47 protein-coding genes (2 of these 47 cut by a window edge) are annotated in these 57,671 nt (G+C 40.5%); 25 read left to right on the top strand and 22 right to left on the bottom strand.

The features are described from left to right. Nucleotides 1–377 carry the 5' portion of a class I SAM-dependent methyltransferase gene (locus ACINWC141_RS16580; RefSeq protein ID WP_081400198.1) on the bottom strand. It extends 262 nt beyond the left edge of the window, so 377 of the gene's 639 nt are visible here — the first part of the coding sequence; it begins with the start codon at nucleotides 375–377; its stop codon lies off the left edge, out of view. 87 nt (nucleotides 378–464) lie between these two features. Here ACINWC141_RS16580 and ACINWC141_RS16575 point away from each other — a divergent pair, with 87 nt between their 5' ends. Next, complete coding sequence (locus ACINWC141_RS16575) at nucleotides 465–659, top strand: DNA gyrase inhibitor YacG (protein WP_009393012.1); 195 nt, start codon at nucleotides 465–467, stop codon at nucleotides 657–659. On the opposite strand, the gene ACINWC141_RS16570 is transcribed toward ACINWC141_RS16575, so the two are convergent. The 5 genes from ACINWC141_RS16570 to ACINWC141_RS16550 all read right to left on the bottom strand — a co-directional run bounded on the left by ACINWC141_RS16570 (nucleotide 656) and on the right by ACINWC141_RS16550 (nucleotide 5,060). Next, entirely contained in the window at nucleotides 656–1,300 is a 645-nt protein-coding gene (locus ACINWC141_RS16570; protein ID WP_009393218.1) for an MBL fold metallo-hydrolase, read from the bottom strand. The genes ACINWC141_RS16575 and ACINWC141_RS16570 overlap by 4 nt on opposite strands. A gap of 23 nt (nucleotides 1,301–1,323) precedes the next feature. Beyond that, complete coding sequence (hemH, locus tag ACINWC141_RS16565) at nucleotides 1,324–2,340, bottom strand: ferrochelatase (RefSeq protein WP_009393231.1); 1,017 nt, start codon at nucleotides 2,338–2,340, stop codon at nucleotides 1,324–1,326. Between the two features lie 73 nt (nucleotides 2,341–2,413). Next, nucleotides 2,414–3,418 (bottom strand): DUF4062 domain-containing protein, encoded by a 1,005-nt coding sequence (locus ACINWC141_RS16560; protein ID WP_009393066.1) that lies wholly within the window; start codon nucleotides 3,416–3,418, stop codon nucleotides 2,414–2,416. A gap of 117 nt (nucleotides 3,419–3,535) precedes the next feature. Then, nucleotides 3,536–4,402 carry a glutamate racemase gene (gene murI / locus ACINWC141_RS16555; protein WP_009392955.1) on the bottom strand — a complete coding sequence of 289 codons (867 nt, stop codon included), beginning with the start codon at nucleotides 4,400–4,402 and terminating at the stop codon, nucleotides 3,536–3,538. 46 nt (nucleotides 4,403–4,448) lie between these two features. Further along, on the bottom strand, nucleotides 4,449–5,060 hold the full coding sequence (locus ACINWC141_RS16550) for a DUF1285 domain-containing protein (RefSeq protein ID WP_009393114.1): 612 nt from the start codon (nucleotides 5,058–5,060) through the stop codon (nucleotides 4,449–4,451). Nucleotides 5,061–5,246: 186 nt separating this feature from the next. Here ACINWC141_RS16550 and ACINWC141_RS16545 point away from each other — a divergent pair, with 186 nt between their 5' ends. Further along, on the top strand, nucleotides 5,247–6,959 hold the full coding sequence (locus ACINWC141_RS16545) for an electron transfer flavoprotein-ubiquinone oxidoreductase (protein ID WP_009392990.1): 1,713 nt from the start codon (nucleotides 5,247–5,249) through the stop codon (nucleotides 6,957–6,959). Nucleotides 6,960–7,054: 95 nt separating this feature from the next. Here ACINWC141_RS16545 and ACINWC141_RS20410 read toward each other — a convergent pair whose 3' ends face one another. Together ACINWC141_RS20410 and tusA are read right to left on the bottom strand one after the other, a co-directional pair. Then, complete coding sequence (locus ACINWC141_RS20410; RefSeq protein ID WP_009393042.1) at nucleotides 7,055–7,435, bottom strand: hypothetical protein; 381 nt, start codon at nucleotides 7,433–7,435, stop codon at nucleotides 7,055–7,057. A gap of 133 nt (nucleotides 7,436–7,568) precedes the next feature. After that, nucleotides 7,569–7,826 carry a sulfurtransferase TusA gene (gene tusA / locus ACINWC141_RS16535; RefSeq protein WP_004640919.1) on the bottom strand — a complete coding sequence of 86 codons (258 nt, stop codon included), beginning with the start codon at nucleotides 7,824–7,826 and terminating at the stop codon, nucleotides 7,569–7,571. 185 nt (nucleotides 7,827–8,011) lie between these two features. On the opposite strand from tusA, the gene ACINWC141_RS16530 reads away from it, so the two are divergent. Next, nucleotides 8,012–8,851 (top strand): CorC family transporter, encoded by an 840-nt coding sequence (locus ACINWC141_RS16530; RefSeq protein WP_009393056.1) that lies wholly within the window; start codon nucleotides 8,012–8,014, stop codon nucleotides 8,849–8,851. Next, a complete protein-coding gene (lnt, locus tag ACINWC141_RS16525) occupies nucleotides 8,848–10,407 on the top strand; it encodes an apolipoprotein N-acyltransferase (RefSeq protein WP_009393011.1) in 1,560 nt (519 codons plus the stop codon). Before ACINWC141_RS16530 ends, lnt begins: the two co-directional genes overlap by 4 nt. A 1-nt stretch (nucleotide 10,408) precedes the next feature. On the opposite strand, the gene ACINWC141_RS16520 is transcribed toward lnt, so the two are convergent. The 4 genes from ACINWC141_RS16520 to gspF all read right to left on the bottom strand — a co-directional run bounded on the left by ACINWC141_RS16520 (nucleotide 10,409) and on the right by gspF (nucleotide 13,319). Further along, the gene (locus tag ACINWC141_RS16520) at nucleotides 10,409–10,747 is read right to left on the bottom strand and encodes a tRNA-binding protein (RefSeq protein WP_009393272.1); all 339 of its coding nucleotides are present in this window, start codon (nucleotides 10,745–10,747) and stop codon (nucleotides 10,409–10,411) included. Nucleotides 10,748–10,892: 145 nt separating this feature from the next. Then, on the bottom strand, nucleotides 10,893–11,237 hold the full coding sequence (locus tag ACINWC141_RS16515; RefSeq protein ID WP_009393060.1) for a hypothetical protein: 345 nt from the start codon (nucleotides 11,235–11,237) through the stop codon (nucleotides 10,893–10,895). 268 nt (nucleotides 11,238–11,505) lie between these two features. Then, nucleotides 11,506–12,090, bottom strand: coding sequence for a type II secretion system major pseudopilin GspG (gene gspG, locus ACINWC141_RS16510; protein WP_009393239.1), 585 nt, complete (start codon nucleotides 12,088–12,090; stop codon nucleotides 11,506–11,508). A gap of 23 nt (nucleotides 12,091–12,113) precedes the next feature. After that, on the bottom strand, nucleotides 12,114–13,319 hold the full coding sequence (gene gspF, locus ACINWC141_RS16505) for a type II secretion system inner membrane protein GspF (RefSeq protein ID WP_005301929.1): 1,206 nt from the start codon (nucleotides 13,317–13,319) through the stop codon (nucleotides 12,114–12,116). A 148-nt stretch (nucleotides 13,320–13,467) separates the two neighbouring features. Here gspF and ACINWC141_RS16500 point away from each other — a divergent pair, with 148 nt between their 5' ends. From ACINWC141_RS16500 to ACINWC141_RS16475, 6 genes are all read left to right on the top strand, one after another. After that, nucleotides 13,468–15,696, top strand: a complete 2,229-nt coding sequence (locus ACINWC141_RS16500) for a primosomal protein N' (protein WP_009393081.1) — start codon at nucleotides 13,468–13,470, stop codon at nucleotides 15,694–15,696. Nucleotides 15,697–15,772: 76 nt separating this feature from the next. Then, nucleotides 15,773–17,617, top strand: a complete 1,845-nt coding sequence (locus ACINWC141_RS16495; protein ID WP_009393274.1) for a monovalent cation:proton antiporter-2 (CPA2) family protein — start codon at nucleotides 15,773–15,775, stop codon at nucleotides 17,615–17,617. 166 nt (nucleotides 17,618–17,783) lie between these two features. Continuing rightward, a complete protein-coding gene (gene hslO / locus ACINWC141_RS16490) occupies nucleotides 17,784–18,659 on the top strand; it encodes an Hsp33 family molecular chaperone HslO (RefSeq protein WP_009393077.1) in 876 nt (291 codons plus the stop codon). Nucleotides 18,660–18,796: 137 nt separating this feature from the next. After that, nucleotides 18,797–19,408 carry a LysE family translocator gene (locus tag ACINWC141_RS16485; protein ID WP_009392984.1) on the top strand — a complete coding sequence of 204 codons (612 nt, stop codon included), beginning with the start codon at nucleotides 18,797–18,799 and terminating at the stop codon, nucleotides 19,406–19,408. A 146-nt stretch (nucleotides 19,409–19,554) separates the two neighbouring features. Further along, nucleotides 19,555–20,511 carry a DnaJ C-terminal domain-containing protein gene (locus ACINWC141_RS16480; protein WP_009393078.1) on the top strand — a complete coding sequence of 319 codons (957 nt, stop codon included), beginning with the start codon at nucleotides 19,555–19,557 and terminating at the stop codon, nucleotides 20,509–20,511. 11 nt (nucleotides 20,512–20,522) lie between these two features. Beyond that, nucleotides 20,523–20,852: a chaperone modulator CbpM gene (locus ACINWC141_RS16475; RefSeq protein ID WP_009393261.1), complete on the top strand. Its 330-nt coding sequence runs from the start codon at nucleotides 20,523–20,525 to the stop codon at nucleotides 20,850–20,852. A 230-nt stretch (nucleotides 20,853–21,082) separates the two neighbouring features. Here ACINWC141_RS16475 and ACINWC141_RS16470 read toward each other — a convergent pair whose 3' ends face one another. The 3 genes from ACINWC141_RS16470 to rpsO form a co-directional block, all read right to left on the bottom strand. After that, complete coding sequence (locus tag ACINWC141_RS16470) at nucleotides 21,083–22,294, bottom strand: magnesium transporter CorA family protein (protein ID WP_009392974.1); 1,212 nt, start codon at nucleotides 22,292–22,294, stop codon at nucleotides 21,083–21,085. A gap of 85 nt (nucleotides 22,295–22,379) precedes the next feature. Continuing rightward, nucleotides 22,380–24,467: a polyribonucleotide nucleotidyltransferase gene (gene pnp / locus ACINWC141_RS16465; protein ID WP_171061986.1), complete on the bottom strand. Its 2,088-nt coding sequence runs from the start codon at nucleotides 24,465–24,467 to the stop codon at nucleotides 22,380–22,382. A 258-nt stretch (nucleotides 24,468–24,725) separates the two neighbouring features. Further along, the gene (gene rpsO / locus ACINWC141_RS16460; protein WP_002114951.1) at nucleotides 24,726–24,995 is read right to left on the bottom strand and encodes a 30S ribosomal protein S15; all 270 of its coding nucleotides are present in this window, start codon (nucleotides 24,993–24,995) and stop codon (nucleotides 24,726–24,728) included. Nucleotides 24,996–25,205: 210 nt separating this feature from the next. Between rpsO and ACINWC141_RS16455 the strand changes: the two genes are divergently transcribed. Beyond that, nucleotides 25,206–26,504 carry an EstA family serine hydrolase gene (locus ACINWC141_RS16455; RefSeq protein WP_009393137.1) on the top strand — a complete coding sequence of 433 codons (1,299 nt, stop codon included), beginning with the start codon at nucleotides 25,206–25,208 and terminating at the stop codon, nucleotides 26,502–26,504. 699 nt (nucleotides 26,505–27,203) lie between these two features. Here the strand turns inward: ACINWC141_RS16455 and recD are convergent. The 3 genes from recD to ACINWC141_RS16440 form a co-directional block, all read right to left on the bottom strand. After that, nucleotides 27,204–28,955: an exodeoxyribonuclease V subunit alpha gene (recD, locus tag ACINWC141_RS16450; RefSeq protein WP_009393062.1), complete on the bottom strand. Its 1,752-nt coding sequence runs from the start codon at nucleotides 28,953–28,955 to the stop codon at nucleotides 27,204–27,206. Nucleotides 28,956–29,063: 108 nt separating this feature from the next. After that, entirely contained in the window at nucleotides 29,064–32,765 is a 3,702-nt protein-coding gene (locus ACINWC141_RS16445) for a UvrD-helicase domain-containing protein (RefSeq protein WP_009393097.1), read from the bottom strand. A gap of 3 nt (nucleotides 32,766–32,768) precedes the next feature. Further along, nucleotides 32,769–36,404 carry an exodeoxyribonuclease V subunit gamma gene (locus ACINWC141_RS16440; RefSeq protein WP_009392976.1) on the bottom strand — a complete coding sequence of 1,212 codons (3,636 nt, stop codon included), beginning with the start codon at nucleotides 36,402–36,404 and terminating at the stop codon, nucleotides 32,769–32,771. Nucleotides 36,405–36,573: 169 nt separating this feature from the next. Here ACINWC141_RS16440 and ACINWC141_RS16435 point away from each other — a divergent pair, with 169 nt between their 5' ends. Beyond that, the gene (locus ACINWC141_RS16435; RefSeq protein WP_009393267.1) at nucleotides 36,574–37,080 is read left to right on the top strand and encodes a hypothetical protein; all 507 of its coding nucleotides are present in this window, start codon (nucleotides 36,574–36,576) and stop codon (nucleotides 37,078–37,080) included. Nucleotides 37,081–37,102: 22 nt separating this feature from the next. On the opposite strand, the gene pap is transcribed toward ACINWC141_RS16435, so the two are convergent. After that, nucleotides 37,103–38,521 (bottom strand): polyphosphate:AMP phosphotransferase, encoded by a 1,419-nt coding sequence (pap, locus tag ACINWC141_RS16430; RefSeq protein ID WP_009393220.1) that lies wholly within the window; start codon nucleotides 38,519–38,521, stop codon nucleotides 37,103–37,105. A 209-nt stretch (nucleotides 38,522–38,730) separates the two neighbouring features. Between pap and ACINWC141_RS16425 the strand changes: the two genes are divergently transcribed. The 13 genes from ACINWC141_RS16425 to ACINWC141_RS16365 all read left to right on the top strand — a co-directional run bounded on the left by ACINWC141_RS16425 (nucleotide 38,731) and on the right by ACINWC141_RS16365 (nucleotide 53,390). Next, a complete protein-coding gene (locus tag ACINWC141_RS16425; protein WP_009392972.1) occupies nucleotides 38,731–39,438 on the top strand; it encodes a DUF8198 family protein in 708 nt (235 codons plus the stop codon). A gap of 147 nt (nucleotides 39,439–39,585) precedes the next feature. Then, the gene (ubiE, locus tag ACINWC141_RS16420; protein ID WP_004640878.1) at nucleotides 39,586–40,533 is read left to right on the top strand and encodes a bifunctional demethylmenaquinone methyltransferase/2-methoxy-6-polyprenyl-1,4-benzoquinol methylase UbiE; all 948 of its coding nucleotides are present in this window, start codon (nucleotides 39,586–39,588) and stop codon (nucleotides 40,531–40,533) included. An 11-nt stretch (nucleotides 40,534–40,544) separates the two neighbouring features. Continuing rightward, entirely contained in the window at nucleotides 40,545–41,213 is a 669-nt protein-coding gene (locus ACINWC141_RS16415) for a ubiquinone biosynthesis accessory factor UbiJ (RefSeq protein ID WP_009393018.1), read from the top strand. 12 nt (nucleotides 41,214–41,225) lie between these two features. Then, nucleotides 41,226–42,845 carry an ABC1 kinase family protein gene (locus tag ACINWC141_RS16410; protein WP_009393215.1) on the top strand — a complete coding sequence of 540 codons (1,620 nt, stop codon included), beginning with the start codon at nucleotides 41,226–41,228 and terminating at the stop codon, nucleotides 42,843–42,845. 282 nt (nucleotides 42,846–43,127) lie between these two features. Continuing rightward, nucleotides 43,128–43,901 (top strand): bifunctional phosphoribosyl-AMP cyclohydrolase/phosphoribosyl-ATP diphosphatase HisIE, encoded by a 774-nt coding sequence (hisIE, locus tag ACINWC141_RS16405; RefSeq protein WP_009393005.1) that lies wholly within the window; start codon nucleotides 43,128–43,130, stop codon nucleotides 43,899–43,901. Between the two features lie 9 nt (nucleotides 43,902–43,910). Beyond that, nucleotides 43,911–45,413: a UvrD-helicase domain-containing protein gene (locus tag ACINWC141_RS16400; protein WP_009393198.1), complete on the top strand. Its 1,503-nt coding sequence runs from the start codon at nucleotides 43,911–43,913 to the stop codon at nucleotides 45,411–45,413. A gap of 23 nt (nucleotides 45,414–45,436) precedes the next feature. Further along, nucleotides 45,437–46,828, top strand: a complete 1,392-nt coding sequence (locus ACINWC141_RS16395; protein ID WP_009393079.1) for an AAA family ATPase — start codon at nucleotides 45,437–45,439, stop codon at nucleotides 46,826–46,828. 314 nt (nucleotides 46,829–47,142) lie between these two features. Continuing rightward, complete coding sequence (locus ACINWC141_RS16390; RefSeq protein WP_034678975.1) at nucleotides 47,143–49,995, top strand: monovalent cation/H+ antiporter subunit A; 2,853 nt, start codon at nucleotides 47,143–47,145, stop codon at nucleotides 49,993–49,995. Then, nucleotides 49,992–50,360: a Na+/H+ antiporter subunit C gene (locus ACINWC141_RS16385; protein ID WP_003654595.1), complete on the top strand. Its 369-nt coding sequence runs from the start codon at nucleotides 49,992–49,994 to the stop codon at nucleotides 50,358–50,360. Before ACINWC141_RS16390 ends, ACINWC141_RS16385 begins: the two co-directional genes overlap by 4 nt. Beyond that, nucleotides 50,360–52,171 carry a monovalent cation/H+ antiporter subunit D gene (locus ACINWC141_RS16380; RefSeq protein WP_009393227.1) on the top strand — a complete coding sequence of 604 codons (1,812 nt, stop codon included), beginning with the start codon at nucleotides 50,360–50,362 and terminating at the stop codon, nucleotides 52,169–52,171. Before ACINWC141_RS16385 ends, ACINWC141_RS16380 begins: the two co-directional genes overlap by 1 nt. A 2-nt stretch (nucleotides 52,172–52,173) precedes the next feature. After that, on the top strand, nucleotides 52,174–52,701 hold the full coding sequence (locus tag ACINWC141_RS16375; RefSeq protein ID WP_009393118.1) for a Na+/H+ antiporter subunit E: 528 nt from the start codon (nucleotides 52,174–52,176) through the stop codon (nucleotides 52,699–52,701). Beyond that, nucleotides 52,698–52,973, top strand: coding sequence for a monovalent cation/H+ antiporter subunit F (locus ACINWC141_RS16370; RefSeq protein WP_004795001.1), 276 nt, complete (start codon nucleotides 52,698–52,700; stop codon nucleotides 52,971–52,973). The genes ACINWC141_RS16375 and ACINWC141_RS16370 overlap by 4 nt, the downstream gene beginning before the upstream one ends. A 12-nt stretch (nucleotides 52,974–52,985) precedes the next feature. Beyond that, nucleotides 52,986–53,390 carry a Na+/H+ antiporter subunit G gene (locus tag ACINWC141_RS16365; protein WP_009393074.1) on the top strand — a complete coding sequence of 135 codons (405 nt, stop codon included), beginning with the start codon at nucleotides 52,986–52,988 and terminating at the stop codon, nucleotides 53,388–53,390. A gap of 58 nt (nucleotides 53,391–53,448) precedes the next feature. Here the strand turns inward: ACINWC141_RS16365 and ACINWC141_RS16360 are convergent, their stop codons facing one another. The 3 genes in view from ACINWC141_RS16360 to nusA are tightly spaced (at most 10 nt apart) and all read right to left on the bottom strand, a layout consistent with a single transcriptional unit that may run on beyond the window. Next, nucleotides 53,449–53,850, bottom strand: a complete 402-nt coding sequence (locus ACINWC141_RS16360; RefSeq protein WP_009393224.1) for a ribosome-binding factor A — start codon at nucleotides 53,848–53,850, stop codon at nucleotides 53,449–53,451. Beyond that, the gene (gene infB, locus ACINWC141_RS16355) at nucleotides 53,850–56,549 is read right to left on the bottom strand and encodes a translation initiation factor IF-2 (protein WP_009392995.1); all 2,700 of its coding nucleotides are present in this window, start codon (nucleotides 56,547–56,549) and stop codon (nucleotides 53,850–53,852) included. The genes ACINWC141_RS16360 and infB overlap by 1 nt, the downstream gene beginning before the upstream one ends. 10 nt (nucleotides 56,550–56,559) lie before the next feature. Then, nucleotides 56,560–57,671: the 3' portion of a transcription termination factor NusA gene (gene nusA, locus ACINWC141_RS16350; protein WP_009393117.1), read on the bottom strand. It continues 373 nt past the right edge of the window; 1,112 of the gene's 1,485 nt are visible here — the last part of the coding sequence; the start codon falls outside the window, past its right edge; the stop codon is at nucleotides 56,560–56,562.

Raw genomic sequence — 57,671 nt, 5'->3', positions numbered from 1 at the left:
GAGATTAAGAACTCAAAAAATGGCATATTCAACCAGCGCTGTGCTGGATTATGTGGTTCTGGATTTGGGTAGAGAATAAAGAAATGTTCAATTTGAGCGGGGTGCAAAGCATGCACTACCCAAGGTAAAGCATCCGCATGTACAGGGACCAAGTTCTCTCTTGGTTCCAGACCATGCTGTTTTTGCATTGCCAAGAATTTTTCTCGGGTTCGTTCAATTGCATACAACGTGTGCTGTGGCTGTTGCCCACTAAAAAGCAAAGCATGTTTGCCCTTGCCTGCTCCAATTTCTACACAAATCGGGGTATTTTCAATTGGAATAAAATCACGAGGCGCTTGCATACGTTGTGCTTGAAATTGACGAATCGGCATAATCACATCAAACTAAATAAAAATCGGCATAAGTCTAACAAGTCACCTGACTTTTGCCTAATCTATTTCTCTTCACTTTGAGGATATCGCTTTATGCCACGTACATTTCCCTGCCCACGTTGTGGTGAACCAAGTGTTTGGGAAGGTAACGAATTTCGTCCGTTTTGTTCAGAGCGCTGTAAATTAATTGATTTAGGCGCTTGGGCAAACGATGAATATAGATTGCCTACCCAAGATGCTCCTCAGCAAGACAAGGGTAGTCAAAATGAAGATGATTATGAGGATTAACCTGCTTTACCCGCGACAAACGGGTTAAATTGTTTTTCATAGCCAATGGTACTCATCGGGCCATGTCCAGAAATAAACTGAGTATCATCTGGCAAACTAAAACACTCACGTTTAATCGATTCAATCAACTGATCATGATTACCACGCGGGAAGTCTGTTCGCCCAATCGAACCTTTAAACAGAACATCGCCTGTCCAAAGTAAGCCATGGTTTTTATTATAGAAAATAACATGACCTGGTGTATGCCCCGGTGCAAAGCGCACCTCAAACTCATCTTCACCCAGTTTGAGTACTTCCCCACCTTCAAGCCATTGATCGACTTTAACAGGCTGAGGAATTGGAAAGCCATAACGTGCTGATACTTCCTGAATCATGTCTAGCCAGAACTGATCTTCTTTATGTGGACCAATAACTGGGACGCTCCATTCTTTGGCAAGCTCACCTACCGCTCCAGCATGGTCTAAATGCCCATGAGTCAGCCAAAGGGCCTTCACTTCTAAACCCAAGGCTTCTACTTCTTTTTTCAACACAGCAGCGTCGCCACCCGCATCAATCAAAACTGCTTCTTTTGTTTCACTGTCCCAAACTAAAGAACAATTTTGAGCAAAAGCAGTAACTGGAACAATTTTGACTTGCAGCATAAAAACCTCTGGCTAAAACACAATTAACGGTGGGCTAAGGTATAAGTAAGGGCATCAAGATTAGCCTGAACTAAACCTGCAAGCAAATCAATATGAGCCTGATCGCTATTTAAAGCAGGAATATAAGCATAGCTACCACCACCAGCTTGTTGAAACAACTCAGCATTTTGAATCGCGAGTTCTTCAAGGGTTTCTAAACAATCGGCAGAAAAAGCTGGGCTTAATACCTGAACAGACTTAATCCCTTGCTTCGCCCAATCTTGTAAAAGCTGGTCTGTATATGGTTTAACCCATTCTTGTTTACCAAAACGTGACTGGAAGCTAATTGCCCATTCATCATCTTTTAAATGTAAAGCATCTGCCACCAGCTTTGCTGTAATACGACAACGGTCTGCATAAGGATCGCCTTTGTCTGCATATGGCTGTGGAATCCCGTGAAATGACATCAGTAGTTTTTCAGGTTTACCATGCTGCTCTTGGTAGGCTAAAACGCTTTCTGCCAACGCTTGAATAAACATTGGATGTTGATAATAGTCTTTAATAATGGTCAGTCCCGGCAAGTTACGTTGGGCTGGAATCCATTTTGCAAATGCATCGTATAACGGCGCTGTAGATGTTGCAGAATATTGAGGAAATAAAGGCAATAAAATGACATGCTCTTGCGGGTTAGTCGCCAATTTTTTTAAAACCGCATCAATCCCCGGATTACCATAAGTCATTGCAGGTAAAACAGTTAAATCAAACTGTTTATTTTCTTGCTCTAAATAAGCCTGCACATGTTTAGTTTGTTCAAACACAATTTCACGCATTGGTGAGTCTGCTGACCATACTGAAGCATAGGCATGCGCTACTCTTTTCGGGCGAAAAGGTAAAACAAACAGATTTAAAATAACCCACCAGATCAGTTTCGGTATTTCAATCACGCGTGAATCAGATAAAAACTGTTTTAAAAAACGGCGCACCGCAGGCACAGTCGCCTCATCTGGTGTGCCTAAATTCGCTAAAATGACAGTAACTTTCGGTTTTTGTTCAAACGACATGTGTAAATGCCTTTCAGTTCATCTTATGACACTAATGTAACAGTTTTCAGTGTCATATATAAATTGAATCGCCCTAAGCTTTTAATCGAATACCCCGATGGTTCCATTTATAGCTCAGCAATATCTTTTGAGCTTTGGTCGTTAGTTTCCATAACCCATATGATTGTTCAGTTTGAGTTGGAACAATCCAGCCTTGTGATTGCATTTGATTTTTAATTCGAAACAGCGCTTTATGATTAATCTGTGCGCAGGCCACCGCATGTGCACGAGGTAATTCCTGACGAGCATCTTCCAAGCCTGCCTGATTTAAATATTCATTTAGACAAGTTCCAAAATTCTCTTCTGGCACCGCTGTTTCAAAGCGCTTTGCCAGCACGCTTAACAACTGAGTCCACGTCATTTGTCGTTGACGTTTAAGCTCTTTAAAGTTGCCATCCTGAAATGCTTGAATCTGATATTCAAATACAAAAATATCTTGCGGTGCGACTTCGTTTAACTGTGTTGACGGCTCGGTTACTTGCTGCTCTAACTGCGAAATTTTACTTTTTAATAGCTTAATTTCATCTTCTAACTGCTGAGCTTGATGAGCAGGAACCCAGCCTTGTCCCCTATATTGCTCAATCATTACAGGTATATTTAAACGAACTGCTAACTCTAGTTCACGTAGGGTTTTGAAGTAAAAAATATGATCTGCTTCGAGTAATAACTTTTTTCTAAAAGCGAGAAATTTATCTTTAAGTTGTGGATGTGTTTCTTGTAAATGTATTTCACGGTTTTCAGGCTGTTCATGCATGAACACAATAGTAGGTTTAGCCAGACTTAACGCATATTCATATTCTAAAGACAAATAGCTTACCCCAGAAATCGATTGCTCTCCATACTGACTTCCTAAAAGTAAGATTACATAATCACATTCATCAATCTGTCGACGTGCAAGTGTAGTTGTTAAAGGTGTACGATGTTCTAATCCCCAAGCAAAGAAACCCATCCCCACCAAGGTTTGAGACAAAACCATTCGCTCTGGCTGCATATCGCGGCCGGACGTTGAAATAAAAATCTGATAGCGTGTATCGAGCATAACAATACCCTTTCGCCTCATGATCTGTATGTGACTTAAAATCAGCCAAGATCATGAACCGCCCCAAATAAAATAATAAATCTAAAAAAACACTATGTTCTAAATGATGCTAAAAGATCAGTTCAGATTATGAAGTGTCCAAGTTAACTCTTGTGGAATCATATGTTGTAAAACAGGTTGCAGTGCGTCGGCATTATTTCCGCTGACGTAACATTCAATACGTGCAACATTCTGACCTATTTGGTCACATAATAACGCATTTTTTATTAAAATACGGGCTGTTTGTCGGGCAACTGCGAATCCCGAATCAACCAGTGTGAATTGGTTATCAAAAAGATGATGAATTGCTTCATTTAGGAAAGGATAATGCGTACAACCGAGCACTAAATAGTCAGCCCCTTGATCGGCTGCAGGCTGTAAAACCTCTTTTAATGCATTCAAACATACAGGGCTCATTTGCTGCCCTGCTTCGACACAAGGAACAAGTTCAAGGCTGGTTAAGGTCATTACTTTAACACCCGCCGGAACAGCAAACTTCTCAACAACATCTTTAATAAGTTGCCCACGAAAAGTAGCAGGTGTGGCCAACACAGCAACCACTTTAGAACGTGTCTGTAATACGGCAGGTTTTAATGCTGGAACTAACCCTACGATTGGAAAGTGTTCACCATAATGTTCACGTAAATGGTCAAGACTAAATGCTGAAGCTGTATTACAGGCAACCACCGCAATTTTACAACCTTGGCGATATAACCAATCAACGGCTCGAGCCGTAAGTTCTCTGATTTCGTCATCAGAACGTGGGCCATAAGGAACATAGGCTGTATCGGCATAATACACAATACGTTCATTTGGCAAATATCTAGCTATTTCTGCTGCAACTGACATTCCCCCAATTCCCGAATCAAAAATACCAATTGGAGCATCAGCAGATGCGTTAGGCATAGGTTCTAGATCGGTAAATAAAGGTTGTATGGCTGTCATGGCTGTACTGAAGTGTCAGAAAATTTCACTTCCTAAAGCTTAAACCTCAAGTGCCTAATTGCAAGAGCAAATTACCACTTTTTAGCTCTAAAATGGTTTCACCATTATCATTTTCGATGAGTGTTCCATAGTTCACCAAGTGATAGAAAGCCTGACGTTGAATCAGTGCATTAATTCCAAAACGTACATGTACATAAGGACGTAACTCCCCTGCATATTCACGCATAAAAATTGGATGTTCAGCATCAACCAAAATCACATCTTGATTAGTCGTTGTGAGTTGTAAAAATTGATCACCTGAAATTTCAACTTGATCTACTTGATTGACTAATAAAGGTTCATCTTCAACCTCAATTTCAATTTGTTCTACAGGGGTTTTCAGGTAGAATTTCCCTTCTTCTTTCCATAGGACTCTGGTAAATAGATCTAATAGAGCTTGGCGCTTAATTAATTGACCTTCGTGCCACCATTCTCCATTGGCTTTAACCGTCAAATCCATTTTGCCGCAATGCTTTGGATGCCACTGCTCTAAAGGTGGAATTGACCTTTTGTGACTTTGCTGTACACCTTTTAAGTATTGTGCAATGTTCATTAAGTTTTTATCATCAGATAACGGTATTTTTCCCATATCCGATGGGGAATTATTTTGATTTACCATAGTTTATGCCTTGCTGACGAGAAAATATGACGACTCAGCCAATTGGCTAGATCATGGTTTAAAACTATACTAGCCAAAACGATAAAAGGCACAATAGCATATTTGCGCCTATGGATTAAAACACTCACGGCAGCACCGAATTTCTGAATATGACGGTTGCCACCTTTAAGTATTGAGGAGTCCTACATGGAACACATCGAACGTGAATCGATGGAGTTTGACGTTGTCATCGTAGGTGCAGGACCTGCCGGTCTGTCTGCTGCGATCAAGATCCGTCAATTAGCGATTGAAAATAACTTACCCGATCTTTCTGTTTGTGTAGTTGAAAAAGGCTCTGAAGTAGGTGCGCATATCTTGTCTGGTGCTGTGCTTGAGCCACGTGCCATCAATGAACTTTTCCCGAACTGGAAAGAAGAAGGCGCGCCTCTTAATGTACCAGTCACTGAAGACAAGACATTCTTCTTACTTTCAGACACCACATCAAAAGAAGTGCCTCACTGGATGGTTCCTAAAACCATGCATAATGATGGTAACTATGTGATCTCTTTAGGTAACGTGGTTCGCTGGTTAGGACAAAAAGCTGAAGAACTAGAAGTTTCTATCTTCCCTGGCTTTGCTGCGTCTGAAGTGCTTTACCATGAAGACGGTACTGTAAAAGGTATTCAAACAGGTGACATGGGTATTGGTAAAGATGGCGAGCCAACGCACAACTTTACTCCGGGCTATGAACTTCACGCTAAATACACTCTCTTTGCTGAAGGTTGCCGTGGTCACTTAGGTAAACGCCTAATTGCAAAATATAATCTTGATAAAAATGTTGATCCACAGCACTACGGGATCGGGATTAAAGAGCTTTGGGAAATCGACCCAGCAAAACATAAGCCAGGCTTAGTCATGCATGGCGCAGGTTGGCCTTTAGCCGAAACAGCTTCTTCTGGTGGCTGGTGGTTATATCACGCTGAAAACAACCAAGTGACTTTGGGTATGATTGTGGACTTGTCTTATGAAAATCCACACATGTATCCATTTATGGAAATGCAGCGCTGGAAAACTCATCCACTGATTAAACAGTATTTAGAAGGTGGTAAGCGTATTTCTTACGGCGCACGTGCTGTAGTGAAAGGTGGTTTCAACTCATTGCCTAAATTAACTTTCCCAGGCGGTTGCTTAATTGGTGATGATGCAGGTTTCTTAAACTTTGCAAAAATCAAAGGTTCACACACTGCCATGAAATCAGGCATGTTATGTGGTGAAGCTGTATTTGAAGCCATTGCTGCTGGTGTGGAAAAAGGCGGTGACCTTGCGATTGCACGTGTTACTGAAGGCGAAGATTTATTCACTAAAGAATTGACTTCATACACTGACAAATTTAACAACAGCTGGTTAAAAGAAGAGCTTTACAACTCTCGTAACTTTGGCCCAGCAATGCATAAATTTGGTCAGTGGATTGGTGGTGCATTTAACTTTATCGACCAAAATGTCTTTAAAGTGCCATTTACCTTGCATGACTTGAAGCAAGACTTCGCTGCATTGAAAACGGTTGATGCCACTAGCTTTAAGCCAAACTATCCAAAACCAGATGGCAAATTGACTTTTGACCGCTTGTCTTCTGTATTTATTTCAAACACTGTTCATGAAGAAAACCAGCCAGCTCACTTGAAGCTTACGGATCCTTCAATTCCAGTGAATGTGAACTTACCAAAATGGGATGAGCCTGCACAGCGCTACTGCCCTGCTGGTGTTTACGAAATTATGGAAGATAATGATGGCTCTAAACGCTTCCAGATCAACGCAGCAAACTGTGTTCACTGTAAGACCTGTGACATCAAAGACCCATCTCAAAACATCACATGGGTAACGCCAGAAGGCGGCGGTGGTCCTAACTATCCAAATATGTAATTTGGATAGTCCTTGCGCCGCTTTAGTCGCGGCTCATATCCAAACATGTAATATAAAAAAGCCTCGATTATTCGGGGCTTTTTATTGGAATTCACTTATTGAAAAGGCGGTATTTTTGCTACGTTTAAATTGAGGTTCTTTTTATAGAAAATAAAGGTACCTAATAAAAACAGGCCAAGAAAACCAAAGTTTCGCGCTAAATCGAAATACCAAAATGATTTTCCAAATAATAAATCAAGAATTAACATAAATCCCATCAATCTTGTATGTAAGATCAAACTCATCCTTATCTTTGGTTCGGGAGCAAAAGATGTATTTCTATAACCCAACAGAATTGAGCCAAAAATAATAAGAGTAACTAAAATAATGGTGGCAAGAGTTTCAGATAACCACGGGATTTCTAGATTTAATAAACCAGCAATAGAGAAAAACCAAAGACAAATAAATAAGCTTCGTTTCACAAAATAATCATTCATTTTTATACGTCATTTATATACTTAATTTTATAAATTATATAATGATTCTTATTTGTAAAAAATTATCATTTCAAATTAAAGTTTAATTATAAAATGGCTTCTAATATTCTAGATTAGAAGCCTTATCCTGCTATTACCCTTTCTGTACTAGATAACGGTATTCTTTATGGTTCTGGTCATCCAGAACTTCTTCTTTGAGCAATAATTCATGCCCTAAATGCATACAAAACTTGGGAATATCCCATGAAGTCGAAGGGTCAGTTGCCAACACTTCAACAACATCTCCTGATTTTGCCTTACGAATCGCTTGATGCAACATCATGACAGGTTCAGGACAACGTAAACCACGTGTATTAATTTGGACAGTAGGAGAAATTGATTGTTCCGACATGACAAACTCGAACAAATAGAATTTTCATATTTTAGCATAAACACATTACTGACCTGTTAACTGTAACTAGCTTTTACATAACAATATGCGTTTTGTCTTTTAGCTTGTTTTATAGATGCATAAGCATGTTTTCTTCGGTATGATTCAAAGTATTCATTTGATAGATTGAGTCTTTAGGAAAGATCATGCAAGAGGAACCAGGTCCGTCGTGGGGAATGCGCGGCTTACGAAAATGGTTAGGTACAGCACCAGAAACCCGTGATGAATTATTAAAATTAGTCCAAAATTCACGCCGCTTTTTAGAACCAGATACTGTTGCCATGCTTGAAGGTGTTCTTGACCTTCCCGCTACAAAAATTCGTGAAGTCATGACACCACGAACAGCAATGATCAGTTTGCAAGAAGATGATCAGTTACTTGATATTCTTGATGTACTGGTCGAGTCTGCTCACTCGCGCTTTCCAGTCTTCTCTTCTGATCAGCCTGATAATGTTGTCGGGATTTTGCTCGCAAAAGATTTGTTGCCGTTTCTCACCGAACCGAATACCAAAGTTGATATTCGAGTTCTTATGCGTCAACCCTTATTTGTTCCAGAAAGTGCGCGTTCCGATCAGGTACTACGCATGTTGAAACACACTCAGACTCACATTGCCATTGTGATTGATGAATATGGTTCAACAGCAGGTCTTGTAACGCTCGAAGATATTCTTGAAGAAATCGTTGGCGAAATCGAAGATGAACATGACACTGCTGATGAAGATGCTCAGTATATTGTCCCTGACAATGACCATACGGTAGCAAATGCATGGATGGTGCAAGCACTTACACCAATCGAACATTTCAATACTGTTTTAGATGCTGATTTTTCTGACGATGAAGTAGAAACTGTCGGCGGTTTATTACTTCAAGAGATTGGTCTGGTAAGTGATTTACAAGGTCAAACTGTTGAGCTTGGAAATTGGTTATTTACAATTGTTGAAGCAGATGCCCGCACTATTCATCTGATTCGAGCTGTACGTCAATGAGAGCATACTTTGAAAAGCTGTTAGATTCTTCGCAACAACAAAAACAGCTTCCTTTAATTTTTCCTTTACTCATTGCTTTATTTTCAGGTGCCGTGTTCAGTTTTTCACTGGCACCTTATTATTGGTGGTGGTTGGCAATTTTGTCTCCAGCCCTACTCTATGCATCATTACATAAACGCTCTGCCAAACAAGCATTTGCTATTGGCTTAAGCTATGGCTTCGGTTTATGGTTTGTAGGCGCTTTCTGGCTCTACACTTCAATCCATGTCTATGGTGATACTAATGCGTTTCTAAGCGTTTGTATGATTGCAGTTATGGCCCTTGTGATGGGCTTATTTACCGCGTTTCAGACTTGGGTTTACCGACGTTTCTTCCCTGAAACACCACTGACTTTTGCACCACTCTGGATTGTTTTTGAGTGGGCAAAAACTTGGGTATTTACAGGTTTCCCATGGCTGTTTGTAGGTTACGCTTTTACTGAACGTTTAATCGATGGTTATGCGCCGTTATTTGGTATTTATGCAATTTCCTTCGTTGTCATTGTATTAGCCTGTGCTTTAGTTGAAGTTCTACGTAAGCGTATTTTCTGGGTTATCCCATCTGCCCTATTGGTTTTAGGCGCATGGGGAGCATCATATATACAGTTTGTAAAACCTAAAGCTGCTAAACCACTTAGCGTTTCGCTCATTCAAGGCAACATTCCACAAGATTTAAAATGGCTGACTGAATATCAAGTTAGAACATTAGAAATTTATGCTGGTCTGACTCAATCTGAATGGGGGCGTGACTTAATTGTATGGCCTGAATCATCAATTCCACTCTTCCAAACTGACATTGAACCGTTTTTGGATGCAATGGATGCACAAGCTAAAAAGAACCACACTGCATGGGTAACTGGAATTCCTTACTGGGATGTTACCAAATCTCATGAAGTAGGTAGTCCTTTATATTACAACAGTATTATGGCTTCTGGCAGTGATGCAAGTGGTTTATATAAAAAGCAGCGTCTTGTACCTTTTGGTGAATATATTCCACTGTCAGGTTTACTCTCATGGGTATTACCGGCCATGCAAAATGATATTAGCATGAGCGGTTTTTCACGTGGCGAGAGTAACCAGAAACCACTCATGATTAAAGGGCATGCACTTGCTGCTGCAATTTGTTATGAAGTGGCTTATCCGAACCTTACCCGTCGTAATGCAGAAGACAGCGACTTTTTAGTGACTGTATCTAATGACGCTTGGTTTACAGGTACTGCTGGGCCATGGCAACACTTACAAATGGTGCAGATGCGTGCTAAAGAAAATGGTCGCTGGTTTATTCGTGCAACCAACACAGGCGTAACAGCGTTTATTGATCAAAATGGTCATATCACTGAACAAGCACCGCTCGATAAAGAGTTTGTCTTGAGAGGTGATTTACCTGCCATGCAAGGTCAAACCCTTTACAACCGTTTAGGTGATTATCCAGTATTAGGATTTGCAGTATTACTGCTGATTTTAGGTTGGGTGTATCGTCCACGTAAAGTTGACGTTTCTTTTAAATCCCGCCGCTAATTTACAATAACTTTGTACCCAGAGGAACTTCAAACTCTGGGATACAAAGTGCGACATCCCCATCTGCGTTATGAAACCCTGTCACCAAACATTCTGACTGAATAGGCCCTATTTGTTTTTTAGGGAAATTCACCACAGCAACAACTAACTTACCAATCAAATCTTGTGGTTGATAGAGTTTGGTAATCTGTGCACTTGATTTACGTACACCCAATTCTTCACCAAAATCTACATGTAAAATATAGGCAGGTTTACGCGCCTTTTCGAAAACTTCAGCTTCAATAATTTTACCAACACGAAGTTCTACCTTTAAAAAATCATTCCACTCGATTTGTTCCATTTACTTTTTCTCATGTTCTTAATTATCTGATTTGAAGCATATAATATGTACAAATAAAGAAACACCCTGTTTTTAAGTCCAGTTAAAAAATAAAACGTAGATGTTTAGTCTACGTTTTATCTAAAAATTTGGTTTTAAAATATCATTAAAAAGCGATAGATAGTTCCAAAGATAAATAAGCAACTAGGCTTGATAAAAAGACCATAGGTACATAACGATAAGCTTTAAAAAGCCATTGCTCATATTGAGTAGAGATTTGTTTAGCTTGCCAGACACTCGCTTTCAATGCTGTAAAGAAGCTTACCATCAACCATGCACTCACAATACTTAGTGCAAAGAAGCCAATCATAATCTGGCTACTTCCCTCTGTACTCAGCCATAGCTTTAAAAAAACTTCAGCAATCGGCAATAAACCCAAAATCAATAGGACAGACTTGAGCATTACCCAATGAAACTGAGTCAGTTCATCTAATATGAGAAATGCTTTCATTTAATCTCTCCTTTTAATTGAATAAAGTGCTTTTTATTTATTATGCAAAGCTTTTATTTAAATATATAGCTTATTTTTCTCTACATTTTAACTTTCTTGTAACTATTAAATATGGGAATAATTCTTATTATAACTCTCAAATATCATTATTAATTTTAATTTATATTTTTCATATATTTATTATATTTCTATGATTAAGAGAGATTATCAATTCGAATTTATCGGTTTATCTTTTTAACTGAATTGATAATCTCTATTATATTTTTAATTAAGGCTGATAATAAATATCCGCATCATTACCCTCACCACCATCTTTGCCATCTGCTCCAAATGAATACAAATCAAAAGCGCGACCATCTGCCCCAGGAATGACATATTGAATATCATTTTTCCAACTGTCTTTAGGATAACCACCTTTAACATATCCACCCGGCATCCAGTTTTTTGCTGTTGCTGGTTGATTAACTAAAGCATCTAGCCCACCTTCTTGCATGGTTGGGAAATGTCCGTTATCAAGCTTGTACTGATCTAAAGCACCTGCCACACCTTTTAATGTAATTTGGGTGGTATCAATTTTAGCTTTTTCACTACGCCCCATGACATTTGGTACGATTAACGCTGCTAACACGCCTAAAATTACAATCACAACCATGACTTCAATGAGGGTAAAGCCTGAGGCCCGTTTCATTCGAGCACCGCTCGAACGTGCCGCAAGTCCGAAAGCTACGCTTGAGGAGCAAACATCTGATTGAGAGCTATGCTCGGTATGACACGTTGGCTCAAACTGATTTGAAACCGCAGATTCACTTTGTTGTTCCATCGCTGTTTCGCTTTGAATATTTTTTACTTTCATCATTATCTCTAATATCAAAGTTATTAAATCATATTGTTCATATTTACGATTGGCAGCATAACCGCGATTACAATAACCAGTACAATGCTTGCCATTAGAACCAGCATAAGGGGTTCAAGTAATGCCAGTAAGGTTGAAATAAATGTTGTAACCTCACGGTCTTGCATGGTCGATGCACGTTCTAACATGCGGTCCAGTTCGCCTGATGCCTCTCCACTTCGAATCATTTGTACCATCATTGGTGGGAAATAACCACTGCGCTCAAGCTGTGTACCCAAGTTACCACCTTCGGTAACACGCTCAGCTGCATGGGCAATTGAATCGCGGATGACCCAATTACTGGTCACTGCTGCACCAATCTTTAAGGCATCGACCAAAGGAACACCGGAACGGGTCAAAATAGATAAGGTACTGGCAAATCGTGCAGAATTAATACCACGTGACAGTTTACCGAATAATGGCAATTTGAGTGTTAATCGATCAAAAGCATAGTGCCCAGCAGTCGTTTTTAAAAATCGTACGAATGCGACAATTCCTACAACTGCAAAAATAATAATAAACACCCAAGCATGACGGATAAAATCACTGGCTTTCATTAAAGCAACTGTAATCCACGGCAAGGCATCTTTGCTTTGGTCAAACGTTTTTACAATCTCTGGTACAACATAAGTCATTAAGCCCATCACAATACCAAATGACATCAGCATTAAAATGATGGGGTAAATCATGGCGCCCTGAACTTTCTTTTGCATGGCAAAACGGTTTTCGGTGTAATCTGAGAGCTGATCTAAAATAAGATCTAAATGCCCCGAACGCTCACCAGCTGCGACTGTTGCAATATAGAGGTCAGGAAAACGACCAGATTGCTGCATACCTTGTGCGAGTGAATGCCCTTCTAAAACGCGAGAACGGACAGATAATAAAAGGTTTTGCACATGCGGTTTTTCACTTTGCCTGCTTACCGCACGTAAAGCTTCTTCTAGAGGGATTGCGGCTGCAACCAAAACAGAAAGTTGTCTGGTCATGAGTGCCAAATCATAAGCACTGAACTTTTTTTGAAATAATCCCTGACTCTGATGTTTATCTTTTTGTTCAACCGGGTCAACGCTAATTGGTGTCCATGCTTTATCACGTAATTGTTGGCGAATCTGGCGTGCTGAATCTCCTTCAAGCACTCCTTTTTGCTGCTTCCCTGAAGCATCAATGGCAGTAAATTGATATGCAGGCATGGTAATGTTCTAATTTTCCAAAAATAATAGTCGCTGCTGTTGCATCTATGCTACGCAATCATTCATATTCGTTCTATAGCCTGTGTAGAATACCCAAGTCCTCTTCACGACGCTATGCCGTTTTTTAAAATTGACGAAATGAGCCTCTATGACCATAACGCCAAAGCCTGATTCAGTTGTTTATCGAGTGCGTGTAGCCGTACCTGTGCATCTGTACGACACTTTTGACTATACACTCACCGAAGCACAATATGAACGGGCTCACGTCGGCTCACGCGTCGCCATTTCATTTGGACGGCAAAACCTGATTGGTATCATTACTGAAAAAGTAAATCCACATGAGCCATTTACAGGAAAATTTCAGCTTAAAGCCATTTCTGAACTTTTAGATGAACAGCCTATTTTAGATGAACAAGTTTTAAGTTTGTTGACATGGTCCGCCCAATATTACCAATTTCCAATTGGCGAGGTCATGCAAACCGCTCTTCCAGCCATATTGCGTCAGGGCAAACCGATGGATGTTTTGTTCCATCTCTGGAAAATTATTCCTTGTGACAATATTGAAGCCCTGCTAAAGCGCTCTGTTAAGCAACAAGATGCGTATCAAATTTTAAAGTTACACCCTTCCGGAACGACAGAGAATATTCTCAATTTAAGTGGTGTAGAAACAGCTACCCTTAAAGCGCTTCAAAAGAAAGGGCTGGTAGACTGTACGCTTGAACCACACGACTTTAGTCCAGCGCCTGTTCAATTGGCACAAATGCCACTCACGCTCAATGAAGACCAAAAGCAAGCAACTCAACATGTCATAAATGCGCAGCATCAATACCAAGCTTTTTTGTTAGATGGTTTAACAGGAAGTGGTAAAACCGAAGTTTATCTACACATCATGCACGAAGTGCTAAAGCAGGGTAAACAAGTACTGGTGCTAGTCCCTGAAATTGGTTTAACCCCTCAAACCATTTCTCGTTTTAAGTCTCGTTTTAATTGTGACATTGCTTTATTACATTCAGGCTTAAATGACTCTAAACGCTTACAAGCATGGCAACAGGCACAAACTGGCAAAGCATCTATTATTTTAGGTACACGCTCAGCCATCTATACGCCACTGCCGCGTTTGGGCCTCATCATTTTAGATGAAGAGCATGATCTATCTTATAAGCAACAAGAAGGCTTCCGTTACCATGCGCGTGATGTCGCACTGTACCGCGGTCACTTACAAAGCTGCCCTGTTATTTTAGGCTCGGCAACACCCAGTATTGATAGTTATTATTTGGTTGAAACTGGCAAATTAACTGCACTGCAACTCAACAAACGTGCTGGACATGCACTTTTGCCTAAAATGCATTTGATTGATCTTAAAATTGTCAAAAAGCAACATGGAATTAGCCAGCCCCTTATTGAACAAATCAAACATACATTAGCTAGAAAAGAACAGGTTTTAATCTTTTTAAACCGTCGTGGCTATGCACCCGTACTGGTCTGTGAAAGCTGTGGATGGCAAGCCAATTGTCCACATTGTGATGCACACTTTACTTTGCACACTCAGCCTTATTCTTATTTACATTGCCATCACTGCGGAACTATTCATCGCTTACCTGATCATTGCCCTGAATGTCAGCAAAAAAGCTTAAAAACTTTGGGTGCAGGAACAGCTAAGGTCGAAGAACATTTACAAGAACTATTTCCAGAACATGATGTCATTCGGGTCGATCGTGACAGTACCAGTCGTGTCGGGAGCTGGCAAAAAATCTATGACCGTATTCATCAAAACAAACCAACAATTTTGCTCGGCACTCAAATGTTGGCAAAAGGCCATCATTTTCCACATGTCACCTTAGTTGCCATTTTAGATATTGATGCAGGCTTACTCAGTGTAGACATCCGTGCGCCAGAGCGAACCGCACAGCTGATTGTGCAAGTGGCTGGCCGTGCAGGTCGTGGGGAACATAAAGGCCATGTTTATTTACAAACCTTAAGACCCGACCACCCTTTACTAACCACGCTCATTGAAAAAGATTATCGCGCGGTTGCCAAACAAACGCTGGCTGAACGTAAAGTTGCTTTGCTGCCACCTTATCGCTATGCAGTACTAATACGTGCAGAATCCAAAGATCGTGACTATACCTTACATTTTTTAAATGAAGCTGCCGAACAACTTCGTCAAGTCGCTGGTGAAATTGTTGATATTTGGGGACCTATTCCAGCACCGATGGAACGTAAAGCGGGACGCTATCGTGCCCATATGGTGATTTTATCTGCTGACCGTGCTCGCCTACATTTTTACTTAAGACAATGGTGGTCTCAATTGGTTCAGGCACCAAGACTGCATCAACTCAGGCTATCAATTGATGTCGATCCGCAAGAATTTAATTAGATGATTTGAATATGATGGTGTGAAGAAGCCTTTTTGGCTTTACACTTAAAAGAGACTAATACATTCGAGGCAATGGATGTCATTCCTACTGCAAGCAACTATCTTTCTTGGAGCTTCTCTGATTTTAGTCCCTCTTGGCAAACGCCTAGGGATAGCAACAGTTTTAGGCTATTTATTTACAGGGATGCTTCTTGGTCCTAGTGTTTTAAATATTGCTCATGACCCTGAAGCCATTATGGAACTTGCCGAATTCGGTGTCATTTTATTGATGTTCCTCATAGGTTTAGAGTTAAGACCACAACGTTTATGGGAAATGCGCGATTCCATTTTTGTGATGGGAAGTCTGCAAGTCCTCATTAGCGGTGGCGTTCTTATGCTGATCGTACTCTTATTATTTCAACAGCAGCTTTCTGTCAGCTTTGTTATTGGTTTTGCGCTCGCACTGTCTTCTACCGCTTTTGTATTACAGCTTTTGACTGAGAAACAACAACTCAGCACGACCTACGGTCAGCAGTCTTTTTCAATTTTGCTCTTTCAAGATATAGCGGCTATTCCATTACTTGCGATTATTCCACTACTAGCAGGCACAGAGTCAACCCATCATGGGGTCGCTTATTTTGCGGCTATTATTGCAACATTCACGGGTCTATTTCTGTTTAGTCGTTATGTAATGCGTCCGTTTTTCCGTTTTGTTGCCAAAAGTGGAGCGACTGAGCTTATTACAGCAGTAGGATTATTTATTATTCTTGCTGTTGTCTTGCTCATGGATACTTTAGGAATTAGCACAACATTAGGTGCGTTCCTCACAGGTGTATTATTAGCAGATTCAGAATTTCGTCACGAGGTTGAAGCGAGTATTGCACCGTTTAAAGGTCTACTGCTTGGCTTATTCTTTATGACCGTGGGCATGACCACCCAGTTGTCACTACTCATTGAAATGCCGATGCTTATTATTGGGGGAGCAGTCGGCTTATTGCTTATCAAAACACTGATATTGACTGCCATTGCCCGCTATAAAAAATACAGTTGGAACAATAGTTTACTTTTGGGAACTTGCTTGGCACAAGGTGGAGAATTTGCTTTTGTCATTTTAAGTCTTGCAAAAAGTGAGAAGATTTTAACTCAAGCTCTATTAGAGCCAGTGACTCTTATTGTGACGTTGTCGATGGTACTTACCCCAGTGATTTACTGGCTTATGGCAACGAAGGTTATTCCTCTGTTTAATAAAGAACGTCCACCTGAGTACGATGAAATTCCTCAGCAGGATAACCCGATTATCATTGCTGGTTTTGGGCGTTTTGGACAAATTATCGCGCGTATTGCCCGCTTACAACACTTAGGCTTTACCGCAATCGATAACAATCTTCATCAAGTCGACTTTGTCCGACGCTACGGCGGTAAACTTTATTATGGTGATGTGACCCAACCCGATTTACTGCGTTCTGCCGGTATTGAAAAAGCCAAAGTATTTATTTTAGCGATTGATGATGTTGAAGATTCAATGAATGTCGCTCGCCATCTTAGATTAAATTATCCACACTTAAAGCTGTTGGCTCGTGCTCGTGACCGCCATCACGTACATCTTTTAAGAGATTTAGGCGTTGAATATATTTGGCGTGAGACGTATTTATCTTCATTAGGTATGGCCTATCGTGCTTTGAGAGAACTGGGTATTTCTGATGAACAAGCCTATAACAATATCGAAATCTTTCGGGATTATGATGAGAAATTGCTCATACAGCAGCAAAGTATTTATACTGATGAACAGAAGATCTTTGAAACACATCGTAATGCCTTAGCCGAACTTGAACATTTGTTTGAAAGTGATGCGCAGCAACAGGCCACTTCAAAGCATGATGTGAATTTAAAGCGTCATTTACAGCCAAATCGTATCGACATTACACGAGATCATCTGGAATAACTTGAGATTTCAAAAAATGGCTATATTAAGGACTTATTCACATTGCCTAAATAATTGGACAATGGGCATCAATAAGCTGCCCCTGTCCGGCTTGCGGCCTCGCTGCATTCCCTAAGCTTGATTAAAACGAAATAGTTATACTCTGCTTAGGGCCCTGGAGAATATTATGTCTGATTTACGCCAACGCTTTTATATTGAGAACTTTCCAGTTCGTGGGGAAGTAGTTCATCTAGAAGAAGCACTACAAACTATCTTAGCTCAACGTGACTACATGCCTGCGGTTAAAATTCTGCTAGGGGAAATGTTGAGTGCGACTGCATTACTTGCAAGTACACTAAAAATCAAAGGCCGTATCAGCTTGCAAATCCAGGCTAGCGGCACCTTTAAGTGGGCAATGGCTGAATGTAATCATTTAGGTGAAGTTCGTGCTCTAGCTGATTACGAAACAGACCCACGCTTCATTGAAGCAACAGACAGTAGTACGGTTCTTGGCGCTTTAGTTAATCCAGTTTTATTTATTAATATTGAACCGGAATTTGGCGAGCGTTATCAAGGGATCGTGCCGCTTGATCAAGTGACTTTAGCAGGTTGCTTGATGCAGTATTACGATTTGTCTGCACAAATTCCAACTCGCATTGTGTTGGCAAGTACAGATAAGCGTTCTGGTGGTTTACTCATTCAGCTTTTACCACGTCATGATGAAGAAGAGCAAAACTTGGTTGATGAAGATTTATGGCCACGTTTGACGATGTTAACCGAAACATTAAAAGCTGAAGAGCTTACCAACTTAGATGCAAACGAAATCTTATATCGTTTATATAACGAAGAAGAAGTTCGTTTACCAGAAATTGAAGCATTAAAATTTGGCTGTACATGTTCAAAAGAACGTTGTGCAAATGCGTTGATTCAAATCGGTGTAGATGCTGTTCATGAAACACTAGAAGAACAGAACCCGATTCGTATGGATTGCCAGTTCTGTAATACACAATACACTTTTACCGCTGAAGAAGCTTTAGCGTTATTTGGTGAACATTTAAGTTAATTTTTTAACTTTATAAAAAGGCGGATCTACCGCCTTTTTATTTACCTATATTTTTTGATGATAATTTTCAACATGTTATTTTAATTAGGATAATATAAGGCTACTTTATAGCCTAATAAATAAGATACCTAAATACCATGAATTATTTTGATTATTTTCTCTTTATTTTTAGCGTAGTTATTATGATTGCGACCCCAGGACCTGTCATGATTTTAGTTGCAAGCGCTGGGCTTAAAGGGGGCTATAAAAAAGCACTTGAAACCATTTTTGGTACAAATCTAGCATCTCTTGTCTTAATTTTTATTTCAGTACTTGTTTTAAAGGGAGTACTGAGTGTTAACGATAGTTACCTCAATATCATTCGGATTTTAGGCTGTCTATATATTGGTTATTTGGGTTTCAGTATTCTCAAAGAAGTCCTTCAAGCACCTCATCCAGAAGCCATACAAACAGTTTCAGCTCAAAATGGGGGCTTTAAAAAAGGCTTTCTCGTCGGTATTTCAAACCCTAAAGATATTATTTTTTTCTCGGCTTTCTTTCCGCAATTTGTCTCTATTACCCCCCAATTAAATTTAAGTCTAACTATCCTTACCCTGACATGGATTATTTTAGATTTTCTGACTTTATCTCTGGTTTATATATTCTTCCGTCGCCTTTCTAACAGTCATTTATATCCAAAAATATTAGGCCTATGTGGTTTATTACTTTTACTTATTGCCCTTTACGGCTTATATCAGAGTTTTATCTAAATCATGGGAGGCATAGCCTTAATTTATCTATGCCTCTTCCTCTCGATTTTATTTCGGAATAGAACAACTCTTATACAATCTAGCTTATTGAAAACTCTAAAAATCGTTTCATAATGAAATAAACCACACCATCGTGATAAAACATTATGGCAAAAAATTATTATGAAGAATTAGGGGTTACACGCAAAGCCTCTGCTGATGAAATTAAAAAAGCTTATCGAAAATTAGCCCGTAAATATCATCCAGACATCAGCAAAGAAAAAGATGCAGAAGAAAAGATGCAGGCGATTAATGTTGCCTACGACACATTAAGTAATGCAGATAAAAAAGCCGAATATGACCAGATGTTAGATCATCCACAAGGTTTTAATAATTTTGGTCAGGGTGCTGCGCAAGGTGGTTTTGATGGTGCACAGTTTTATCGTCAAGGCTTTACAGGTGGTGAGCAAGCAGACTTTAGCGGTTTTGAAGATTTATTTGGTCGCTTTGGTGCAGGATTTGGTGGTGGTCAACAGCAATATCAAAGACAACAGCGTAGTTATCGTGGTGAAGACCAACATGCCAGCATAGAGGTCGATCTTGATATTGCCTATCATGGTTCAACACAACAAATTACCTTGCAAATTCCAACCATGAACGCTTATGGTGAGCCTGAAGTTCAACGTAAAACCTTACAGGTAAAAATACCAAAAGGTATGAAAGAAGGTCAGCAAATCCGCTTAAGTGGACAGGGCCAAAGTGGTATCAATGGCGGTGCCAACGGCGATCTTTATATTGAAATTCAGTATAAAGATACAGACCGAGTTCATGTCGAAGGCAGTGATGTATATTTGACTGTAGATGTAGCTCCATGGGAAGCTGCACTAGGTCAAGGCATTGAAGTAAAAACACCAGCTGGACCTCTAAACGTCAATTTGCCTCACAATGCAAAACAAGGCCAACAGCTACGTTTAAAAGACAAAGGGATACCAAATAAAACGCCAGGCCATCTCTATTTAATTTTAAATATTGTATTCCCACCTGCACATTCTGAAAAAGAAAAACAAGCCTATCAACAACTGGCTGAAGCTTTTGCTTCATTCGAACCTCGTTCATCTCATTAGGGAGCAAGATCATGACAACCATTCATTATCGAGAAATTGTATATGACGGCCATACCTTTAGCGCGGAGGTCGTTGATGAACAATCTACATTTGACTTACAACAATTCGCTCAAGCTTGTGGTCAAAGCCCTGACTGGATTATTCAGCTCATTGAATATGACATTTTATCAGTCGACAATACACCTGAAGCGCACCAGTTTATGGGTGAAGACGTTGTTCGCGCTCGTAAAGCTTATCGTTTGCAACGTGACTTTGACGCAAGTTTAGCAGCAGTTGCTGTGATGTTAGATTTGATTGATGAAGTACAGCAATTAAGAAAACAGTTGAAGCATTTTCATTAAGTTTTTTTGAAATCATATTTTCCGAGGTATAGCTTGAGCTAAAAGTCATCCTTGGCCTGCCCATTATCTAAATAGTATTGTTTTTGCAATAAAATTAGTTAAATGCTGGTAGTGAACAGGTTCTAAGGATGACAAATGCCTTTGGTTACTTTGGGCGAAACCAAAGTAACGAATTAGCTATAACTATTTGATATATTAATGAGAAGACTCCGTCGTGTAAAAATAAAAATTTATTTTAATCGAGTAATCTTCTCTAATTCCTTCACAGTCTGTTTAATCGGCTCATATTCCAAAAACCAAAACAAATTCATCCGATCTTGGCGATGCTGTTGGGCCAACAAATCAATGACACTTTTTTCACCACGTCCCACCAAATGTTGTCGATAAAAATAGTACAAAAGTAAAATCGTACTCAGTAGCATAACCCCTAACATGATCCAGAAACCAACAGGTGATTTAAGACCTGGAATAAACTCAAAGTTCATTCCATAAATACCAGTTAAAAGGGTGAGCGGTGCAAAAACTGCCGTAATAATCGCAAGAATCCGCATGTTCTCATTGGTCTGGTTCGCGATAGCAGAAAAATGCAAATCAATTGCTGATTGAATTGCACTACGTAAACGCAAAGTATGTTTCTGAATACGTTCCACATGACTCATTAAATCATTTAAACGAACCAGTAAAATATCTTGAGAATTATGGATGTGCCCGCCAACGACATGATGATAATTTTCTACAATTTCATCCCGAAACTCTTGAAGGGTTTCAATTTGTTCTTCACATAAATTCTCAACCTGCTGAAAGGCCATATTTTCATGGAATAGCTGATGCCATTGTTTAAAACGGCGATTACCCTGCAATAATTGTTGTTGCCAATGCTCGACTCTTCTCGTCAATGGCGAGCGAATATCAAGATAACCATCAACCATACTATTTAATAGTCGTAACGATAAATCGACGGGTGAATTCGGCAATTTACGGGTTTTGTTTTGTTCTTCTAAAGTTTTACATAAAATATTTTCGAGACGTTGAATATAGTTTTCAATCGACTTATTCCCCTGCTCACGTACACTAATCAGTACATCGGGCGTCAAAATAAAACTAATCGGCGTCGTTGCCAAACCAAAAACACTGTCTTGTGATTCTGCATGTTTAATTTCATCGTCAGGTGTGACCAGTTTCTTAAAAATTAACAGGTCATACTCTTCAAGCGTGTCAAATGCACAGGGATGTTCAATGTTGGAAATATCCCGCATATGAAATTCATTAATAACCACACCTGAAAGCTTTTGAATTTCTTGTTGCCATTCTTCGTTATGGTTAACCACATCCGTTCTGACACTATCAATCCAGAAAAATTCTAAAACATGTTCACTATGCTGTTCGCGGCTTAAAAAGACGTATCCTTCAGCTTGATGGCGATAAAAGTAATAAACCTGCATACCACAACGATCTGTTTTTGTATTACCTGCATCATGCCATAAAAAAAGTCCGCATCAAGCGGACTTTTTCATGTCACTAGAACAATTATGCTTGTTCAATGTCTTTCATAGTCAATTTAATACGACCACGATTATCAACATCAGCAACTTGTACTTTCACTTCCTGACCTTCTTTAAGGACATCAGTTACATTCGCAATACGTTCATTTGAAATTTGCGAAATGTGAAGAAGACCATCAGTACCCGGCATGATGTTTACAAACGCACCGAATTCTACGATACGGATTACTTTACCGTCATAGATCTTACCTGGTTCAACTTCAGCAGTAATTGCCTGAATCTTAGCAATTGCAGCTTTAGCAGCAGCTTTAGTTTCACCAAATACGCGAACTGTACCATTGTCTTCAATATCAATTGCAGCTTTAGTTTCTTCAGTAATTTGACGAATAGTCGCGCCGCCTTTACCAATAACATCACGGATCTTGTCTGGATTAATGGTAATAACTTCAAAGGTCGGTGCATGAGCACTAATTTCAGCACGAGCACGTGAAATGACTTTATTCATTTCATTAAGGATGTGCATACGACCAGCAAACGCTTGGTTTAATGCAACTTCCATAATTTCTTCAGTAATACCTTCAATCTTGATGTCCATTTGAAGTGCAGTAATACCGTTTGCAGAACCTGCTACTTTAAAGTCCATATCACCTAAGTGATCTTCATCACCTAAGATGTCAGAAAGTACTGCAAAACGCTCACCTTCTTTCACTAAGCCCATTGCGATACCAGCAACTGGTGCTTTAAGTGGAACACCCGCATCCATAAGTGATAATGATGCACCACATACAGAAGCCATTGAAGATGAACCGTTAGATTCAGTAATATCAGATACAATACGAATAACGTATGGGAAGCGGTCAGCTGCAGGAAGAACTGCTTGAACACCACGACGCGCTAAACGACCGTGACCAATTTCACGACGCTTAGGACCAGTTTCACGACCAGTCTCACCTACAGAGTATGCAGGGAAGTTGTAGTGCAACATGAAGTTGTCAGTTTTAGTACCTGACAATGTATCAACCATTAATGCATCACGCGTATTACCCAAAGTTGTTGTTACCAACGCTTGAGTTTCACCACGTGTAAATAATGCAGAACCGTGAGCGCGGTCTAATACACCAACTTGAACGTCGATACCACGAACAGTTTTAGTATCACGGCCATCAATACGTGGCTTACCTGACAAGATGTTGTCACGTACTGTACGGTATTTAAGGTCTTCGAATAATTCGTTTACTTCGTCAGCAATACCAGTTTCGTCATTTTCAGGAACGAACTGAGCTACAGCTTCTGCATAAAGTGCATCAAGTGCTGCATAACGATCTTGCTTAACTGCAATCGTATATGCTTCAGAGATTTTAGCTTCGAAAGCTGCTTTTAATTGCTCAAGAAGTGCTTCATTTTTGCTTGGAGCAACCCAAGTTGATTCAACTGCACCAGCAGCCGCAGCAAATTCTTTAATTGCTTGAATCGCGATTTGCATTTCGTCATGACCGAAAAGCACAGCACCAAGCATTTGGTCTTCTGAAAGCTCTTTAGCTTCAGATTCAACCATTAATACAGCAGATTCTGTACCAGCAACCACAAGGTCAAGATCACTTTCTTTCAACTGTTCAAAGTTCGGGTTAAGAACATATTCACCGTTGATTAAACCAACACGTGCGCCGCCGATTGGACCACGGAAAGGAGTACCAGCAATAGACAATGCTGCTGATGTACCAAGCATTGCAGCAATATCAGCATCCATAGTTTTGTCAGAAGAAACAACTGTTGCTGTTACTTGGATTTCGTTGAAGTAACCTTCTGGGAACAATGGACGAATTGGACGGTCAATAAGACGTGAAATTAAAGTTTCAGCTTCAGAAGCACGGCCTTCACGCTTACCGTAACCACCAGGGATACGACCAGCTGCATATTGTTTTTCTTGATAGTTAACTGTTAACGGGAAGAAGTCCTGACCCGCTTTTGCTTTAGGTTGAGCAACAACTGCAACTAAAACAGTTACGCCACCCATTGTGATTAAAACTGTATTTGCTTGACGTGCAACGCGACCCGTTTCTAAAACGACTTGATGTTGACCGAATTGAAATTCTTTACGAACGATATTAAACATTGACATGTATTCTATTTTCCTAATTTTATTCTAGTGAGACCCCTAAGGTTTGGCATTCAGACTACAACTATTGGTAGACAAATGACAAAGCTTAGAAGCCATCACACTAGGCCAAAAATTTTAAATAATATTAAACGCAAAGAAGGAGCGCACAAGCGCCCCTTCTAAAAATCACTTAATCTAAAATTAAGTGAAACTCTCTTTTCAGCGATAAAGCATTGCGACATGCGAAATAGCGAAAACAAAGTGAAAATCGAATTAACGACGTAAACCTAAAGCGCCGATCAAAGCAGTGTAACGACCGTGATCTTTACCATTTAAATAGTCAAGCAATTTACGACGTTGGTTAACCATACGAATCAAACCACGACGGCTGTGATGGTCGTGTTTGTGAGCTTTAAAGTGACCTTGTAAATCATTGATTTGAGCAGTCAATAAAGCTACTTGTACTTCTGGTGAACCAGTGTCATTTTCAGCGCGAGCAAATTTAGCAATGATCTCTGCGCGGTCTGCATTAGTTAAAGCCATTCGATTTCTCCGAGATGCTTAAAAAAGTAAACGATATGAATCAGTTGAGGCAACTGACTGCCGTGCATCACTACAGCAAGTTGCCTATTTTAAGGTATCTATAGGTGGATTGCAAAATAGTTTTCAGTAACTTGTCATTTTAGACACTGACACGAGCATGTTAACCCTGCACACTACCCTTGAATAAAAAGAAAGAAGCGCGAGGGACGTGTGAAAATTTTTTCAACCAACACTTGTCCAGTACCGGACAATCTTGAGCAAGTTATTCATCGTAAGGATGAGGTTGCTGCTGAACAGGGTGGAATGACTGAACGCCAGATTCACAAAATTTGGAACAGTGTAGAAGCATTATATAAAACTGGAAATTATCCACTCATTACCTTCTGCTTACGCAGACAAGGTAAAATTTTGCTGAACAGAAGCATTGGATATGCTCAAGGGAACTCTCCGACAGGACTACAAGAGAATGCGCTGATTGCGACTCCAGATACACCTGTTTGCCTGTTTTCAGCATCAAAGATGATCACCGCCATGTTAATTCATCTATTAGATGAAAAAGGTGAAATCAATTTGCTTGATCCAGTGAGTTACTATATTCCGGAATATGGCGTAAATGGTAAGCGCCGTGCGACTATCTTTCATTTATTAGCACACCGTGGTGGCATTCCCTATATTGATGGCGATGTCACACCCGAACTACTATTTAATAAAGATGAAATTTTAAAACGTTTATATGCTGCCAGACCTGTTTCTCCTGCCGGAAACCATCTTGCCTATCATGCCGTTACGGCGGGTTACATTTTAGGAGAAGTGATTGAACGGGTGACTGGGCAAGATTTACGTGAGTTTGTGCATCAAACTATCGAAAAACCGATGGGAATGCCTTATTTCAATTATGGTTTAAAACCAGAATACCGCTCAGAGGTTGCCTTAAACTGTGCAACGGGTTTACACCCTCGCCTTGGGACAGATCACTACCTGAACCATGTATTGGGTGGAGGGTTGCAACTTGCAGTTGATGTGACGAACGATAGTCGTTTTATGGACACAATTTGCCCAGCCGGAAATATCTATACCAGTGCAGAACAAGCTGGGCGCTTCTTTGAAATGCTTTTAAGTGGAGGAAGCTATGGCGGTCAGCAAATCTTCAGTGAGAAAACGATTTTCAGGGCAACACTGCCAACCACAGGCGTTAACATTGACCGTACTTTATTAATTCCAATGCGTTACGCTTTGGGGCCAATGTTAGGTAGTAATCCAATTGGTTTATTTGGCCCAATGACAGGTCAAGCTTTTGGTCATTTAGGGTTCTCCAATATTTTATGCTGGGCCGACCCTGAAAGAGATATTAGTGTGTCTTTGTTAACCACGGGCAAATCTGTGGTTGGAACGCACCTGCCCGCTTTAGCCAACCTGCTTTATCAGATTTCAACACAATGCCCACGCATCCCTAGAGATCAGCGCCGATCTTTGTTTGGTAGCGACTCTCATGAAACTAACTTAGTGTAAAAGCAAATAAAAAACCCAAGCATTTCTGCTTGGGTTTTTGGCGCTGTAGTTTTTGTTTATCGTGTTATTTCTGTTTTTATTATCGTTGGTGAGATGCTAGTCACATCCTTCTTGTTGTTTTAACTCACTTCCGTTGTTTTTTTCTATTTCCTTATGTGATGCATTGTGACACATCCAATTATGAAGAAAAGTAGTATTTTTCTTATCATCATGTAAGCAAAAACGTACAGGTCTGTCTAATATTTAATAAATCAAGGTTTTTAACATTTAACGTACAGTTCTGTATAACATATAACTTAACAATTCACAGGAAAAATGGCCGTTTAAAAATCATATTACAGATAAATATATTGATATTATTGATATAAATTTTTAAGAAAAATCTCGCTCAATAGAGGCTTAAATCTGGAATTCGCTAATAACTGTTAGAAGTAAATAAAATCGAGAATATAAAAAAGCCCTGTAGTCTCTCCCAAAACTACAAGGCTTAGCGGCTGTAAGTTTCCTCTTTATACACCTACATCATTGTAAGTTCGCAGTCTCTCGACTTAAGTTATTATTATTGTGCGATTTTGCCCGACATTCCGTGCCAAGCTCGTTGTGCGTTTATAATCTCAAAAACGTGGGGTGTACTCTAGCAGCAAATATCTCGAATCTATGTAAGCTTTTTCTTACAAAGGTAAAAATATTAAGTTTGGCTTAACGAACTAGCCGATTAACTTTTTGAACTAAACCACTTTTTCGTGTAGTACGAACTGTAAACGACTGCAGTAAAGCTTCTGGATGAACTAAAAGACTTACTACTTTTTTAGCGCGTGTAATTGCCGTGTAAATAAGTTCTTGGCTTAATAAATTCTTTGCGGCTTGATCTAAAACGACAGCAGTATGTGTAAATTCAGACCCTTGTGATTTATGAATCGTTAAAGCGAAGGCACTTTGAATACTCTTAGGTAATCGATTTGCAGCCACCCATTTATTCAAACTTGGAAAATATACTTCAAATTGCTGTGGCTGAGTTCTATGTTCAAAACACAAACCAATGTCACCATTTGAAATACCGAGCTGATAGTCGTTATAAGTCATCATGACCGGACGACCGACATACCATCCCCCTGCTGTCACTATTGAAAGTTGTTGCTGTATCCAACGCTGCGCATATTGATTTAACTGCTGTAACCCAAATGGACCATGACGAACAGCCGTTAAAATACGGTAGTCATCAAATGTTTTTACGACATTTTGGACCTGTTCAATCGAGCGTTCTTCTTTTAAATAATTTTTTAGACTCTTTACATATCCTTGGAAACCTAACATGAGTTTCTCATAGTAAGTTTCGACTTCTGTATGAATGCCCTCCGGTAAATACTCAAGCTGAACCACATCTGGCATGTCATTTTGTAAAGCTATAGGCTTTAATTCAGAAACCTGAACAATATCAATTTCAAACTGCTGCAAAACCTCTACATGATCTTGCTGATAGGTTTGTGCCTGAATAAATTTAGCAACTTGTCCAATCAACGCCCCTTCAGCAAAACGGCGACTGGTTTGTAATTGTACTCTGTTGTCAGCTAGTGCCTGTATTTGTTGTAAGTCAGCAAGTACCGCTCCGACGTCGACGGAAGCGAGCTGATTTGCATCACCTAATAAGATAATCCGGCAAGACTCTGGTACGGCCTCAAATAAAAGAGTTGCCAGATTTAAATCCAGCATGGAAGCCTCATCCACCACAATCACATCATAAGGAAGCGGTTGTTTTTGATTAAATCGTGGCGTTTGACTATGCCCCATCCCTAATAATCGGTGAATTGTTTGTGTTCCCTGATTTCTGAGCTCTTCGCTAATTAATCCGGACTCAAGCAATTTAGGGTCGTTAAATGAATTTTGTAAGGCTTCTTGCATGCGCTGCGCTGCTTTACCTGTTGGAGCGGCCATCGCAACACGAATATGTGGAATCGCCTGTCCGAGCACAGCAATAATACGTGCAAGTGTATAAGTCTTACCTGTACCCGGCCCACCAGTAATAATACTCAGGCTCTGCCGAGCAACCATTTGTAAAGCTGCCTGTTGATGGGGGTCTGTGAGTAGGCTTATATAATCATCGCAAGATACAGGTTGGATTAATTGTTGTTTTAATCTACAAATTTGTTCTGCAAGGCGTTGCTCTAGGTGCCAATATCGGTATAATGCCAACCCCTGCTCATCGTAGACGCAAGGGGCAACTTTCGAAGTTGCTTGATCAGCAGATATCACAAGCTGACCAAGTGCTGCAATTTGCTCAGAACTGACATCGATATAGCTATCGCCTTGTAAGCTCGCTTCAATCAGTTGCTGCAAATAAGAAGTGGCTTCTGGCACTTGCGATTGCTCAGTAAATGGAGCCTGATTTAAGAAGTTACTCCACGTTGTTAACCAGCTTAAATCGGCTTGTTCAGAGCTATTTAGATTGTCCACACACTTATCCACCTAGTTTTCCACACGCTTGTCCACATGGTTATAGACAGGCTTATCCACATGCCAAATATTTGTTAATAATACAATTACATACTTTATCAGCATTTTTTACGCTATTTTATCCTCAGCAAAATACCCTAAAATGGCATCAAGACGAAGAATAAACTCGATACTAGGTTGCCAGTAATAATACCCTTGCTCAGTCTCACCATTCATGCCACGTAAATAAAGATAAGTTGCCCCACCCAAATGTTGCTCAATTTGATAATTCTGCATTTTGACTTGCAAATAACGATGTAATGCAACGAGATATAAACCTGCTTGTAGCCAGTAACTTGCTAAAGACATGCTTTGGGCAATGCTATCGCTACGATAATCTGCAAGATCATCCCCTAAGTAATTACTTTTATAATCGGCAATGTGATAACGCTGCCCATCAAAATAAACCAAATCGATAGAACCATTAAGGTAACGCGCTGAACGAGCCTCAAGCAGTTCTGGCATATGCAAACCATACTCAGCAAAGAGTTGCTGAATACGTGTCATGGCTAAAACTCGATCTGACAGTGCCAAATAAAAAGGAAACTCTGACAAATACTGCTCTGGTTGAAGTTGGTTCAATCGAAAACCTTGATAAAGCGGCGTTCGCAAAATATCTTTCAGCCACTCTGCAACTAACTGATAAAGCAGATTTTCGGCGTCTTCTTCCTCTTCGGGGAAGTTCTCCTTATAATTATTAAGTAAATCTTGCCAAAGGCTACTATAGTCATTTTTAAAACGACGACGTATTTCTATAATCCATTCATCTGAACATTGAAAATCAATATGTTCAAATATTTCATGTAAGAAATTACCGGCAAGCGTTCCTCTCGGAAAATTACTCTTTATCCAGTCAATTGACTGAGCACTGATTGTTTCAACAGTATTGATTAAGTCCAACTCATCTTCTGCCAATACAGCATCATTGCTCTGACTCGCCAATAAATCTGTGCCAGCCTTATGTTTTAAATGCTGTGCCAAATAACTAAAACTGGTTTTACCTCTAGAATAAAAACGTTGTTCAGGAAAACGCTGCGCTTCTAGTTCAATAACAGTTGATTGTTTAGCTAAATGAATTGCCTGCGGAATCTGTTCCAAAACCATTTCATCCGTACAACAACGGTGTTGAAAAGGTTCCGTTCTATTTTTCCAAAACGCGAGACCCGATACTGACTTACCATCAAGATCTTGTAAAAGTGCATAAACACGATGGCTTGCTCGCGTGAGCGCTACATACCAAAGACGATTCTGTTCAGCGAGTGCTCGCTCTTCGTGTTGTTTCAGTTCAATTTCATTCAAATATGTCTTATCAGCAATCGCAACGACTCGTTGAATTAAGGTCTGATTGGATTCAGGCAAGGTTATATCTTGAGTCGAAAAATTGAGAGTTTTATTATTTTCTCGAAAAGGCTTGTCTGCACCTAGTAAAAAAACAATCTTAAATTCCAGACCTTTTGACTGGTGAATTGTCATGAGCTGAACGCCAGCTTCACTCGACAATTTACGTTCTAGCTCCCAGTCACGGTCAAGAGGAGAACGCAACTGTTTGAGATACCAGTGATAAAGGTTCTGAGCACCTGAGTATTTTTCGCTGTGCTGACTCAAAATTTCAGTTAAATGACGTAAGTTCACCACAACGCGTTCGTTATCTTTACTTTGAGCTGCAACCAAATTTTGCCATATATCAAACTGGATGAGGCATTGTTGCCAAGCCACTAAAAAGCCTTGAGCGGACCACAATTCTCTAATAGCATCAAAACCAGTCATAAACCGGCTTAACCCTTCGGCTGTCTGCTCAAGCTGCAATAGTTGCTTTAAATCCATAGCAAATAGACGACTAATTAAAGCTCGCTTCACTTTTGCTTCATCGTAAGGATGAAGTATGGCAGTCAACAAAGCACCAACGTCTTGAGCAATCGTGCAATCGAAAACACTTCGTTTTGATGGCCTGTTAACCCGAATTCCTAAACGTTCTAGCTCAAATTGAACTTTATCCAGCCCATCATGATTACGAGACAATACCGCAATATCATCTTCGTTTAAGGTTTGAGTCTGTGCATCTTTTTGAAAATATAGTTGTCCAGCATGTGACTGGTTAAGTAGATCTCGAATCTTCCATGCAACTTGCTGAGCCTCTGTTTCTTTATCTTTGAGCATTAACCAGCGCAAAGGATGAGGATTATGATTGTTCTGCTCAATCAGTACAGGATGAGGCCGAGTTCCTGCTCGAATTGGGTCATATTGAACCTCTTCGCCAAAGTCGATTTGCCTTTGAAATAAGGCATCGACCACTTCAACCAAATCAGCAACAGAACGATGGTTATGAATTAACTTATATTCACGACCATGTTTGGCTTGAATATCTTTATAGGCATTTAAAAAGGTGAGCATATCCCCACCGCGGAAACCGTAAATCGCCTGTTTACGGTCACCCACCATAATCATGCAACCTTTTTTGTAGCGCTCTGGATGGCGCCAAATGCTGGCGAGCATGTCATCTTGATCTTGGTTGGTATCCTGAAATTCATCAACCAAAATTAAGGGATATCGAGCCTGCACAAATACAGCAAAACGTTGCCCCTGCTCACCCTTTAAAGCTTCAGAAAGTGTACGAATTTGCTGAGAAAAAGTAGTTTCACCTTTATTTTGCAAAACCTGTGGTAAGCGTTTTTTAACTTCTACACATAAATAGGCTTTTAAATAAATATGAAGCTGGTCGAACTGCTCGGCGTAGTTTTTCAGCACACCAAACAGCTTCTGAATTTGCTGAATACAAGGATGCTGATAGAAACCATCTGAAATTTCAGCAGGACATTTCTTAAAAACTTTTTGATCGGCAAGTTGACCTAAAAACTTAAAAATAAGTTCTCGTTGTGCGGCTAACGACCCATCAAAAACTAAAATAATTTCGCTTTGCTTTAGAACTTGTAGTAGCTGCGGTAAACATTCACTAAATAGTTTATTAAATGCCCCATTTCTAAATACTGTCCCGTTCACATGTTTATAGAGCTCGCCATCAAGCAAGTAATATGCTTCTAAAAGGCTGATATCAATTTCTGTCGCTAATTGTTTGAGCTGCGTAAGTTGTTCAAATTGAATGGTTGGTTTTTCGGGAAGTTTAAAATGAGCCGAACTAAAATTAAGTGAGTCCTCGACCAGTTTAACAAAATTATCAACACTCTTAAGCTCACCTGCCAAATACAACGCATCAATCACAGTCTGAGGTTGAGACTGTATCCATTCACGCAGTACATCATGGATCAGTTGCCGACTATAGGTTTTGGCATCATCGGTAATTTGAGCGCGCTCAATTTTGCCACTCTCAAAAGCAAACTCACGTAATAGTTTTTGGCTAAAGCTATCGAGTGTCCCGACAAATAACTCGTCTAACTGATCGATGACCAATTTTAAACGTTCACACGCATAGGCAATACGCGTCGCAAAATGCTTTAGAATATGCTGGAGTAATAAGTCAGGCTCTTGCTCGGCCTGCGTAATTAATTCTTGTTCTGTAAAACTACGCTTGGCATCTAAATAACGATACGTTTCGACTAAACGGGCACGAATACGGCTTTTTAACTCAGCAGCGGCAGCTCGGGTAAACGTGGTTGCAATCACTTGTCTAGGCAAATACTTTTCAAGAAAAATACGGACCATCAAGCTCGATAAAGTATAAGTTTTTCCTGTGCCCGCCGAGGCTTCAATTAAATGTAATCCACTAAAATCAATATCAATAATAGGTTGATAAGACACCTGTACTCTTGAGTTCATGTCTTACTCCGAATGTTGAAATTGAAAAACTGGATGATACAGATCATACGCAAACTCATCACAAGCATGTTGAAGCAAAGCTTGTGCATCTTGTTCTTGTAAAATAAAGCTCCAGTCTCGATGCAACTTGCAAGCTTCATTTTGAGTCATATCTATTGTGGTAAATGACCCTGTTTCATTCCAGTATTTTAACAGCTCAGCGTAGCTCTTCTCATCCAGTTTTGCTTTTTCTGCCTGATTTATTGTTTCCCACTGATATGCTTTAGCTTTTTCTAATGGCTTTAATAATAAGGCTGCTGGTAGAACCAATGGTTGTTGTTGGGCGTGGCGCCAGATTTTAAACCATGGCTGTAAATATTGCCGAGCTTGCTCAGAACTTACACCACTACAAATCACAGTTTGATCGCTAAAAACTACAATACGACGTTTTTCAGTTCCTGCACTTCCCTCATTCAAATAAGCTAACCAAAGTAAGTGTTCCAACCAGACTTTCGCGCGTCTTTTTGCTCGGGCGCTTGAAGGTTCCATACTCACCCAATCCTGTGTTTCAGACTTTGGGACAGTAATATTCATATGAAGCTGTTTAGCAATTCGCCAAACTCGCTGCGTGGTTTGTGTCACTGCGGGTGCATAATGGTGAAGGCGTTCAAGCAAACATTCCTGTTCAAAAACACCTTGTTGCCATGCGCTATATTTGACTTTACCTACAGGCAGCTGATCAATTAATACTTCAGGTTGTGCTTGCTGATCAGATTGCTGTAAAAAATGTCGAATCGCATAACGCCCTAAACCATCTAATAATAACGGTTCATTTTGGTCGAGCACTCCCACACTTCCTAAATTTTCTACCCCTAAAGTCTTCAAATATAACCGTGCTGGGAATGTCACATCTTGTATCCACTGCTGGCTATCTAAAACCAACATGTCAGGGGCTTGTAGCGGATAGGTCGTATTCGCCCAAGGTTGTCGGTTTCCTGAGACTTGCTGAATTTGTGAAGCGACCTTAAACCAGTGATCTTGATAACGAATAACACTTTTTCCTACAGTAAAACCTTTCGGGTCGAAGGGCTGTAAGTCATGTAAGTGATAGAGTTGTTTTAATTGTGATGGAATCTCAATTCCTTCAATAACTATATTTTCAGTTACGTCAGTTTCAGCTTTCACAATCAAGGCAAGGTGTTCACGGAACTCTTGAAGAATGCTGGAAGGTTCTCGTACCTCGCCATCGTTCACATCAAACCCGTTATAAAACAGCCATAAATTGTCTTGGGCTAATAATAAAGCATCTAAAAAAGCACCTTGGTCATCTTCAAGTCGAGAGCGGTCACCCAACTGTTGACGTAGTGCATCCATTAAATCAAATGGAACATGCGTATCACGGTTTGGAAATTGCCCTGCATCAAGATTTAGCATGACCATTAAGCGATAAGGTAATGGTCGAATATGTCCAATTTGGGCAAAGGTAATCTGCCCAGTCGGTTCAGCTTGTGCACTTTGGCTTTCTAAAGTGCGCTGAATTTCTTCAATAATATAAGGCAGAGGCAACGTAATTTTGCGTAAAGTTCCTGTTTCTGTCTCGGCGTAATAACTTGCAAGCGTCAACATTCGTTCTTGTTTTTTAACAACTTCCCGAACAGCCTTTAAAGCAGCAACACCAACTTGCTCAAATTCAACAATATCTTTACCGAGTATTTGAAGCCAATATTCAACCGTGTAGACTTTCCCCTGTTCATGCAAAGTCAGCCAATCACGGCGCTCATTCAAATCCTGATAAATCTGAATGAGTGTACCAATCAGCTCAAAATCACTCGGTTGAACTTTGGCATAACTCAACACCTGATTAAATGTCGCATGTACAGGCACGGCAATCCCAAGGGCCAATCGCTCCAAGGCAAATTTAAAGCTATATCGGTAATCATCATCACCGTCACACAAACTCCGCTTGAGATGCTCTGCATCAAGCCCTCGTTTAAAGCCTGCATCGGCAAGTAAATTTAAAATTCGCTCAACCTGAACATATTCAAGTTCGTAACGTTGCTGGGTCGCATGCAAACTTAACCAATCAGCAAAATCATCAAAGCTAAAACGTCCTTGCATCAGTTGAATACGCCCAATTACGGCACGCCAAGCATTCAGTGCATCAAGTGATGCAACACCTGCGATTTTCACTGGCAGATGCACGCCCTGCTCAGTGGCAGTAGCGGGAAATACACTTCGAATTAGAGGCTCTATATCGGCCAAATTAGGAACTAAAACTAAAATATCGTTTGGACGGCGCGGCTGTTCATGCGGTTTAGCCAACCAACAGATTAATTGCTCTTTTAATACTTCAAGCTGACGTAATGTCGAATGACAAACATGAATCTGAATAGAGTCATCGTCTGGGGTAAGCTCATATTGCTTAGCTTGAGGTTCCACTAAATGCAAAATATCTGACTGAACTTTACCGAGTAAACTTTCTGGAAAATCATCTACAAAAGCATCAACCCATTTACCCTCTTCGCCTGTAGACAAATTTGATAATAACGAAAAGTGGTCGCGGGCTTGTTTACCCAATCTGGTTAACAGCGGATGTCTGGACTCACGCGCTTCAGCATTAAAGTTGAGTGTAAATTTATTAAAGAAATCGTTAATTTCAGCATCTGTTGCTTTGGGGTTTTTCGCAATAAAACGCTCTTTCACCCCTAGGTCATAACGCTGCTTCCACAGTGGATCGACACTATCGGCCCAATATTCTTGTGAGGGGTTATAGTGCAAAATCAGCACATCAACGTATTGCCCTAAGCGACGTAAAAACTGTAACTGGCTTGGCGGTAAATCTAATAACGTAAAGATCACCACTTGATTAGGTAATCTTGAAATAGCACGCTTACTGCGGTCCGGATGATCTAACTCTTGCCAAAACAACTCATCAATTTGCTGCATCTGCAAAAAGTCATCATGAAAATGTTGTTGCCACAACCAACGCTGCCAGCGTTCTAGCTCCTCAGTTTGGTGCAATGCAAAAGCAGTCACTTCTTCATCTTTTTGTACAATATATTTTTCAATATCTAATGATCGGCCCTGGCCCCAAGCAGACAACCAATTTTCTGGACAGGTACAACTATTTTCACACCCACGCTGGCACTGTCCGCGATAAATCATATAGTTGCTAAATAAATCGGCAACCTGCTCAGCGACCCAATACAGCATTTTTTGTTTTTTTAACTGTTTATCTATGCCGTGTTCGAGACGATCTGCGCTGTCATAAATACGCTGAACAATAGAATGTAAAGGATGCGATATATCGATATTCATCGTGTCAGGTTGAATAAATTCGTGCAAAGCCTGATGCACCCGCCATTTAAAAATCAAACGCGGAATGTTCGCTTTACGAACCTGCTCTTTATGCGCAGTTAATACTTGCTGATAGGCGAACCACTGGAAACCTCGTACCCGTTGATGAAACTGGTAATTGGCACTCATGCCCTGCTGTTCTGCAAGTTTTTGTATCAGCCACTGCTCGACCGCAGGGCTTGGAACAATAAAATGTTGGGTTTTCAAAACCTGTAATGGATGCGTTGAAGCTTGAGATGTAGACGCTAATACACCTTGCAACAACACATCAATACGTTGACTTTGAATAACATGGATCCCCATTTATTTCATATCCTGCTTGCATAATTTATGCACAAAATCATAAACATTCATTACTATACAACTGAATCTGACTATGTCACGTTGGTTTAAACACAGCATAATTTAACTTTAAGTGTCACTTACACTTGGTTTGAATAACGCCATCAAGAAACTCATACAGGTAAACATTATGAAAATTGATAAGATTCCTGACTATATTGATCCTAGCTTAAATCTGGAACAAATTCGCGATGAGTGCCATGACCTCATCAAAAAAAGAGCTTACGTCTCAGCAGGAGCGGCAATTGTACCGATTCCTTTTTTTGACGTGGTGATAGATTTGGGAATATTGTCGCACCTGATTCCAGATATCAATTCCCGTTTTGGCTTAGCACCTGAACACGTAAGTGTCTATGACCCAAAAACCAAAACAATTCATTGGGATGAATTGCGTAAACGCGGTTTTGAATTTTCAGGCTTTGTGGTAGCACGTACGACCGTTAAAAAAACATTTAATGGCTTTTTTGGCAAAATCGTAACGAAACAGGTGACTAAATTTATACCGCTAGGCGGGCAAATTGTAGCAGCAAGTTTAGGCTATTTCATGATGAAGAAAATAGCAGAAACTCATCTAAATGACAGTTACAATCTTGCAAAACGTATTCAGCAAAAAAGCCGTGGCACAATTGTAAATTAATATGTGCATTTTAGCTGAGAGCTTAGTCTGCTCTCAGCTGTTTTAAAACTGCTCTTAACACCTCTAAACGTGCCGTATATTTATCATCAGTTGCGACAATATACCAAGGTGCATAATCAGTACTGGTTCGCTCGAACATATCTGCTGCGGCTTTTAAATAATCATCCCATTTATCACGATTACGCCAATCTTCTGCGGTAATTTTAAAACGCTTATGCGGTGTTTCTTCTCTGGCTTTAAAACGCTGCTCTTGCTCATCTTTGCTAATCGCTAGCCAAATTTTTACTACAATTGTTTGACTATCAAATAAATCTTTTTCAAAACGATTAATCTCGTCATAGGCACGCTGCCACTCTAAAGGCGAAGCAAACCCTTCAACACGCTCAACGAGTACCCGACCATACCATGTTCGGTCAAAGATCGTAATTTTTTCGGCCTCATTAATACGATTCCAGAAACGCCATAAATAAGGATGACGTGCTTCAAAGCGTTCAGGTGCACCAATGCAATGAATATCATATTCACGTGGGTCTAAATTTTTAACAATTCGCTTAATTGCACCGCCTTTACCCGCAGCATCCATTCCCTCAAAAGCAATCACCACATTCCGTTTATCAAAACGCATGGCATCAGCAATTTTTTTACTCAGTTTATCGAGCTCTTTTTTATATTCAGCTTTGTCATATTGCTCCTGAGCAGGTTTTAATAAACTCTCTGGAATTTTTGCTTGCTGCCATTTTCCTTTAGCTACCGTTTCATGCTCTGGAAGCTGACGCATGTGTTGTAAAAGGTACTGAGCAAAAAATTGATCGCGCTGCTTTTCATCTTCGCCATCAATAATGTACCAATCGTCGGTAAAACGGCGGCGTAACTTTTGCAAAGTGTCATATTGTTTTTTATTACGCCAGTCTAAGCCGTGGAGCTTGTGCCAGTGCTGCTCTGACGGGTCAATTTTGTCTAAACGTTTTTGTAGTGATTTCCACGAAAGATCGAACCAGACTTTAACCACATCGACATAATTATTTTTTAAATCTTGTTCAAATGCCCGCATATTTTCAACATAAGCATCAAATCGTGCTTCATCTAGAGGTTCGGTCACATGCGTTGCTGTGACGAGCAAATCGCTATACCAATTGCCAAACATCACCACAATTTGGCCTTCGGTAGGAATAAACTCCGAATAAGATTGCCAAAATGCTTCTGTATCTGTCAGCACACGTGGCGCATCTGCTTTTACTCTTAAATATCTTGGATCTAGCCACTCGCGAAGCTGCTTCACGGCTTCCCCTTTCCCAGCCAGTTCAATACCACTCATTAATATCAGTGTGCTTTTAGCATTTGGTTTGCCTCGACTTTCTTTTAAAGCATATTGTGCTTCAATCAAATCGACTGAAAGCTGTTCTTCATCTCGAATTTCAAATTTTGGTTGTTGTTCACTCATAGTCCACAGCTCTAATATTTTATTGTTTAATTTCGATGATCTTTAACTTATGCGGTTAAATGATGAATTGCTATACAAATTATGTCATTGCGATAGAAATCTGTCTAAGAATTGACGCATGAATCATTTTTTTTACATCTTCTCGCCATAGTACAAGGTTACAATGCCTCTTATGATTTTTTGTAAATAGCCCAATATTAGAGCCTTAAATGTCTAAACTCGCTGCTTTTGATGAACTTTTACAACAATATAAAACATTTAATTATCACGATAATCCGGTGCTTGCCCAACGTTTGCAAGATGTACAAACCTGGCTAAAAGAACGGATGAAAGATACGCATCACGAATTTTTTAACTTGCCTGAACACAAACTCATGGCACAGTATTTTTTAAATCGTTTATATGGTGGTCCAGAGTTTGATGCACTTGCAGCACAAATTGAACGTCTGTTGAAATATGCTCATAAAGCCGAAAAAGTATTGCCTGAAAATGCAATTAAAACCGGAACTAAATCGGTCAGTTTAGCTGTGCTTGCCACTCAGCTTGATGAACAAGTGGCTATGCAGCTTCTTGAGGACTATCCAGCAGATACAGTATTAACTGACGAGATTATGCGCTTAACCCTCACCAAACTTGATCAGGCAGAAGCGCGTTATCAGCAACTTGCTCTTCTTGATGATTTAGGCGCAGCACTCGATAAATATATGCGTTCATTTATGATGTTTACGGCGTTTAAAATGTGTAAAGGTATTGCCCAAAAATATCACTTCGAATTGATGTATGATTTTATCCAAGATGGTTTTAGCGCGATGAAACCGTTAAAATCAGCCGAGAACTTTATCAAGACTTTTACTGAAAAAGAACGCCAAATTATTGAAAATGTACATTCAGGGCATCCGAATCCGTTTAGAGTGTGATAAGGTCGGCACAGAGAAAAAATCAACCTTACGAAGTTGAGATTTTATTCATTATATTTGCATGATGATGCCTGTAAAAATAGACAAAATCTGTCATCATGCAGAACTTATTCCGTTTCACTTGAGTTTGAGTCTAGGAGAGACAATATGTCTAACGAAAACCAAAAGCCAACATCTCCAACTGAGCAGGCACAAAGTTCAGACAAAGTTAGCCCATTCCTAAGCTCACCTTTACCGCAAGGTACCCCTCAAGGGCAACAACAAACTTTACAACAAACTTTAACTGATACACCAGTTAACGGTTCTGTACCGAAATACAATTTACCACGTGGTGCTGGCAATACTGGCAACGTGGGAGAAACCACACACTTCGGTTTCTCAACTGTTAAAACTGAAGATAAAGCTCAAAAAGTTGCGGAAGTATTCCACTCGGTTGCAAGCAAATATGACTTGATGAATGACTTAATGTCATTTGGTATTCACCGCCTATGGAAACGCTTCGCAATTAACATGTCTGGCGTCCGCCGTGGTCAACACGTGTTGGATATTGCTGGGGGTACAGGCGATTTGGCAAAAGTATTCAGCCGCGAAGTTGGTCCTCAAGGTCATGTTGTTCTTTCAGACATTAACGAATCTATGCTTAACGTTGGTCGTGACCGTCTAATTGACGCAGGCTGTACCAATGTTGATTTCGTACTTGCCAATGCAGAAACTTTAGAACCTTTTGCAGATAACAGCTTTGACTTACTCACCATTAGCTTTGGTTTACGCAACGTGACAGATAAAGATGCAGCGCTTGCCTCTATGTTCCGTGTGTTGAAGCCAGGTGGTCGTTTACTTATTCTTGAGTTTTCTAAACCTGTATTTGAGCCATTCTCAAAACTTTATGACCTCTATTCATTCACTGCTTTACCGATTATGGGTAAATTGGTTGCCAATGACTCAGAAAGTTATAAATATTTGGCTGAATCAATTCGTATGCATCCAGACCAACGTACCTTGAAAGGTATGATGGAAAATGCTGGCTTCCAGAACTGTGACTATCACAACCTTACTGCTGGTATCGTTGCCGTTCACCGTGGCTTTAAACTGTAAGGGATAACGATATGTGGTCGATTCTGGCACTCGGTGCAGTCGAACGTATCATTCATCATCTGATCGATCTGGATGCGGTTACACGCATTCAGCTTAATCAGTTACAGGGCAAAATGTTGCGTGTTGTGATTGATAGCCCGCAGCTTTCTGTCGATGTATTCTTTGACCAAGAAAAAGTACGTCTTGAACCTACTGCAACAGGACACAGTGAGCAGCCTTCTATTTTTGAACAGCGCCCTTTTGATGCGCAATTCAAAATTTCTGAAGCAACCGCAACTTTGCATGTTAAAGATGTGGTCGAACTGATTAAATTATTGGTCAGCGATCCAGATCAGATTGGTAATATCCCATTGCAAGGTGATTATCACCTGTTACAGGATATTCAAAAGATTATGCAGCAAGCTGAACCAGATTTAGCTGCGCACTTATCAAGATGGGTGGGTCCCCAACTTGCCCACGAAATTGGCAAGATTCAGCTTGTACCTAAACATTTAAAACGCTCGGTGCAAAGCCATCTATTTTTTGCTGAAGATGCATTAAAAGAAGATAGCGGACTATTTGCCCCTCGTTGGGAAATGGACGACTTAACTCAAGCAACTCGCAAGCTCAATCAAGACATTGATCGTCTAGAAGCAAGATTGCAGCAACTCAACACACAACTACAACCCTCTCAAGATTAGGTAAGACCGTATATGATTCCGCACGTTTCACGTTTACTCGAACTTTGGCGTATTGCAGCGCACTATAGACTCGATACGTTGTTCCCTGCGGATGAATTACCAGTTAAAGCTCAACATGCTTTAAGCATTATTAAAATGCATCCGGCTGCATGGTCTAGTCGCGAACGTAAAAATCCTTTAAAGCTAAAAGAAGCTTTAGAAGATATGGGACCGCTCGCAATTAAGCTTGGACAATTACTGTCAACTCGACGTGATCTGATTCCACCAGAAATACTTGCTCAATTGGTCTTGCTTCAAGATCAGGTAAAACCTTTTGATAGCAATGTCGCCAAACAACGCATTCAAGATTCGTTAAAAGCTGATGTAAATACCTTGTTTGCTCGCTTTGATGATCAGCCCTTAGCTGCTGCTTCAATTGCCCAAGTTCATACTGCTGCTTTGCACGATGGTCGAGAAGTTGTTGTTAAAGTGACTCGCCCCGACATTCGCAACCAAATTTTGCAAGACTTTGAAATTTTGGCATGGTTAGGCAACACACTAGAAAGTCGCCTTGAAGCGGCTCGTGCCTTACATCTCACTGAAATTATTCAAGACTACCGCCAAATCATTTTAAATGAGCTGGACTTGAGTATCGAAGCAGACAACACCCGTCGTATGCGCCATTATTTTACTGGCTCAACCATGATGTATGTGCCTGAAGTCTACATGGACACGAAAGATGTCATGGTAGCAGAGCGTATTACAGGTGTACCTATTTCAGATACGGCAACTTTTGACCGTCTAGGCATGGACCGCGCACAACTTGCAGAAAAAGGATTAACCATTTTCTTTACGCAAGTATTCCGCGATAATTTTTTCCATGCCGACATGCACCCTGGCAATGTCTTTGTAGAAACAATTAACCCAAGCAATCCACGCTTTATTGCACTGGATTGTGCGATTATGGGTGAGTTATCTAAGCATGACCAGATGACGATTGCCCGCATGTTGCTTGCTGTAATGAACAGCAACTTTATGCAACTCATTCAAATTGTGCATCAAGCTGGCTGGATCCCACCGGGTACAGACCAAGATGCGCTATCACGTGAAATGCGACGCACCGTTGGCCCAATGGTATCTAAACCCATGGATCAACTTGATTTTGCCGGCATTCTAATTCAAGTGATGGATATTGCCCGCCGCTTCCATTTAGAAATTCCACCGCAGCTCATGTTGTTGCTGAAAACTTTAGTGCATGTTGAAGGCCTAGGTACTGATCTTTATCCGCAGCTCGACATCTGGAAATTGGCAAAACCAATATTGACTGAATGGGTCAAGGCCAACATGAACCCAGTCAAAAATATAAAAGAGTTAGGACAGCAACTACCAGACCTGCTTTTAGGTGCTCAAGATTTTCCAAGCTTAATTATTGATAGTTTAAATGGTTTAAAAAATCAGTCTGCTTGGCAAGACCGTCAGTTACGCGAAATTCAGCAACTTCGTTTACAAATGGAACATCAACAACGCCGCAGTTGGATGTTCGGTAGTAGCATGCTGATTTTACTGACCATCGCGATTATTAGCCCATGGTTTGTTTCTATTATTTTAATTGTGCTAAGCAGTTTATTGGCACTTTGGCGTATCTTGAAATAATTTGTCCTTAGCAAAGGTTATTCTTAGTTTTAGCATATAAATGTTTTAAAAATAGAAGAATAACCTTTGTAAATTACCGATCTTGATTATTCGGTTTTAACCGTCGCAAATATCTGAATAACATACTGACAAGTAATGAAGATAAGTCGTTCTTTAGCATGACAGAAAGAAAAAGCGCAAAGAATTTCTCCGCAAAACGACGCTGATGCCGTACACTATACAAGCTATTTTTAGCATCTGACTTAAATCAATTTATAGTTCATATTTCTTTGGTGATTCCTCATGAATAACGCGCAATGGCTCGATGAAGTAAAATTTAACGAACAAGGTCTTATCCCTGCCATTGCTCAACATCATCAAACCGGACGTGTTTTGATGGTGGCGTGGATGAACCGTGAAGCACTCGCGTTAACAGCAGAAAAAAATCAGGCTGTCTATTTCTCTCGCTCTCGTCAAAAACTCTGGCACAAGGGTGAAGAATCAGGTCATTTCCAAACAGTGTATGAAATTCGTCTGGACTGCGATGGCGACGTAATTGTGCTACAAATTGAACAACACGGTGGTATTGCATGCCATACAGGTCGTGAGTCTTGCTTCTATCGCAAACTCACTCCACAGGGTTGGGAAATTGTCGATGCACAATTAAAAGACCCTACTGCAATTTATGGTGACAAAGCTAAAACTGAAGCACACGATCATGTACAAACCACAGAACAAGTCGACGTACTTGCTCACTTAGGTCAATTGATGCAAGAGCGTAAGCAAGCTGAAGCAGACACTTCATATGTTGCAAGCCTCTACAAAAAGGGTATCAATAAAATCTTAGAAAAAGTCGGTGAGGAAAGTGTAGAAGCGATTATTGCTGCTAAAGATTTTGCCGCACAGGATTCAGAAGCTCACTTAAACGATCTCGTTTATGAAACAGCGGATTTGTGGTTCCATACTATTGTCATGTTGGGTTATTTCGATATTAATCCACACGTTATTATTGAAGAATTAGCCCGCCGTCAGGGTTTATCTGGTTTAGTTGAAAAAGCTAACCGCAACAAGGTATAAAATCACTCAGTGTCGAATATTGAAAAACCTAAAGCCACCTATGAACAAGCCATTGCCATAGATAACGCACGTCTTGGGCAGTCATTTAAAGTGATTGCCTATGCTGGCACAGGTAAAACCACCACTTTACAAATGATTAGCGATGCCATGCCTGAACGGCGCGGTATGTATCTCGCATTTAACAAAGCTATTGCGGGTGAAGCACAAAACAAATTCCATCGTAATGTGGACTGTCGTACTTTTCACTCGCTCGCCTTTCGTAGCGTGCCCCGCGGTGTAACTGACAAATTACGCCTACCCCGACTAAGCCCAAGTTTTATTGCGAAAGAATATCGACTAGCACCTATTACGCTACGACGTATGATGGGTGGGCGTTACGAAAAATATGTTTTAATGCCAAGTCGCCTAGCGAGCCTTGTCGCAAATGCAGTAAGCTATTTCTGTTCAACGAGTTCTCAATATCCAGCACCTCGACATATTCAGGCGCCCAACTGGTTGCATCCAGATGATATTATTGAATTACAAAATCATCTTTACCCTGCTGTGGAACGGCGTTGGCTAGAGTCGATTGACCAAAACCATCAAGCTGGTATTGGTCACGATATTTATCTCAAGCTTTGGGCATTGTCTGAGCCTAATATTCCGGCCGATTATGTCTTATTTGATGAGGCACAAGATGCTGACCCTCTAATGCTGGGCATTTTGCTTCGCCAAAAAAATACTCAAGTTATTTATGTAGGTGATGCACATCAACAAATCTACGCTTGGCGTGGTGCAATTAATGCCATGCAACAATTGCCCTTGCCGGAATCTCGGTTAACCACTTCTTTTCGTTTTGGTGAGGCTATTGCCGATGTGGCCAATGCACTGCTTGGCGGTTTAAATGAAACTGTTCCCTTGCTGGGTAATCCAAACCAGAAATCGAGCGTCGTAAATAAACCGCATACTAAAATGCGTGATGCGATTTTATGCCGCACCAATGCTCGTGCAATGGAACTTTTATTAGCAGGTTTGGTGCATGGCGATAAAGTGAGTTTGCAAGCTGACCATCAAAAACTAAACCGTTTTGTAGATGCTGCAAGTTTCTTAAAACAAGGCAAAAGGGTCACGGACGTTCCTGAGCTAGCATGGTTCAATTCATGGCATGATGTTCATGAATACTGTGAAACCAGTGAAGGAAGCGACATCAAACCTTTAGTTAAACTGGTTGATGATCACGGAACTGAACCATTAAAAAAAGCACTTGCAAAGATTACACCACTTGAGCAAGCTGATTACGTCATCTCGACAGCCCACAAAGCGAAAGGGCTAGAATGGAACCGCGTTCATATTGAAGATGACTATCAATTTAAAATTAATGGCTTAGAACACAAGATTACGGATGAAGAATTAAGATTACTTTACGTTGCCTGTACTCGTGCTAAAGTAAGTCTAAATATCCATCATCTTTATGATCTGATACAACAATTAAAACTCAGGGCGCCTTTAAGTCTTCGTCAATCGGTTGGTTGAAGCGCTCATACTTAGGTGAGCCTATGAAACTTGAATCTATCCAATTTAAACATATTGCTCTATTTCAAGAACTAAAAATACAGTTTCAATATGAAAAACAACCTATTACCCTAATTTTAGGTGAGCAAGCAACCGGTAAAAGTATGTTATTGAAACATACTTATCATGCTTTAACTTGGTTCCCTGCTCGTCTTAAAGATTTACGTAGCCCCGGTATTGTTATGCCTGATCAGGACATTACCCAATCGCGGCTACAATCGAAAATCGAAGTCACCCTTCAAGTTCCCCCAGAAATTGGCTCTTTACCAGAAAGCACCTCTGCTCAAGAGATGGATTCTTCTCTTTGTAGTTGGAAACTTTTTAAAACCCTAAATGCAAGTGGTATTGGGATCAGCCAAGTCGAAACTCAGCAACTTGATCAGACGATGGCACTTTACCAACAGGTTATCAAAAAAGATCCATTACAAGGATTGCCCTTAGTCGCTTATTACCCAGCCGAGCGATTTGTAAATGATATTAATCTGCTCAATAAAAATTTACCCGGCATTACTCAACCCATTTCAGCCTATGATATTAGCCCAGTTCCATTTACAACCTTCACTCGTTTTTTTGAATGGTTACGTGAAATTAGCGATATCGAAAATGCTCAAGCTGCACATCTCGTACAACGCATTAAATCTAAGCAATCAGATCAGCAAGATCAAACAGAACTATTAAATGAGCTTCAAAAAGAGTTATCTGGGCAGCCTAAACAGCTTACCTCTCCGAATCTCTACGCACTTAAAAATGCATTAAATATTGTTTTGCCAGAGCTCAAAGACCTATATTTACAATATCAGCCTCGGCTTCAACTCATGGTTGACTATGATGGTCAAACCCTGCCGTTTCAGCAGCTTTCCAACACCACAAAAACATGGATTGCTTTAGTAGGCGATATTGCCCGCAGAATCTGTTTACTCAATCCGTTAAGCTTAAACCCGTGCCTTGAAGGGGAAGGAATTTTACTTATTGATCAGATTGATGCGCAACTCGACTCGACACATTGCACAGAAATCTTAAATCGGCTTCACCAAGCATTCCCACGCTTACAAATTATTGCAACTGGAAGTCGTGAGGAGTTACTGGAACATGCCTCGGCCTATCAATGTTTAAAACTAGAGCATGGTAAAATTAGCCATCTTGATTTAAATACAACCAAGCAACAGCTTGAACATATCTATACATTACTTCAAAAAAGCGATTCCTTGGTTTCTCATATAGAAACACCGCCTCCGAGCTTAATAGACCCTATCCCGTCTCCAGCACAGATTGATATTTTATTTCAACAGATTCAGGGTTTAAATGAACAACAAAAGAATGAATTGCTACGCATGATTCATGCAGGAGATACACCCGAAGAAAGTCCTTCAATTTAATTTTTATGACTCATTTATTCTATTTTTAGAATGAAATTCGGTGTCGCACAATATATAGTTTAAACAGGATTTTTAAGCTCTAAAATCACTAGATGTTGTTACTACATGTAATAACATCAGATTTTTACTGCTTTTTTAGTGTACAATAAATTTCATTTTGCGTTTTAATTCTTCAAGTTGCGCAATACAACTTGTTTCTCGCTTTATTTTTCTAATTTGGTTGGGCTTTCAGAATACAAGCCTTGGAACTCTCTTTGAATTCCTATCTATTCTGAAATTAAAATTTCACTTTTAGGCTTCGGCCTAAATCACATATGGATACGAGTGTGCTACCGATAATTATCTTATTACCGTTAATATTAGGCACCACCCTTGTTTCATTGCTTCAACGGTTCTCTCGTGGAGTAACGGCTTTAGGGGCGATTGGAGTCAGTTTAACCAGTTTTGGTTTATTACTGACTCAAGCTAAAACTGTGCTTGGTGGTGCAAGCATTCAACAAAGCTGGGATTGGTTACCTCAATTAGGAATTAATCTAAGCTTCAGACTCGATGCTCTTAGTTTATTATTCTCTCTACTTATTACCGGTATCGGTACACTCATTTATATATACGCCTACTACTATCTTGGCCCTAAAAATTCTTTAAGCAAACTCTATTCTTTACTCATGCTGTTTATGGCAGCAATGCTGGGTATTTCGCTCTCTAATAATCTTATTATTTTATTAGTCTTTTGGGAGCTCACCAGTATTTCATCTTTCTTGTTAGTGGGTTACTGGAGTCATTATGAAGCTGCTCAACGCGGCTCTCGTATGGCACTGACCATTACAGGGATGGGTGGCTTGGCGTTATTGGGTGGATTTGTTCTATTAGGACAAATCACCGGGACCTATGAAATTAGTGACATCATGGGCATGAAAGACGCCATTCAAGCCCATGCTCTATTTGTTCCAATGTTATTGCTTATTTTGCTTGGTGCATTTACGAAGAGTGCTCAGTTTCCATTTCACTTTTGGTTACCAAACGCGATGGCAGCACCAACCCCAGTGTCTGCCTACCTACACTCTGCGACCATGGTAAAAGCCGGTATTTTTCTACTTGCCCGCCTACTGCCAATTTTTGTAGGCGCTGCGATCTATCACAATATTGTGACATTTATCGGCCTATTTACACTTTGTATGGCAGCATGTTTTGCCATTTTTAAAGAAGATTTAAAAGGTTTACTTGCGTACTCAACAATTAGTCATTTAGGACTCATTGTTTGTTTACTTGGTATCGGTTCGCCTTTAGCAGTTGCTGCTGCTATTTTTCATATTATTAACCATGCAACATTTAAAGCTGCACTCTTTATGATTGCAGGGATCATTGACCATGAAACTGGTACACGTGATCTTCGAAAACTCAGTGGTATTTGGCAATTACTTCCTTTCACTGCCACATTAACCATGATCACCGCGGCCTCTATGGCAGGTGTACCACTCACCAATGGCTTTATTTCTAAAGAGATGTTCTTTACCGAGCTATTGGCAAATCTTTCAGGTTCAGCCGTTATTTTTGCCAGCATCATTGCAACGCTTGCTGGTATTTTTGCAGTAAGTTATTCAATTCGCTTAGTGCACGGCGTGTTTTTTGATGGTCCAATTGGTAAACAAGTTCCAAATAAAAATGCGCATGAACCGCCTATGGGCATGCGCGCACCTGCCCTTCTTCTTGCTGTGCTATGTATCTTAGTCGGCGTTTTACCTTCTTTGTTGGTAGAGCCACTCGTAAATAGCGTAACGAGAGCAAGCTTGATGCAACCAGAATTTGCAGGAACCCATCTTGCAATTTGGCACGGATTTAACGCTCCTCTTGTGATGAGTATTATTGCTTTAGTGGGCGGCACACTGTTCTATTTTGCTTTAGCAAAAGATGGCATGATTCGTAAAATTGACCTTGACCCGCGTCTCGGCAAATTACAAGGCCGCATTTTATTTGATTTATTTTTAAAACATCTGTTGCTCTCAAGCCGAAAAATTAAACAAAAAACTGAAAATGGCTCATTGCAAAGTTACTTGTTCTTGATCATTGCTTTTAGCATCATCATGGTCACCATGCCGTTACTCAATCAAGGGCTTAGTACAGGTACACGTGAACTCACTCATGCACCATGGATTGCCATCGTTCTTTGGCTGACTTTATTCTCAGGTTGCTGGATGATGCTGTGGTTCCACCATGAACGTATTAAAGCAGTCCTTATTAGTGGTGCAATTGGTCTGGTTGTAACGATGGTATTTGTCACCATGTCAGCTCCAGATTTGGCACTAACTCAAATTACGGTAGACGTTGTAACCACTGTTCTTCTATTAATGAGTTTATCTTTACTTCCACAGCTAACGCCGTATGAGTCTCTTCGTTCTAGACGTTTAAGAGATGCTGCTTTAGCTATTATTGGAGGTTTAGGAATTGGCTGGATTGCGTGGCTGATCTTAACCCGTGATCATAATTCGATTTCATGGTTCTTTGCCCAACAGTCTTTACCACTTGGCGGTGGCTCAAACATTGTAAATGTCATTTTAGTCGACTTCCGTGGCTTCGATACCTTCGGTGAAATTACGGTACTAGGCATTGCTGCTATTGGTTCACTTTGTCTCATGGACGGTATGCGTGTACACGGTACCACCATAACCCAAGGTCTCACCTACCGTTTTAATCCATCTCCACTCATGTTTCGTATTACAGCCTCTTGGGTATTGCCATTAGCGCTTGTCGTGAGTGTGTATATCTTTATGCGAGGCCATAACTATCCGGGCGGTGGTTTCATTGCAGGTCTAATTACCTCAATGGCGTTAATTATCCAATATATTGCGCTAGGCCAAGACCAAACTGAATACTTACTCAAAGCAAAGTCTGGTCGTCTTTACGAAATCTGGATTGGTTCAGGCTTAACAATTGCTGGTCTTACTGGTATAGCAGCATGGTTCTGGTTACGTCCATTCCTCACCAGCGCGCACGTGTATGTCGAATTACCTATTCTAGGAAAACTACATTTGGCCTCTGCTGCGAGTTTTGACCTAGGGGTTTATATCACCGTTGTTGGCGCAACAATGTTGCTCATCTCCGTATTAGGAGACTCTCGCCACTCAAGTATGTCTGGACCTGTAGTACCACATCGGGAGGAATCATCATGATCAGTTTAGAATTCTTATTGGCTTCTGCGATTGGTTTACTTGTTGCCACAGGTATTTATCTGATTTTACGTGCTCGTACTTTCCCTGTCGTACTTGGATTGGCTGTAATTGGCTATGCTGTAAACCTATTTTTATTTGCTATGGGCCGGTTACAAATCAGCTCACCCGCAATTTTAACTGAAACAACAAAAATAACAGATCCACTTCCTCAAGCGCTGGTGTTAACAGCCATTGTGATCGGTTTTGCAACCACCGCTTTTATTGTACAACTGGCGCTGCGTAGCCGTTATGAGTCAGGTAGTGATCATGTTGATGCTAAAGAAGACATCTCTCCAACATACGACCCACGCGAGGATGAGCCGTAATGTTTGATTTTTTATCTTTCTGGCAAGAACATGCGCCTATTTTTAGCATTCTCATCCCAGCATTTACTGCTTTTATATTATTACTGCTAGGTAACCCTGGGGCAGGTGCTTTAAACGATGACTGGCGACAACCATGGCGTCGAGGCATTAGTCTTGTTTCCGCAATTGCCGGATTAGTTACCGCAATTGTATATTTAAGCTTTGCAAGCACAGGCCAAATTACCACTTATCAGCTGAGTGAATGGTCAGCACCATTTGGTATTGTGCTCGTATTAGATCGTCTTTCTGCTTTTATGCTGGTACTGACCTATGCGTTAGTCGTTCCAGTTTTATGGTATGCAAGCGATAATTGGGACACCCGTGGTCGCTATTTTCATGCCATGGTGCATTTCTTGTTAATGGGTATCTGTGGAGCATTTTTAACAGGCGATTTATTTAACCTTTTCGTCTTTTTTGAAATCTTGTTAATGGCTTCGTATGTTTTGCTTTTACATGGACAAGGCAAACCTCGTTTTCAGCTTGGCGTTCACTATGTCATTATCAATCTTTTAGCCTCTGCCCTATTCTTAATTGGTCTTGGTATGATTTATGGCAGTGTGGGCAGCCTCAATATGGCAGATGTTTCACGCCTTATTCCCACACTCGAAGCAGATCAACACAAATTAGCCGTAGCAGGTGCCTTACTTTTATTTGTAGTGTTTGGCATTAAAGCAGCCATGCTTCCTGTAGGTTTTTGGCTACCAAAAACTTATGCTGTTGCAAGCACGCCTGTAGCTGCAATTTTTACCATTATGACCAAGGTCGGGATCTATTCGATTTTGCGTGTAAATGGAACAGTATTTGACGATGCGCTTAGTCAAGAAATTTTAAAAAGCTGGCTACTTCCTATTGGTTTGATTACTTCACTCTACGGGGTGATTGCAGCAATTGGGGCAGATCGGTTACGTCGCTTCGTCGGGTTTATGGTGCTTTCTTCAATTGGTACATTGCTCACAGCAATTGCCATGTCGAATACACAAGCATGGTCTGGCGCATTATATTATTTAGTGCACAGTACATTGATTGGAGCAGCTTTTTATCTATTTTGTGGATGGATCACCTCACAACGTGGAGATTTTAAAGATCATCTAAAAGTTGCCCCAAGAATCAAACAAGAAAAAGCCGCTATGCTGACTTATTTCTTGATTGCCATGATGCTGGCGGGTTTACCACCTTTTAGTGGTTTTCTTGGAAAGGTATTTATTTTACAAGCGACAGTCGAAGCCAGCTACCAAGGTTGGATCATTGGGGTTGTGCTTGTTGTGAGCCTGTTAAGTATTATTGCTCTAACACGAGTTGGTTTTATCTTGTTCTGGCGAGCAACACCACCAGAAGAAGATCCAATCCATCCGGCTTATATTCTTTATCGAGCATTACCAGAACGAGTACCACCACGTAATGATCAAGTGATTTATGTGTTACTTGCTGGCTTAATCGCTTATGTCGTCTTTGCTGCACCTATTCAGCATTACACATTAAGTACTGCCCAGCAGATTCAAGACCATGCACTTTACCAACGCACTATTCTTAAAGTAGATAAAAATGGTGAAACTATCAGCGTACAACCATTTGATCCCTCTTATCTACCAGAAACTAAATATGGTGGTGAGGTTGAAGATCATAATGCTTACCTCGTTCCAGATATTATTTCGAAAGATACCTTCAATGGTGAACATATTTCGGAATATAAACTTCGACAAATTCAGCAACAGGACAAACTACAAACCCCTACCATTGTTGATGAAAGTCAATTGAAACCTATGGAGCCATAACAATGCAGTTATCTCATTTGCTTGAACGCTGGTTTCCACATCCATTTGTTTCCGTTCTTATCATTTTATTTTGGCTGATGTTGTCACATAGTCTTGATGCTAGCGACCTTCTGACAGCGGTGCTTTTAGGTTTAATCATTCCTCGTTTAGTCAAACCGTTTATTACCCGTACACCACATATTCACTGGAAACCGGCCGTTAAATTATATTTTGTCGTTCTTTGGGATATTGTCATTTCTAACTTTCGGGTGGCAAAACTCGTTTTAGGGCCTACCAAAAATTTACATCCTAAATGGTATCGTGTGCCCTTAGAAACGGAACATGAGCAGGTTAATAGCTTACTGGCAATGATCATTACCACAACGCCCGGAACGGTTTCTGCGGGTATTGATCAGGAGCGTGGAGATATTCTGGTTCATGCGTTGAGCACGGATAATACCGAATCTGATATTCAAGACATCAAACAACGTTACGAAATGCCACTTATGGAAATTTTTGATGTAAAAAGCAAAACGGAGGCAAGTGTATGACGATCCTACCCTATGCTCTAGGTATTAGCTCGATTGCCATAACAATCTCTATGCTACTTTGCCTTTTCAGATTGGTCATTGGCCCATCAATTGTAGATCGACTTTTAGCACTCGATACGCTTTTCTTAAATGCAACTTGCCTCATTGTTGTTTTAGGCATTTATTGGATGACGACCTCTTTATTTGAAGGTGCCCTACTGGTTGCTATGCTAGGTTTTGTATCTACAGCAGCCTTAGCACGCTACTTCACAACCGGTCATGTTATCGATTAAGGAGAGATCAAAATGCAGTTCGTAATGGAAATTATTGTTTCGGTCTTTCTGGTTTTTGGCGCTTTCTTTATGTTAGTCGGCTCAATTGGGATGGTACGTCTACCTGACTTATTTATGCGCTTACATGCACCCACAAAATCAAGTACGTTAGGATTAGGTAGCTTCTTGATCGCCTCTATGATCTTTTTTGCTTTCCAAGGCCGCTTCGGTTTTGCCGAGCTACTGATCACACTGTTAGCTTTTATTACCGCACCGGTTTCTGCCAATTTAATTGCTCAAGCTGCGTTACATTTACGTTTGCGTTCGCTAAGTGGAGAAGTTCCAGAAGCAATTGAGCGCCCCCTGCCTTGGGACCGTTATAAAATTGGACAGCGTTTCTCGCAAAATAAACCGCCTATGGACCCTCCTAAAGACTAGAAAAAAGCCAGCCAATAAAAAAGCCACCCGAAGGTGGCTTTTTTATTTTTAATTTATATTACTGTTCGTCATCTGACTCGCGTTTCGGTAAATCATTTACCGCTTTCTCGATCAGACCAAACATATAGTTACCATAAGCATTCGTCTTGTCATAATGGAAACGCAATCTTGGCGTAATACGTGTCTTGATACGACGACTCAATTCATGACGCAAGAAACCAGAAGCTTTATTTAATACCTCTAAAGTTTCTTTATTTGCTGCCTCACTTTGCTCATCGCCAAGTTCACGTCCCATTACAGTGACATAAACTTCAGCATAACCCATGTCTGCACTGACTTTCACCGCAGAGATGGTCACTAGACCACCTAAGCGAGGATCTTTAAGCTCCTGACGGATCAGCTCAGACAACTCGCGTTGCACTGAATCCGCCATGCGCTTTAAGCGTTGGCTACCCGCCATTAAAGACTCCGTTTAATCAATTGAACATCATAGACTTCAATTTTATCTTTCACTTTGATGTCTTTATAACCTTTCACCGCAAGACCACATTCCATACCGGCACGAACTTCTTCAACCACTTCTTTATAGCGACGAAGAGATTCAAGCTCACCTTGGAACACAACCACGTCATCACGTAATACGCGAATCGGTTTATTACGATGCAATACACCTTCAAGTACCATACAGCCTGCTGCTGCACCAAACTTACTTGAGTGGAATACCTCACGTACTTCAGCAACACCCAAGATTGTTTCACGATGTTCAGGAGCAAGTTTACCGCTCATGGCATCTTTCACATCATCAATTAATTCATAGATGATGCTGTAGTAACGAATATCGATACCGTCTTGGTCACTTCTCTGACGAGCAGTTGTATCGGCACGAACGTTAAAGCCTAACAATACAGCTTCTGAAGATTCAGCAAGAATCACATCAGACTCAGTAATCGCACCAACACCCGAACTAATTACACGAACTTTTACTTCATCAGTAGATAATTCATGTAAAGCTGCATTCAATGCTTCTAAAGTACCACGTACGTCTGTTCTTAAAACAACGTTGACTGTAGGAACATCTTTTTTGCCCATTGACGACATGATGTTTTCAAGACGCATTGCACTTTGACGATCAATACGTTTTTGACGTTCACGGTCAGCACGAGCATCAGCAACTTCACGTGCTTTCTTCTCGTCATTCACAACAAGAACTTCATCACCTGCCATTGGAGCATCTGGAAGACCCAGAATTTCTACTGGAATAGATGGTCCTGCTGATTTAATAGGCTTACCATTTTCATCAGACATTGCACGGACACGACCATATGATGAACCTGCAAGAACAAGGTCACCAATATTTAATGTACCGTTTTGAACAAGAATAGAAGTTACTGCACCACGGCCTTTATCAACACGTGCTTCAATAACTACACCTTGAGCAGCACCTTGAGCAGATGCTTTTAATTCCATCAATTCTGATTGAATAAGAATTAAATCAAGAAGTTCATCAATACCTTGTCCACTGTGTGCAGAAACCTTAGCAATCGGAACATCACCACCCCATTCTTCTGGAACGATTTGTTTCGTTGTTAATTCATTTAACACACGGTCTGGATCAGCAGATTCTTTATCCATTTTGTTGATAGCAACAATAATTGGAGTACCCGCTGCACGCGCATGGTCAATTGCTTCTGCAGTTTGTGGCATTACACCGTCATCTGCTGCAACAACCAATACAACGATATCCGTTGCTTTAGCACCACGTGCACGCATTGAAGTAAATGCAGCATGTCCCGGTGTATCAAGGAATGTAATAATTCCTTTGTCTGTTTCAACGTGATATGCACCAATATGCTGGGTAATACCACCTGCTTCACCTGCCGCCACTTTCGAACGACGGATACGGTCAAGCAATGATGTTTTACCATGGTCAACGTGACCCATAATGGTAACAACTGGCGGACGAGTTGTTTGCTCACCACGTGCTTCTTCAGCCGCTTCAAGCAAGTTATCTTCCGCTTGGGTATCAGAAACTAAAACAGGGTTATGGCCCATTTCTTCAACAACAAGTGCTGCTGTATCTTGGTCAATAGCTTGTTCCTGATTAACCAACTCACCCATTTTCATAAGTGTTTTGATAACTTCACGTACTTTAATCGCCATTTTTTGAGCGAGATCGGCAACAACAATGCTTGAACCGATTTCTACATCATAAACTTGCTTTTTAACTGGCTTTTCAAATCCATGCTTATTTGCCTGGCTTGATTTTAAACCACGTTTGTTATGGTTAACAAAGCTTTGCTCTTCTTGACCACGACGACCACCTTTTTTACCCGCACGTGGGTTAGTGGTTGCGCCACCGCGTTTAATTTCACGGTCTTCTTGCTTAAATGAATCTTCATAAGCTTGGCCAACTAGACCTGAAGCAAGTGGAGAATCATCAATCACACGAATTGTCGTAGTAGCCTCGTCATTTGAATACTTAGACGCCATTTTGCGCATTTGTTCAAGTGTACGTTGCTGAGCTTCTTCAGCCGCTTTACGACGCGCAGCTTCTTCAGTTGCTTTTAACTGAGCTGTTTGTGCTTCACGCGCTTTCTTTTGCTCTAATGTTTCTGCTGGTTTTGGTGCAGGTTTTACTGTACCACCACCACGTTTTTTCACTACTACAGCAGCTTTAGGAGCTGTCTGCGCAGCGCTATCTTGTTGATGAGCAGCACGCATAGCATCTAAAGTTGCTTTTGCTTTTTGCTCTGTTTGAAGACGCGCGTTTTGCTGTTCAGTGTCACGCGTTTGCTGTTCTACACGTGTTTTAGCTTCAGCTTCTGCACGTGCTTTAGCTTCAGCTGCAATTTGTTCAGGGTTTGGTTTAGCAAAAACCTGTTTTTTACGTACTTCTACGTTAATTGTTTTTGCTTTACCTGAAGTACTTGCAACTTTAGCGGTACTGGTTGTTTTACGTTTCAACGCAATTTTTCCTGTGTTACCACTTTCCTGACCATGCACTTTTTTCAAATGATTGACTAAAGTATCCTGTTGTTCAGTGGTAATAATATCGTCTGCTGTACGTTGAGGCAAACCTGCTTCACGAGCCTGTTCTAGGAGCTTCTCAACAGGACGTCCTACACTGAGAGCTAACTCTTTAATCGACTTGTCCGTCATATTTCATCTCCTAGTTAAACCATGATTCGCGAGCTTTCATGATCAATTGACCTGCTTTTTCATGACCAAGTCCTTCAATATCAGAGATATCGTCAGTAGCCTGATCTGCCAAATCATCGACAGTAATAATACCGCGAGCGGCAAGCGAGTAAGCGATCTCAGAAGTCATGCCTTCCATAGTTAGAAGGTCTGCGCTCGGTTCTTGAATATTTTCTTGCTGTTTCAAAGCATCAGTAAGTGCTGCTTCTTTTGCACGACTTTGCAATAACTCAACCAATTCAGCATCAAGCTCAATTTCGTCAAAAGTTTCAGCTGGAACATAAGCAATCTCTTCTAAAGAGGTAAAGCCCATTTCCACCAATGCCATTGCTAAATCTTCTTCAATATCGAGACGTGATACAAACATGTCAAGATATTGCTGAGCTTCATTTTGCTGACGAGCACGATACTCTTCTTCAAGCATCATGTCGAGTTTGTAGCCAGTTAAATCAGAAGCCAAACGAACATTTTGGCCTTGTGAGCCAATCGCACGAGCCAATTGATCGCTGGTTGCAAAAATAATATCGGCACTTCTTGCATCTTCATCAAGCACGATGCCTGAAACATCAGCTGGTTCTAATGCACTTGCAATGTATTGAGCTGGATCATCAGACCAGACCACTACATCAATACGTTCACCGTTTAACTCTTGTTGTACCGCTTGAATACGCGTACCACGCATACCAATACATGCACCTACCGGGTCAATACGATGGTCATTTGTTTTCACTGCAATTTTAGCACGAACGCCTGGCTGACGTGCCGCCGCTTTAATTTCAATAATTTCTTCAGAAATTTCAGGAATTTCTTTCTTCATTAAAGCAATTAACATTTCAGGCTTAGCGCGCGATAATAACAACTGAGCGCCACGACCTTCACGGTTAACATTATATAAAATCGCGTTCATGCGTTGTTTTGGACGAAGAATTTCTTTAGGAATCATTTCTTCGCGCGCAAGATAAGCTTCAGCGTTGTCACCTAAATCGATAATGAAACCATCTTTGGTTTGTTTTTTAACTTCACCGTAGATTAACTCACCAACTTTAGACTCGTATGCATCAGCAACTAAAGCACGTTCAGCTT

The organism is Acinetobacter sp. WC-141 (assembly GCF_000313935.1).
In the GTDB taxonomy this organism is placed as follows: Bacteria; Pseudomonadota; Gammaproteobacteria; order Pseudomonadales; family Moraxellaceae; genus Acinetobacter.
The sequence above is the reverse complement of the archived record's forward strand: the minus strand, read 5'-3'. Positions and strand labels throughout refer to the sequence as shown.

Bases quoted from the DNA above. Each gene is read 5' to 3' on its own strand.
- ACINWC141_RS16380 (WP_009393227.1), top strand. From the start codon at position 50,360: ATGTTTGATTTTTTATCTTTCTGGCAAGAACATGCGCCTATTTTTAGC.
- hemH (WP_009393231.1), bottom strand. From the start codon at position 2,340: ATGTCGTTTGAACAAAAACCGAAAGTTACTGTCATTTTAGCGAATTTA.
- ACINWC141_RS16360 (WP_009393224.1), bottom strand. From the start codon at position 53,850: ATGGCGGGTAGCCAACGCTTAAAGCGCATGGCGGATTCAGTGCAACGC.
- tusA (WP_004640919.1), bottom strand. From the start codon at position 7,826: ATGTCGGAACAATCAATTTCTCCTACTGTCCAAATTAATACACGTGGT.
- ACINWC141_RS16445 (WP_009393097.1), bottom strand. From the start codon at position 32,765: ATGAACTCAAGAGTACAGGTGTCTTATCAACCTATTATTGATATTGAT.
- ACINWC141_RS16560 (WP_009393066.1), bottom strand. From the start codon at position 3,418: ATGCTCGATACACGCTATCAGATTTTTATTTCAACGTCCGGCCGCGAT.
- murI (WP_009392955.1), bottom strand. From the start codon at position 4,402: ATGACAGCCATACAACCTTTATTTACCGATCTAGAACCTATGCCTAAC.
- ACINWC141_RS16385 (WP_003654595.1), top strand. From the start codon at position 49,992: ATGATCAGTTTAGAATTCTTATTGGCTTCTGCGATTGGTTTACTTGTT.
- ACINWC141_RS16545 (WP_009392990.1), top strand. From the start codon at position 5,247: ATGGAACACATCGAACGTGAATCGATGGAGTTTGACGTTGTCATCGTA.
- hslO (WP_009393077.1), top strand. From the start codon at position 17,784: ATGTCTGATTTACGCCAACGCTTTTATATTGAGAACTTTCCAGTTCGT.
- ACINWC141_RS16375 (WP_009393118.1), top strand. From the start codon at position 52,174: ATGCAGTTATCTCATTTGCTTGAACGCTGGTTTCCACATCCATTTGTT.
- ACINWC141_RS16415 (WP_009393018.1), top strand. From the start codon at position 40,545: ATGTGGTCGATTCTGGCACTCGGTGCAGTCGAACGTATCATTCATCAT.
- ACINWC141_RS16570 (WP_009393218.1), bottom strand. From the start codon at position 1,300: ATGCTGCAAGTCAAAATTGTTCCAGTTACTGCTTTTGCTCAAAATTGT.
- rpsO (WP_002114951.1), bottom strand. From the start codon at position 24,995: ATGGCTTTAACTAATGCAGACCGCGCAGAGATCATTGCTAAATTTGCT.
- lnt (WP_009393011.1), top strand. From the start codon at position 8,848: ATGAGAGCATACTTTGAAAAGCTGTTAGATTCTTCGCAACAACAAAAA.
- ACINWC141_RS16575 (WP_009393012.1), top strand. From the start codon at position 465: ATGCCACGTACATTTCCCTGCCCACGTTGTGGTGAACCAAGTGTTTGG.
- ACINWC141_RS20410 (WP_009393042.1), bottom strand. From the start codon at position 7,435: ATGAATGATTATTTTGTGAAACGAAGCTTATTTATTTGTCTTTGGTTT.
- ACINWC141_RS16485 (WP_009392984.1), top strand. From the start codon at position 18,797: ATGAATTATTTTGATTATTTTCTCTTTATTTTTAGCGTAGTTATTATG.
- hisIE (WP_009393005.1), top strand. From the start codon at position 43,128: ATGAATAACGCGCAATGGCTCGATGAAGTAAAATTTAACGAACAAGGT.
- gspG (WP_009393239.1), bottom strand. From the start codon at position 12,090: ATGAAAGTAAAAAATATTCAAAGCGAAACAGCGATGGAACAACAAAGT.
- ACINWC141_RS16470 (WP_009392974.1), bottom strand. From the start codon at position 22,294: ATGCAGGTTTATTACTTTTATCGCCATCAAGCTGAAGGATACGTCTTT.
- gspF (WP_005301929.1), bottom strand. From the start codon at position 13,319: ATGCCTGCATATCAATTTACTGCCATTGATGCTTCAGGGAAGCAGCAA.
- pap (WP_009393220.1), bottom strand. From the start codon at position 38,521: ATGAGTGAACAACAACCAAAATTTGAAATTCGAGATGAAGAACAGCTT.
- ACINWC141_RS16425 (WP_009392972.1), top strand. From the start codon at position 38,731: ATGTCTAAACTCGCTGCTTTTGATGAACTTTTACAACAATATAAAACA.
- ACINWC141_RS16370 (WP_004795001.1), top strand. From the start codon at position 52,698: ATGACGATCCTACCCTATGCTCTAGGTATTAGCTCGATTGCCATAACA.
- ACINWC141_RS16410 (WP_009393215.1), top strand. From the start codon at position 41,226: ATGATTCCGCACGTTTCACGTTTACTCGAACTTTGGCGTATTGCAGCG.
- ACINWC141_RS16365 (WP_009393074.1), top strand. From the start codon at position 52,986: ATGCAGTTCGTAATGGAAATTATTGTTTCGGTCTTTCTGGTTTTTGGC.
- ACINWC141_RS16390 (WP_034678975.1), top strand. From the start codon at position 47,143: ATGGATACGAGTGTGCTACCGATAATTATCTTATTACCGTTAATATTA.
- ubiE (WP_004640878.1), top strand. From the start codon at position 39,586: ATGTCTAACGAAAACCAAAAGCCAACATCTCCAACTGAGCAGGCACAA.
- ACINWC141_RS16440 (WP_009392976.1), bottom strand. From the start codon at position 36,404: ATGGGGATCCATGTTATTCAAAGTCAACGTATTGATGTGTTGTTGCAA.
- ACINWC141_RS16530 (WP_009393056.1), top strand. From the start codon at position 8,012: ATGCAAGAGGAACCAGGTCCGTCGTGGGGAATGCGCGGCTTACGAAAA.
- ACINWC141_RS16495 (WP_009393274.1), top strand. From the start codon at position 15,773: ATGTCATTCCTACTGCAAGCAACTATCTTTCTTGGAGCTTCTCTGATT.
- ACINWC141_RS16480 (WP_009393078.1), top strand. From the start codon at position 19,555: ATGGCAAAAAATTATTATGAAGAATTAGGGGTTACACGCAAAGCCTCT.
- pnp (WP_171061986.1), bottom strand. From the start codon at position 24,467: ATGTTTAATATCGTTCGTAAAGAATTTCAATTCGGTCAACATCAAGTC.
- ACINWC141_RS16515 (WP_009393060.1), bottom strand. From the start codon at position 11,237: ATGAAAGCATTTCTCATATTAGATGAACTGACTCAGTTTCATTGGGTA.
- ACINWC141_RS16500 (WP_009393081.1), top strand. From the start codon at position 13,468: ATGACCATAACGCCAAAGCCTGATTCAGTTGTTTATCGAGTGCGTGTA.
- infB (WP_009392995.1), bottom strand. From the start codon at position 56,549: ATGACGGACAAGTCGATTAAAGAGTTAGCTCTCAGTGTAGGACGTCCT.
- ACINWC141_RS16395 (WP_009393079.1), top strand. From the start codon at position 45,437: ATGAAACTTGAATCTATCCAATTTAAACATATTGCTCTATTTCAAGAA.
- ACINWC141_RS16520 (WP_009393272.1), bottom strand. From the start codon at position 10,747: ATGGAACAAATCGAGTGGAATGATTTTTTAAAGGTAGAACTTCGTGTT.
- ACINWC141_RS16550 (WP_009393114.1), bottom strand. From the start codon at position 5,060: ATGGTAAATCAAAATAATTCCCCATCGGATATGGGAAAAATACCGTTA.
- ACINWC141_RS16435 (WP_009393267.1), top strand. From the start codon at position 36,574: ATGAAAATTGATAAGATTCCTGACTATATTGATCCTAGCTTAAATCTG.
- ACINWC141_RS16475 (WP_009393261.1), top strand. From the start codon at position 20,523: ATGACAACCATTCATTATCGAGAAATTGTATATGACGGCCATACCTTT.